This is a genomic window from Rhizobium redzepovicii (assembly GCF_019793435.1).
GTDB lineage: Bacteria > Pseudomonadota > Alphaproteobacteria > Rhizobiales > Rhizobiaceae > Rhizobium > Rhizobium redzepovicii.
Window position 1 is genome coordinate 227750 of record NZ_JAILYH010000009.1, and the last position, 56032, is coordinate 283781.

Annotated in this window: 58 protein-coding genes and 1 pseudogene (2 of these 59 cut by a window edge); 28 read left to right on the plus strand and 31 right to left on the minus strand. The window is 60.4% G+C overall.

Annotation, left to right across the window (positions count from 1 at the left end):
- The 8 genes and pseudogenes from K6N12_RS16570 to K6N12_RS16605 all read right to left on the minus strand — a co-directional run.
- On the minus strand, nucleotides 1–16 hold the 5' end (the start) of the coding sequence (locus K6N12_RS16570) for a pyridoxal phosphate-dependent aminotransferase (protein WP_183855772.1). 1187 nt of this gene lie to the left of the window's left edge; only the first 16 of its 1203 coding nucleotides appear in the window; it begins with the start codon at nucleotides 14–16; the stop codon falls past the left edge of the window.
- Between the two features lie 62 nt (nucleotides 17–78).
- Nucleotides 79–846, minus strand: coding sequence for a 5-oxoprolinase subunit PxpA (locus tag K6N12_RS16575; RefSeq protein ID WP_222148882.1), 768 nt, complete (start codon nucleotides 844–846; stop codon nucleotides 79–81).
- 21 nt (nucleotides 847–867) lie between these two features.
- Nucleotides 868–1863, minus strand: a complete 996-nt coding sequence (locus tag K6N12_RS16580; RefSeq protein WP_097626128.1) for a 5-oxoprolinase subunit C family protein — start codon at nucleotides 1861–1863, stop codon at nucleotides 868–870.
- Entirely contained in the window at nucleotides 1860–2567 is a 708-nt protein-coding gene (gene pxpB / locus K6N12_RS16585; protein WP_222148883.1) for a 5-oxoprolinase subunit PxpB, read from the minus strand. The genes K6N12_RS16580 and pxpB overlap by 4 nt, the downstream gene beginning before the upstream one ends.
- Complete coding sequence (locus K6N12_RS16590) at nucleotides 2564–2989, minus strand: acetyl-CoA carboxylase (protein WP_097626126.1); 426 nt, start codon at nucleotides 2987–2989, stop codon at nucleotides 2564–2566. The genes pxpB and K6N12_RS16590 overlap by 4 nt, the downstream gene beginning before the upstream one ends.
- Complete coding sequence (gene accC / locus K6N12_RS16595; protein ID WP_222148884.1) at nucleotides 2986–4380, minus strand: acetyl-CoA carboxylase biotin carboxylase subunit; 1395 nt, start codon at nucleotides 4378–4380, stop codon at nucleotides 2986–2988. Before accC ends, K6N12_RS16590 begins: the two co-directional genes overlap by 4 nt.
- Entirely contained in the window at nucleotides 4380–4811 is a 432-nt protein-coding gene (locus K6N12_RS16600; RefSeq protein WP_222148908.1) for an acetyl-CoA carboxylase biotin carboxyl carrier protein, read from the minus strand. The genes accC and K6N12_RS16600 overlap by 1 nt, the downstream gene beginning before the upstream one ends.
- A gap of 555 nt (nucleotides 4812–5366) precedes the next feature.
- Nucleotides 5367–5984: pseudogene (locus K6N12_RS16605) on the minus strand (adenylate/guanylate cyclase domain-containing protein); the annotation flags it as partial.
- Between the two features lie 248 nt (nucleotides 5985–6232).
- On the opposite strand from K6N12_RS16605, the gene K6N12_RS16610 reads away from it, so the two are divergent.
- Together K6N12_RS16610 and K6N12_RS16615 are read left to right on the plus strand one after the other, a co-directional pair.
- The gene (locus tag K6N12_RS16610) at nucleotides 6233–6487 is read left to right on the plus strand and encodes a type II toxin-antitoxin system Phd/YefM family antitoxin (protein WP_037093691.1); all 255 of its coding nucleotides are present in this window, start codon (nucleotides 6233–6235) and stop codon (nucleotides 6485–6487) included.
- Nucleotides 6484–6906 carry a type II toxin-antitoxin system VapC family toxin gene (locus K6N12_RS16615; protein ID WP_097626124.1) on the plus strand — a complete coding sequence of 141 codons (423 nt, stop codon included), beginning with the start codon at nucleotides 6484–6486 and terminating at the stop codon, nucleotides 6904–6906. Before K6N12_RS16610 ends, K6N12_RS16615 begins: the two co-directional genes overlap by 4 nt.
- A gap of 63 nt (nucleotides 6907–6969) precedes the next feature.
- Here K6N12_RS16615 and K6N12_RS16620 read toward each other — a convergent pair whose 3' ends face one another.
- Nucleotides 6970–8040, minus strand: a complete 1071-nt coding sequence (locus K6N12_RS16620) for a LacI family DNA-binding transcriptional regulator (RefSeq protein WP_097626123.1) — start codon at nucleotides 8038–8040, stop codon at nucleotides 6970–6972.
- Between the two features lie 222 nt (nucleotides 8041–8262).
- Here K6N12_RS16620 and K6N12_RS16625 point away from each other — a divergent pair, with 222 nt between their 5' ends.
- The 7 genes from K6N12_RS16625 (at nucleotide 8263) to ppk2 (ending at nucleotide 16232) form a co-directional block, all read left to right on the plus strand.
- Complete coding sequence (locus K6N12_RS16625; RefSeq protein ID WP_222148885.1) at nucleotides 8263–9216, plus strand: sugar phosphate isomerase/epimerase family protein; 954 nt, start codon at nucleotides 8263–8265, stop codon at nucleotides 9214–9216.
- Between the two features lie 60 nt (nucleotides 9217–9276).
- Nucleotides 9277–10509 (plus strand): ABC transporter substrate-binding protein, encoded by a 1233-nt coding sequence (locus tag K6N12_RS16630; protein ID WP_222148886.1) that lies wholly within the window; start codon nucleotides 9277–9279, stop codon nucleotides 10507–10509.
- A 100-nt stretch (nucleotides 10510–10609) separates the two neighbouring features.
- Nucleotides 10610–11497 (plus strand): carbohydrate ABC transporter permease, encoded by an 888-nt coding sequence (locus K6N12_RS16635; protein ID WP_222148887.1) that lies wholly within the window; start codon nucleotides 10610–10612, stop codon nucleotides 11495–11497.
- Nucleotides 11497–12381: a carbohydrate ABC transporter permease gene (locus K6N12_RS16640; protein WP_222148888.1), complete on the plus strand. Its 885-nt coding sequence runs from the start codon at nucleotides 11497–11499 to the stop codon at nucleotides 12379–12381. Before K6N12_RS16635 ends, K6N12_RS16640 begins: the two co-directional genes overlap by 1 nt.
- 7 nt (nucleotides 12382–12388) lie before the next feature.
- On the plus strand, nucleotides 12389–13471 hold the full coding sequence (locus tag K6N12_RS16645) for an ABC transporter ATP-binding protein (RefSeq protein ID WP_097626118.1): 1083 nt from the start codon (nucleotides 12389–12391) through the stop codon (nucleotides 13469–13471).
- Nucleotides 13472–13555: 84 nt separating this feature from the next.
- Nucleotides 13556–15208 (plus strand): GMC oxidoreductase, encoded by a 1653-nt coding sequence (locus K6N12_RS16650; RefSeq protein ID WP_222148889.1) that lies wholly within the window; start codon nucleotides 13556–13558, stop codon nucleotides 15206–15208.
- Between the two features lie 109 nt (nucleotides 15209–15317).
- Nucleotides 15318–16232, plus strand: a complete 915-nt coding sequence (ppk2, locus tag K6N12_RS16655) for a polyphosphate kinase 2 (protein ID WP_097626116.1) — start codon at nucleotides 15318–15320, stop codon at nucleotides 16230–16232.
- A 121-nt stretch (nucleotides 16233–16353) separates the two neighbouring features.
- Here the strand turns inward: ppk2 and K6N12_RS16660 are convergent, their stop codons facing one another.
- On the minus strand, nucleotides 16354–17229 hold the full coding sequence (locus K6N12_RS16660; protein ID WP_183779962.1) for an aldo/keto reductase family oxidoreductase: 876 nt from the start codon (nucleotides 17227–17229) through the stop codon (nucleotides 16354–16356).
- Nucleotides 17230–17325: 96 nt separating this feature from the next.
- Between K6N12_RS16660 and K6N12_RS16665 the strand changes: the two genes are divergently transcribed.
- On the plus strand, nucleotides 17326–18237 hold the full coding sequence (locus K6N12_RS16665; protein ID WP_097626114.1) for a LysR family transcriptional regulator: 912 nt from the start codon (nucleotides 17326–17328) through the stop codon (nucleotides 18235–18237).
- Between the two features lie 15 nt (nucleotides 18238–18252).
- Here the strand turns inward: K6N12_RS16665 and K6N12_RS16670 are convergent, their stop codons facing one another.
- The 4 genes from K6N12_RS16670 to K6N12_RS16685 all read right to left on the minus strand — a co-directional run bounded on the left by K6N12_RS16670 (nucleotide 18253) and on the right by K6N12_RS16685 (nucleotide 19508).
- Entirely contained in the window at nucleotides 18253–18732 is a 480-nt protein-coding gene (locus tag K6N12_RS16670) for a pyridoxamine 5'-phosphate oxidase family protein (protein ID WP_222148890.1), read from the minus strand.
- 95 nt (nucleotides 18733–18827) lie between these two features.
- Entirely contained in the window at nucleotides 18828–19022 is a 195-nt protein-coding gene (locus tag K6N12_RS16675) for a hypothetical protein (protein WP_097626113.1), read from the minus strand.
- A 73-nt stretch (nucleotides 19023–19095) separates the two neighbouring features.
- Nucleotides 19096–19329, minus strand: a complete 234-nt coding sequence (rpsU, locus tag K6N12_RS16680) for a 30S ribosomal protein S21 (protein ID WP_131711145.1) — start codon at nucleotides 19327–19329, stop codon at nucleotides 19096–19098.
- A 26-nt stretch (nucleotides 19330–19355) separates the two neighbouring features.
- On the minus strand, nucleotides 19356–19508 hold the full coding sequence (locus K6N12_RS16685; RefSeq protein WP_179867126.1) for a hypothetical protein: 153 nt from the start codon (nucleotides 19506–19508) through the stop codon (nucleotides 19356–19358).
- 448 nt (nucleotides 19509–19956) lie between these two features.
- Between K6N12_RS16685 and rapA2 the strand changes: the two genes are divergently transcribed.
- From rapA2 to K6N12_RS16710, 5 genes are all read left to right on the plus strand, one after another.
- Entirely contained in the window at nucleotides 19957–20664 is a 708-nt protein-coding gene (gene rapA2 / locus K6N12_RS16690; RefSeq protein WP_097626111.1) for a calcium-binding lectin RapA2, read from the plus strand.
- Nucleotides 20665–20832: 168 nt separating this feature from the next.
- Nucleotides 20833–21021, plus strand: a complete 189-nt coding sequence (locus K6N12_RS16695) for a hypothetical protein (protein ID WP_003572146.1) — start codon at nucleotides 20833–20835, stop codon at nucleotides 21019–21021.
- Between the two features lie 443 nt (nucleotides 21022–21464).
- Complete coding sequence (locus tag K6N12_RS16700; RefSeq protein ID WP_222148891.1) at nucleotides 21465–23009, plus strand: DUF4153 domain-containing protein; 1545 nt, start codon at nucleotides 21465–21467, stop codon at nucleotides 23007–23009.
- Nucleotides 23009–23713, plus strand: coding sequence for a response regulator (locus tag K6N12_RS16705; protein ID WP_131711081.1), 705 nt, complete (start codon nucleotides 23009–23011; stop codon nucleotides 23711–23713). The genes K6N12_RS16700 and K6N12_RS16705 overlap by 1 nt, the downstream gene beginning before the upstream one ends.
- Nucleotides 23713–24720 (plus strand): sensor histidine kinase, encoded by a 1008-nt coding sequence (locus tag K6N12_RS16710; RefSeq protein ID WP_222148892.1) that lies wholly within the window; start codon nucleotides 23713–23715, stop codon nucleotides 24718–24720. Before K6N12_RS16705 ends, K6N12_RS16710 begins: the two co-directional genes overlap by 1 nt.
- Before the next feature lie 90 nt (nucleotides 24721–24810).
- On the opposite strand, the gene K6N12_RS16715 is transcribed toward K6N12_RS16710, so the two are convergent.
- Entirely contained in the window at nucleotides 24811–25410 is a 600-nt protein-coding gene (locus K6N12_RS16715; RefSeq protein WP_097626106.1) for a TetR/AcrR family transcriptional regulator, read from the minus strand.
- A 118-nt stretch (nucleotides 25411–25528) separates the two neighbouring features.
- Between K6N12_RS16715 and K6N12_RS16720 the strand changes: the two genes are divergently transcribed.
- Together K6N12_RS16720 and K6N12_RS16725 are read left to right on the plus strand one after the other, a co-directional pair.
- Nucleotides 25529–25957 (plus strand): tautomerase family protein, encoded by a 429-nt coding sequence (locus K6N12_RS16720; RefSeq protein WP_222148893.1) that lies wholly within the window; start codon nucleotides 25529–25531, stop codon nucleotides 25955–25957.
- A 77-nt stretch (nucleotides 25958–26034) separates the two neighbouring features.
- Nucleotides 26035–26430 carry a VOC family protein gene (locus tag K6N12_RS16725; RefSeq protein WP_222148894.1) on the plus strand — a complete coding sequence of 132 codons (396 nt, stop codon included), beginning with the start codon at nucleotides 26035–26037 and terminating at the stop codon, nucleotides 26428–26430.
- A gap of 42 nt (nucleotides 26431–26472) precedes the next feature.
- Here K6N12_RS16725 and K6N12_RS16730 read toward each other — a convergent pair whose 3' ends face one another.
- The 7 genes from K6N12_RS16730 to otsB form a co-directional block, all read right to left on the minus strand.
- Nucleotides 26473–27237 (minus strand): SDR family NAD(P)-dependent oxidoreductase, encoded by a 765-nt coding sequence (locus tag K6N12_RS16730; protein ID WP_222148895.1) that lies wholly within the window; start codon nucleotides 27235–27237, stop codon nucleotides 26473–26475.
- A gap of 40 nt (nucleotides 27238–27277) precedes the next feature.
- Nucleotides 27278–28006, minus strand: a complete 729-nt coding sequence (locus tag K6N12_RS16735) for an SDR family oxidoreductase (RefSeq protein WP_097626102.1) — start codon at nucleotides 28004–28006, stop codon at nucleotides 27278–27280.
- Between the two features lie 25 nt (nucleotides 28007–28031).
- Nucleotides 28032–29291, minus strand: coding sequence for a sugar ABC transporter permease (locus tag K6N12_RS16740; RefSeq protein WP_222148896.1), 1260 nt, complete (start codon nucleotides 29289–29291; stop codon nucleotides 28032–28034).
- Nucleotides 29288–30109: an ATP-binding cassette domain-containing protein gene (locus K6N12_RS16745; RefSeq protein WP_222148897.1), complete on the minus strand. Its 822-nt coding sequence runs from the start codon at nucleotides 30107–30109 to the stop codon at nucleotides 29288–29290. The genes K6N12_RS16740 and K6N12_RS16745 overlap by 4 nt, the downstream gene beginning before the upstream one ends.
- 68 nt (nucleotides 30110–30177) lie before the next feature.
- Complete coding sequence (locus tag K6N12_RS16750; protein ID WP_222148909.1) at nucleotides 30178–31242, minus strand: ABC transporter substrate-binding protein; 1065 nt, start codon at nucleotides 31240–31242, stop codon at nucleotides 30178–30180.
- Nucleotides 31243–31503: 261 nt separating this feature from the next.
- On the minus strand, nucleotides 31504–32388 hold the full coding sequence (locus tag K6N12_RS16755) for a helix-turn-helix domain-containing protein (RefSeq protein WP_131711086.1): 885 nt from the start codon (nucleotides 32386–32388) through the stop codon (nucleotides 31504–31506).
- A gap of 199 nt (nucleotides 32389–32587) precedes the next feature.
- Entirely contained in the window at nucleotides 32588–33367 is a 780-nt protein-coding gene (otsB, locus tag K6N12_RS16760) for a trehalose-phosphatase (RefSeq protein WP_183779926.1), read from the minus strand.
- Nucleotides 33368–33490: 123 nt separating this feature from the next.
- Here otsB and K6N12_RS16765 point away from each other — a divergent pair, with 123 nt between their 5' ends.
- From K6N12_RS16765 to repC, 5 genes are all read left to right on the plus strand, one after another.
- Nucleotides 33491–34576: an ROK family protein gene (locus K6N12_RS16765; protein ID WP_131711088.1), complete on the plus strand. Its 1086-nt coding sequence runs from the start codon at nucleotides 33491–33493 to the stop codon at nucleotides 34574–34576.
- Nucleotides 34577–35075: 499 nt separating this feature from the next.
- On the plus strand, nucleotides 35076–35252 hold the full coding sequence (locus K6N12_RS16770; protein ID WP_183779910.1) for a hypothetical protein: 177 nt from the start codon (nucleotides 35076–35078) through the stop codon (nucleotides 35250–35252).
- A gap of 290 nt (nucleotides 35253–35542) precedes the next feature.
- On the plus strand, nucleotides 35543–36760 hold the full coding sequence (gene repA / locus K6N12_RS16775; protein WP_222148898.1) for a plasmid partitioning protein RepA: 1218 nt from the start codon (nucleotides 35543–35545) through the stop codon (nucleotides 36758–36760).
- Nucleotides 36757–37746: a plasmid partitioning protein RepB gene (repB, locus tag K6N12_RS16780; RefSeq protein WP_222148899.1), complete on the plus strand. Its 990-nt coding sequence runs from the start codon at nucleotides 36757–36759 to the stop codon at nucleotides 37744–37746. Before repA ends, repB begins: the two co-directional genes overlap by 4 nt.
- A gap of 199 nt (nucleotides 37747–37945) precedes the next feature.
- On the plus strand, nucleotides 37946–39253 hold the full coding sequence (gene repC / locus K6N12_RS16785) for a plasmid replication protein RepC (protein WP_222148910.1): 1308 nt from the start codon (nucleotides 37946–37948) through the stop codon (nucleotides 39251–39253).
- 171 nt (nucleotides 39254–39424) lie between these two features.
- Here the strand turns inward: repC and K6N12_RS16790 are convergent, their stop codons facing one another.
- Nucleotides 39425–40573, minus strand: a complete 1149-nt coding sequence (locus K6N12_RS16790; RefSeq protein WP_222148900.1) for a tyrosine-type recombinase/integrase — start codon at nucleotides 40571–40573, stop codon at nucleotides 39425–39427.
- Nucleotides 40574–41024: 451 nt separating this feature from the next.
- On the opposite strand from K6N12_RS16790, the gene K6N12_RS16795 reads away from it, so the two are divergent.
- Both K6N12_RS16795 and K6N12_RS16800 read left to right on the plus strand, forming a co-directional pair.
- Nucleotides 41025–41333, plus strand: coding sequence for a type II toxin-antitoxin system RelB/DinJ family antitoxin (locus K6N12_RS16795; RefSeq protein WP_062578764.1), 309 nt, complete (start codon nucleotides 41025–41027; stop codon nucleotides 41331–41333).
- Nucleotides 41330–41623, plus strand: a complete 294-nt coding sequence (locus tag K6N12_RS16800; RefSeq protein WP_097536147.1) for a type II toxin-antitoxin system RelE/ParE family toxin — start codon at nucleotides 41330–41332, stop codon at nucleotides 41621–41623. The genes K6N12_RS16795 and K6N12_RS16800 overlap by 4 nt, the downstream gene beginning before the upstream one ends.
- A gap of 554 nt (nucleotides 41624–42177) precedes the next feature.
- On the opposite strand, the gene K6N12_RS34120 is transcribed toward K6N12_RS16800, so the two are convergent.
- The 8 genes from K6N12_RS34120 to K6N12_RS16845 form a co-directional block, all read right to left on the minus strand.
- Nucleotides 42178–43323: a Gfo/Idh/MocA family protein gene (locus K6N12_RS34120; RefSeq protein WP_246645503.1), complete on the minus strand. Its 1146-nt coding sequence runs from the start codon at nucleotides 43321–43323 to the stop codon at nucleotides 42178–42180.
- 33 nt (nucleotides 43324–43356) lie between these two features.
- Nucleotides 43357–44094, minus strand: a complete 738-nt coding sequence (locus tag K6N12_RS16815) for an SDR family oxidoreductase (RefSeq protein WP_222148901.1) — start codon at nucleotides 44092–44094, stop codon at nucleotides 43357–43359.
- Nucleotides 44095–44117: 23 nt separating this feature from the next.
- Nucleotides 44118–45140 (minus strand): inositol 2-dehydrogenase, encoded by a 1023-nt coding sequence (iolG, locus tag K6N12_RS16820; RefSeq protein ID WP_222135098.1) that lies wholly within the window; start codon nucleotides 45138–45140, stop codon nucleotides 44118–44120.
- The gene (locus K6N12_RS16825; RefSeq protein WP_222135097.1) at nucleotides 45137–46138 is read right to left on the minus strand and encodes an ABC transporter permease; all 1002 of its coding nucleotides are present in this window, start codon (nucleotides 46136–46138) and stop codon (nucleotides 45137–45139) included. The genes iolG and K6N12_RS16825 overlap by 4 nt, the downstream gene beginning before the upstream one ends.
- Nucleotides 46135–47652: a sugar ABC transporter ATP-binding protein gene (locus K6N12_RS16830; protein ID WP_222135096.1), complete on the minus strand. Its 1518-nt coding sequence runs from the start codon at nucleotides 47650–47652 to the stop codon at nucleotides 46135–46137. The genes K6N12_RS16825 and K6N12_RS16830 overlap by 4 nt, the downstream gene beginning before the upstream one ends.
- Complete coding sequence (locus K6N12_RS16835; protein ID WP_246645506.1) at nucleotides 47649–48602, minus strand: ABC transporter permease; 954 nt, start codon at nucleotides 48600–48602, stop codon at nucleotides 47649–47651. The genes K6N12_RS16830 and K6N12_RS16835 overlap by 4 nt, the downstream gene beginning before the upstream one ends.
- A 96-nt stretch (nucleotides 48603–48698) precedes the next feature.
- The gene (locus K6N12_RS16840; RefSeq protein WP_222135094.1) at nucleotides 48699–49763 is read right to left on the minus strand and encodes a sugar ABC transporter substrate-binding protein; all 1065 of its coding nucleotides are present in this window, start codon (nucleotides 49761–49763) and stop codon (nucleotides 48699–48701) included.
- Between the two features lie 419 nt (nucleotides 49764–50182).
- Nucleotides 50183–51157, minus strand: coding sequence for a LacI family DNA-binding transcriptional regulator (locus K6N12_RS16845; RefSeq protein ID WP_222135093.1), 975 nt, complete (start codon nucleotides 51155–51157; stop codon nucleotides 50183–50185).
- Nucleotides 51158–51249: 92 nt separating this feature from the next.
- On the opposite strand from K6N12_RS16845, the gene hisD reads away from it, so the two are divergent.
- The 4 genes in view from hisD to K6N12_RS16865 are tightly spaced (at most 22 nt apart) and all read left to right on the plus strand, a layout consistent with a single transcriptional unit that may run on beyond the window.
- Complete coding sequence (hisD, locus tag K6N12_RS16850) at nucleotides 51250–52560, plus strand: histidinol dehydrogenase (protein WP_222148902.1); 1311 nt, start codon at nucleotides 51250–51252, stop codon at nucleotides 52558–52560.
- Nucleotides 52557–53330, plus strand: a complete 774-nt coding sequence (locus tag K6N12_RS16855) for an SDR family NAD(P)-dependent oxidoreductase (RefSeq protein WP_222135091.1) — start codon at nucleotides 52557–52559, stop codon at nucleotides 53328–53330. The genes hisD and K6N12_RS16855 overlap by 4 nt, the downstream gene beginning before the upstream one ends.
- A gap of 22 nt (nucleotides 53331–53352) precedes the next feature.
- On the plus strand, nucleotides 53353–54939 hold the full coding sequence (locus K6N12_RS16860) for a Re/Si-specific NAD(P)(+) transhydrogenase subunit alpha (protein WP_222135090.1): 1587 nt from the start codon (nucleotides 53353–53355) through the stop codon (nucleotides 54937–54939).
- Nucleotides 54940–54955: 16 nt separating this feature from the next.
- A protein-coding gene (locus tag K6N12_RS16865; protein WP_222135089.1) for an NAD(P)(+) transhydrogenase (Re/Si-specific) subunit beta crosses the window boundary here: on the plus strand, nucleotides 54956–56032 show its 5' portion. The gene runs 357 nt beyond the window's last position; the window shows 1077 of its 1434 coding nt (coding positions 1–1077); the start codon lies at nucleotides 54956–54958; its stop codon lies off the right edge, out of view.

Consider the following 56032-nt stretch of genomic DNA (forward strand, 5'->3'; position numbering starts at 1 on the left):
CGGCGATAATGGACATCGACATGATCCTTCGATGAGGAATTGAAAACGAGAGACCGCCCGCAGGCGATCGGGATTGCGTTATTCGGCGAGTTCGGCGGCAGGTGCGAGGGTCGCGCCCGTGGCTTCGATCTCGGCGCGCACGATGCCAGCAAGCTCAAGGGCGCCCGGCGTGTCGCTGTGGACGAGGATGGAGCGCGCCGGCATGGCGATCACACCGCCGTCGCTGGTCTCGACGCTGCCGTCGAGGAGGAATTTTCGCACACGGGCGCGCACGGCGGCTTCGTCCTTGATGACGGCGCCCGGCAGCCCGCGCGCAACAAGCCTGCCGCCGGCGTCATAGGCCCGGTCCGCGAGGAAGAGCGCCAGCGTTTTCAGGTGCGCGCGTTTGGCAGCCCCTTCTATCTCGCTGCCTGACGTGACGAAGACGACGAGATTGGCGTCGACAGTTGCGATCGCATCCATCATCAGGTCGGCGAGAACAGGATCGCGGTTGACCATATTGCCCATGGCCGCATGAAAGCTGAGATGGGAGACGGTGACGCGCTCGGCTCTGGCGATCGCCATCAGCGCGCCGAGCTGGTAGAGCATCTGCTGGCGAAGCTCGTCTGCCTGAAAGGGTATTTCACGCCGGCCGAAGCCCGGCCGGTCGGGCAGGCCGGGATGGGCGCCGATGCCGACGCCATTCTGCTTTGCCAGCCGCACCATCCGCCCCATCGTATCGGGGTCGCCGCCGTGGAAACCGCAGGCGATGTTGGCCGAAGAGACGATTTTCAACATCGCTTCGTCGTCGCACAGGCGGTAGGGACCAAATCCTTCGCCCATGTCGGAATTCAGATCGATCTTCATCAGTTCCTCCTTTCGCTCCGCTTAGGCCATCGCCTTCAGGGCGCGCTTGACCATCCCGGATGTCAGCCTGATATCCTCTACATAACGGGCGACGGCCTGTTCGACCGCGCGCGCTTCCGCATGCGTCGACCGGACGAATTTCAGGCGGGCGCCGATGCGGGCCTGCCCGAGCCGCCAGAGGTCGCATTCGATCACGCCGGCGACCTTCGGATAGCCGCCGGCCGTATTCGCATCGCTCATCTGCACGATCGGTTCGCCGCCGGGCGGAACCTGGATGACGCCGGGCACGACGCCGTGAGAGCGCATTTCGATGGAGGCAGTCGGCGTGATCGGCTCGCCGGACAGGCGGTAGCCCGTGCGGTCGCTGCGCGAGGAAATCCGCCAGGTCTGGCCCCAAAAGGCTTCGCCGTCTCCGGCGAAAAGACCATGCTCGCCGGCAGGCAGAGCGCGGATCGGCAGCGCGCCGTCGACGGGAGCTGGGAAGACGTCGCGCAGTGCCACGCCCGGCTCGACGACGGCGAGGCCAGTGGCCGGCAGCATGGCGATCTCCGCATCCTCGCCGACCGTGATCCGATCATCCTTCGCCAGCGGCCTGCCGGCATTGCCGCCAAAGCCGCCCCGCAGCGACGTGCTGCGCGACCCCATGACAACTGGAATATCCAGCCCGCCGCCGAACGAAATATAGGCGCGCGCCCGCCGCGGGGGCTGCTTCAGTTCGAGAACCTGTCCGGGCTCTGCCATATAGGCGCACCAGGGAATGAGCTCCGATCCCTCGAGGTGAGGATGACCGTCGGCGCCGGTCACGGCAAAGACGGCGCGCCGCTCGAAACGCAGGCTGAACGGGAAGGTCTGCACCTCGATCACCGCCGCATTCTCGTCATTGCCGACGAGACTATTGCCGATCCTGACCGCAAGCGGATCCATCGCGCCGCTCGCCGACACGCCGATGTCGCGATAGCCGGGGCGTCCGAGATCCTGCACCGTGTTGAACGGGCCGCTTTCCAAGATCTCGATCATAGCTCAATCCTTGCCGGCAGGAACCGCACCGTATCTCCAGGCGCCATCATGGCGGGGTTCTGGGCGGTCGGGTCGAACATCTCGAGTGTCGCAAAGCCGATGGAGTTCCAGCCATTGGGGCCGGTCAGCATGGCGACGCCGGTTTGCATGCCGCCGATCGTCACGCAGCCCTTCGGCATCTTCAGCGACGGCACGGTCTTTCGCGGCATGTAGATGCGCGGATCGAGGCCATGCAGATAGCCGAAACCCGGCGCGCTGCCCAAGGCGAAGACCCGATAGGTCGCTTCATGATGGATGCGGACGACCTCACGGTCGCTTAAGCCCGAGAGATCGCAAAGGGCCGCAAGATCGCTCGCATGTTCGCCGCCGTAATGGACGGGAATCTCGATGGTCTTGCCGTTGAGATCGATGCTCTGCGCATGCTCCCATGCCTCCAGCAGCCGGGCGACCACCGCATCTGGATCCTCGGGCGTCTCCTTGAAGATAACCAGCAGGTTGGTCATTCCGGGAATATTTTCGGCAAGGTCCGCCCAGCTTCTCACCGTCTGAGACAGGGCCCAGATCCGCCGCTGCGCGATCAGATCGAAATCGCCCGGCGCCTCGAGCAGGAAGGATCTGGCCCCGATCGAGGAAACCCGCGCCCGGCTTTGGGTAGCCGGAACGATTTCACGTTGCGAGGCATGTCTGTTCGTCGTGGCGATCATGATGGCAGCTCGATTTCGAACAGAGGGTCACCGAAGCCGACCAGGGCGTCAGGCTCGGCGAGCAGCCTAGTCAAGACACCGGAACGGCCGGCGCGAAGGGGAAGCAGCACATGCCCTACCCTGACGAAGCCGAGGACATCTGCATCGGATACGAAGCGCGGCAGAGTTTGGGGCGTGACAGCGGCGGCCGGATGTTCGGCGCAGAAATGCCCCGCCAGCGGCGCCTTCACAACGACAGGTGCAGAGTTCGAAGCGCGGGGTGTGGCTGCCGGCACGCTGATGCGGGCGTCGCCCTCCTCCGAAACGACGATGCGAAGTTGCCCGTCCGGCCGGGAGATTTCGAGACCCTTCACGCCGGCGGCCGTCAGCGCCTCGGTGAGGAATGCGATGGTTGCGGGATCGCTGAAGTCGATGGCGCTCATGCCGCCCTCCTCCGCAGCTTCAGCCAGTGCTCGAGATAGTGGATATCGGTCTCACCGCGTGCGAATGCGTGGTCCTCGAACAGGGCGCGCAGGAAGGGGATATTGGTGGCAATGCCCTCGATCTCGGTTCCGGCAAGCGCCTCGCACATTCTGGCCATCGCTTTCGCCCGCGTCGGCGCGTGGACGATCAGCTTGGCGATCAGCGAGTCATAATAGGGCGAGACCCTGTAGCCGGCATGAATATGCGTATCGACCCGGATGCCCTGCCCCTGCGGCAAAGTCAGATGAGTGACGACACCGGCCGACGGCAGGAAAGTGTCGGGATCCTCGGCGTTGATGCGGCATTCGAAAGAATGGCCTTCGCAGGTGACCTCGCTCTGGGCGAGATCCAGAACCTCGCCCTGGGCCGCTTTTATCTGCGCCTGGACGATATCGATGCCGCTCGTCAGTTCGGTGACGGGATGTTCGACCTGAAGCCGTGTGTTCATCTCGATGAAGTAGAAAGCACCGTCCTCATAAAGGAATTCGAAGGTGCCGACGCCGCGGTAGCCGATCTGGCAGCACGCCTGGACGCAGGCCATGCCGACCGGCTGGATGATCTCAGGCGCGATCCCGGGCGCCGGCGCCTCTTCCACCACTTTCTGATGGCGCCGCTGCATCGAGCAATCCCGATGTCCAAGCCAAACGGCATTGCCGTGATCGTCGCAAAGAACCTGGATCTCGACATGGCGCGGATGCTCCAGGAATTTCTCCATGTAGAGGGCGGGCGAGCCGAACGCCTTGCGCGCCTCTTCCCGGGTCAGTGCAATTGCCTCATGCAACTGATCGGCTTTCGGGACGACGCGCATGCCGCGGCCGCCGCCGCCGCCGGACGCCTTGACGATGACGGGATAACCGATCTCCAGCGCAATGCGCTCGATTGTGGCCGGGTCGTCGGGCAGCGCGCTGTCGGGACCGGGAACGCAGGGTACGCCGGCCGCCATCATCGCTCGCTTCGCCGCGATCTTGTCGCCCATGGTCGCGATCGACGAAGCGGTCGGACCGATGAAAGTCAGCTCGGCCTTTTCGACGGCGTCGGCGAATGCGGCATTTTCCGACAGAAAACCGTAACCGGGATGAACGGCGCCGGCGCCGGTCAGGCGTGCGGCGAGAAGGATGGCATCCTGATTGAGATAGCTCCTGCCCGCACCCGACGGGCCGATGCAGAGAAAATGGTCTGCGGTTGTAACGTAGGGCGCTTGCCGGTCCGCTTCGGAGCAGATGGCGACCGTCTTCAGGCCGAGTTCGCGGCAGGCGCGCTGAACCCGGGCGGCGATCTCGCCGCGATTGGCGATGAGGACGGTATCGAAGCGGCGTTCTGAAGCAGCGGATTGTTCCGAGGTTTTCGGCATCAGGCGATCTCCGCCAACAGGTCGCCGGTCTCGACCTCGCCATTGTCGATATCGGTCAGGTGCGTGATGCGCCCGGATCGCGGTGCGGCGATCGTATTGAAGACTTTCATCGCCTCGATGATGAAAAGGGTCTGCCCCTCCTCCACCGCGTCGCCGATCGCGACAAATGGCGGCTCGCCGGGCGCCGGCGCCCGGTGCAGAACGCCAAAGACGGGCGCCTTCACCGCATGGGAGGTTTTCGCGACGCTCAAAGGCGCATCGGAGACGAGGTTTATCATCGATTCCGGCTTTTGCGAGGGCTCGGCAACGCCTGCCTCTGCCGGCGACGTGCGAAAGATCCGAACCGTCACGTCCTTTTCCGTCACGGTCAGCTCGGTAATATTCGATCGTCCGACAAAGTCGATCAGCGTCTTGATCTTCGAGAGGTCCATATGCATGCTCGGAATTTCAAATTCCACCGCGCAGACCTGAAGTCTCACGTCGCCCGGTGTCGTGATTTTCGTAGCACGACGTATGGGCTGATGGGGTCAGACGAAGTTTTGATGGAGCGCAATCCGCGCCCTATGGAAGATATCGCCGAATGCCCCGATGGCAGCCGGCGCCGTCGAGGTGAATCGAAACCGTGGAAGAGCAATGCGGTTTTGGAGACGGCTCGCGTGCTCATCTGTTGCAGGTCGGTCGGAAGCGCCTGATGAACGACGTCAACCCTTTGGACCGCAACCCGTGATTGACAAAGTGACCGCGACGTCAGACGAGTTTGAACGTTTTTCGTGCCGCTTCGAACTTACCGTTCATATCATCCAGTTTTATAGCAACCCAAAATTCTGTTTTTCGTCGAACGGGCCGGCGTCAAGCTCCGGTTTAACAATTAACGACCACACTTTATCTGTGCTTGTACCAGAAGTGTCAGTATCGATTTTGAATTTATATTTGTCTTTTTGCTTCTCGTCGTAGCCATTTGGGTTTGAAACGTCATCACTACCGTCAAATGGCAGGATTGCTCCGGATGGCTTGTTGACGGGTGCCTGCGTGTGGCCGTTTGTGGCAAGCGGCATGCCTTCACCGCAGGCGACATTGCCCCAATCGGCAAAATAGACGTGCACCGGACGGGAGATGTTCTTGACGGTCTTTTCGCCCTGGTCTGCGAAATCGAGGCCGAGCTTGTTTGCGACTTCGTGGCGCACGGCCGCCGAACAGGCGATACCACCAGGCGCCGCAAGGGCTTGCAGCCGGACTGCCACATTAATGCCGTCCCCATGAAAATCGTCCTCGTCGAAGACGATGTCACCCAGATTCAAGCCTATTCGGAACGCAAAATGCCTGTCCGCAGGAATTCCGATGTTGCGCTCCAGCATGCCGCGCTGGATTTCGACCGCACAACGTGCAGCACTCAGCACGCTGCCGAACTCGACAAGGAAACCGTCCCCCATTATCTTGATGATATGCCCGCCATGGGTTTCGACGGCAGGATCGAAGAGCTCCCGGCGATGTAGCCGAAGGGCGTTGAGCGTCTCCTCTTCGTTTGCCTCCAGAAGACGGCTGTAGCCCACCACATCGGCAGCCAAGATAGCCGCCAGCCGACGTTCAAGAAGCTCTGCACACATGCCCGTCTCCCCAACGTGCTGGTGGCAATACTATGCAATGGACGATTGTATTACTGACAACTAAAATCTCCCTCCCGGCCGAAAGAACTCCCGGAGTTGCAAGCTCACGGCAAGATCGGCAATGCCACGGGCCCTGCTTAGTCAGAGATATGGCTGATATTGTCGACGAATGAATTCAACGACGACACAATGCTTGTTCTGACGGCCGGCAGTGTTATATGTAGGTAAATACCTACATGAGGCATGCCATGACCGTTACCACGCTTTCCAGCCGCGAGCTCAATCACGATGTCAGCAGTGCGAAGAAAGCTGCAAAAAAGGGGCCTGTCATCATAACGGACCGCGGCAAGCCGTCCCATGTGCTTCTGACATATGAAGAATTTCAACGTCTTTCCGGCAGCCGCCAAAGCCTGGTCGATGGGCTTTCCATGCCGGGCTTATCGGAAATTGACTTCATGCCAACGCGGGTCGAGATCAAAACCCGCGGAGTTGACCTGTCTTGAGCTATCTGCTGGATACGAATGTCATCTCGGAGCTGCGCAAGGTTGGTGATGGCAAGGCTGATCCTCAAGTCGTGGCGTGGATCGAAACCGCGAACGCTTCAGACTTTTATCTCTCTGCAATCTCCATTCTCGAATTGGAACGAGGCGTGCTTGCGATCCAGCGACGAGATGCGCGCCAAGGCTCACGCCTGCGCACATGGCTGGACGACCATGTGCGCCCGGAATTCGTTGGCCGGATCCTGCCGATCGACGATGCCATTGCAACGCGTTGCGCGCATCTGCATATTCCCGACCGGCGCAACGAGGCCGATGCGTTGATTGCTGCGACCGCACTCGTTCACAATCTTACCGTGGTGACGCGAAACGTGAGAGATTTCGACGGCACCGGTGTCGTCATTGTCGATCCTTGGCAAGGCTGAGCAGCAGAGCTGCTTGCATGGATCAGATCGCGGCGTCAGAGATACACAGCCGGTGTTGCCGCGTCAGCTCTTCGGAGGAGCGATGCTTTCCCGCAGGATAAGCTTGCTGCGGATGATGGTGCGCACCGAGACCGGGTTTTGCTTTTGGCCAATGGCGTCGAGCAGGAGTTCCACCGCGGCGCGGCCCATCTCTTCCACCGGCTGCTCGATCGTCGAGAGCGGCGGCGCGGAGAATTCGCAGACCGGGGAGCCGTCGAAGGAGACGACGGATAGATCGTCGGGAATGCTCAAACCTGCGCGCTTGATGCGGCTGACGAATGAAATGGCCATGTCGTCGCTGGTGGCGATGACCGCCGTCGGTTTTTCAGCCAACTCCGCGAAATCGTCTGCCGCCTGCACGCCGATATCGAAACCGTGCTGATAATCGAGGCGACCACCCGAGCGATGCACGGACTCCTTCGGTAAGCCGGCTGCCTCAAGCGCCTCGAGCACACCGCCATAGCGCTCGACGTCGTGATAATTGCCTTCAGGTCCTGCAAGATAGAAAAACCGCCGATGGCCCAGCCGGATCAGTTCGGCCGTGACATCGCGCACAGCTTCGCGGTCATTGGTCACGACGCTCTGCAGGCCCGCATCGCTCATGTCGAGCAGCATCGACACGATCGGCAGGCCGGAATTTGCCAGCGAGCGCCCGTCGACCTCGGGAAGCTTCGACGACAGAATGATGGCGCCGCGGACGCTGCCGCCGAAGGCGAGATCGAGAATGTGCCGCTCGGAAATCTCATCACGATCGAGGTTGGCGATCATCAGATTGTAGCCACCTTGGATCAGCGATTTGTTGATGCTCTGCAGGACCTGCGGAATGATCTGTGAGACGCCGTAATAAAGCGATCCGGGCAGAATGATCATGATGATGTTGGATTTGCCGACCCTGAGGCCGCGCGCCATCGCATTCGGCGTATAGCCGAGTTGCTTGGCCGCGGCGTTGATCTTGGCGCGAGTCTTTTCGTTGACCCGCCCCGGGTTGGCGAGCGCACGGCTGACCGTCGATATCGCAACGCCGGCGAGCCGCGCGACATCGGCCATCAATGCGCCCGATTGATCCTCGCTGACCACATCCTTGTTTTTATTCACGTTTATTTCTTTCTCTCGGATGCTTCGATTTGCAACTTTAAGACAGGCTATGGTCGATAGCAAACGTTTGCCAAAAATCGCTTGCCAAAAAGATCAGCTTGGCTATCATCTTCAAATGGCAAACGATTGCCATTTCTTAATGCGTTGAAAACCCATGACTTATTGGATGCGGGACTGCTGTTCCGCACGCCGATGGGTCGTGCCTCGAGAAATGGACAAATTATGGCGACTGGCGACAGGCTGCACTACGGCGTCGATCTCGTGACGTTCTTTCATCCCGGCTTCTGGGGCGTCGATAGCGATGATGCGATCGTCGCCTATGCGCGCGCCGAACCGCGCCCCTTCTGGAACAAGATCTTCGACAGCGTCCAGGCCTCCGGCGTCACCGGGGTCGAACTCACTTTTTCTCCCTTCAACTGGCAGGATGCGATCAAGACCTATGGTTCGGTCGACGCTTTCGCGGCCGAGCTGGAAAAACGCGGCTTGACGCTCTGCAGCGGCTTCTTCGCGGAATTGGAGGCGGCGGGTGATTTTGCCGACCCCGCGGCTCAGCGCGCGCTGATCGACAAGGCGGAACGCTATGCCGACTTCCTGAAAGCCTGCGGCAGCGACATCATGGTGATCGGCGCGCCCTTACGCCAGACGCTCGGTGCCCAACCGGTACAGTTTCATGATTTCGACCGCGCCAAGGTGATTGCCGATTTTCTGAACCGGCTCGGAGCGATCCTCTACGCCAGGGGCGTGCGGCTGGCGCTGCATACGGAGGCACATTCGATCTTTGCTGCCGCGCGTGATGTCGACCTGATGATGCTTCTGACCGACCCGGCCTATGTGCATATGTGCCCGGACACGGCCCATATCATCGTTGCCGGCTCCGATCCCGTTCAACTCGTCGATCGCCATCACGAGCGGATGATCATCGCCCATTGGAAGGATGCGATCGGCCCCATGCCCGCCGACACGCCGATCGACAAGCATATCCACGATCGCCACCGTCCCTATTTCTGCGGCTTCGGCCTCGGTCGGGTCGACTGGCCGGCCTGGATCCGGCTGCTGCGCGATCGGGCCTATGAAGGCTGGGCGATCCTCGAACTCGATGCCGCGCCGGATCCGGTCCGCGACATCGCCAATGGGCTGACGCTCGTCCGGCAGGCGCTCCTGCCGATCTATCGCTGACAAGACAATCCTGAAGACAACGAACGCCCCGCAAAGAGGGCATTTTCAAGAGGTGGAACAATGAAGACAATGATGAAGCTTTTTCTTGCCGGCGTGGCATTCGCCGGTCTCTTCGCTTCGGCGCATGCTGAGGACAAGCCAACAATCGAGATCATGTCGTCCTGGACGTCGGGCGGCGAAGCGGCAGCCCTCAACGTCATCAAGACCGAATTCGAAAAGCACGGCGGCGTCTGGAAGGATTCCTCGATCGCCGGCTTCGGCGCCGCCGATGCCGCCTTCCAGAACCGTATCGTCGCCGGTGACGCGCCGGGAGCCAAACAGGGCGTCATCGGTCTTGCGGCGGCGGATTTCGTTAGCCAGGGACTGTTCAATCCGATCGACGACGTCGCCGCTGCCGGCAAATGGGCCGACGTCCTGCCGAAATCGATCCATGATCTCATCTCTTATGACGGCAAGGTCTATCTCTCGCCGACCGGCGCCCATGGCGAAAGCTGGGTCTTTTATTCCAAGGAAGCCTTCACCAAGGCTGGCATCGCCGAGGAGCCCAAGAGCTGGGACGAATTCTTCGCCGACTTCGACAAGCTGAAGGCTGCCGGCATCGTTCCCGTTGCCTGGGGCGGGCAGCCCTGGCAGCAGACCAAGGTCTTCAACATGATCCTGCTCTCGCAGGTCGGGATCGACGGCTTCCTGAAGATCTATGTCGATAAGGACAAGAGCCAGGCCTCCATTGACGGCGTCAAGAAGACCCTCGAAATTCTCGGCAAGCTGCGCGGCTATGTCGATGCCGGGGCTGCCGGCCGCAACTGGAACGACGCAACAGCCATGCTGATCACCGCCAAGGCCGGCGTCCAGTTCATGGGCGACTGGGCAAAGGGCGAATTCACCGTTGCCGGCAAGGAACCGGGCAAAGATTACGGCTGCATGATCGTGCCGGAGTCCAAGGGCATGGTGTATATCGCCGATTCCCTCTGGTTCCCGAAGACCGGCAATGCCGCGACCGACAAGGCGCAGAAACTTCTCGCCGAAGTCGTCATGGATCCCGCCGTCCAGGTCCAGTTCGCTTTGAAGAAGGGCTCGGTTCCAATGCGCACCGATGTCGACAAGTCGAAGCTTGATGTCTGCGCCCAGAAGGGTGTCGAGCTCATGGCTTCCGGCGCGATCGTCCCGGATCAGGCAATCCTGCTGACACCTCAGCAGGTCGGCGCGCTCGACGATTTCGTCGACGAATACTGGAGCGGTGGCTCGAACGATGCGGCCTCTGCGGCTCAGAATTTCTTCGCCGTCTTCGAGTAGAATAGTGCCTGCGGCGTCGGCCTGATCCCGGCGCCGCGGCAGCCGCCGCCGCTGCCTCGCGCGGTGGCGTGTGCCCCGCTTTCCGTCAACGAGCTGGCCGATGCCCATCAAACGCAAGCCCAATCTTTCCGCCACCATCGCCCTGTTGCCGACTTGGTGCGCCGCGGTCGCGGTCTTCATTGGCACCATGGTCTGGTCGATCCGCCTGTCCTTCACCAACTCGACGCTTTTTCCGTCCTCGACCTACGTCGGATTTGCCCAGTATTCGAAGCTGTTCTCTTCCGCCAAGTGGCTCGCATCGCTGCAAAACGTGTTGATCTTCGGCGTGCTCTACGTCGCAGGCTGCCTGTTGCTCGGCTTTCTGCTGGCCGCGGCGCTGGATCGAAAGATCCGCTTTGAGAGCGCCTTCAGAACCATATTTCTTTATCCCTATGCCATGTCCTTCGTGGTGACCGGGTTGATCTGGCAATGGATGCTCAATCCGACGCTCGGCATCCAGGCGAGCGTGCGGTCGCTCGGCTGGGAAAGCTTCGTCTTCGACTGGGTGGTCAACCGCGACATGGCGATCTATGCGCTCGTGCTTGCCGGCGTATGGCAGGGTGCGGGGCTGGTGATGGTCATCGCGCTTGCCGGCATGCGCGGCATCGAGGCCGAGCAATGGAAGGCGGCGCGCATCGACGGCATTCCCGTCTGGCGCATCTACATCTCGATCATCCTGCCGCAGCTCGGGCCGGCGCTGGCCGCGGCCGGCATGCTGCTCGCCATGGGCGTGATCAAGACCTACGACATCGTCGTCGCCATGACGAATGGCGGTCCCGGCAATGCGACTGAGGTGCCGGCAAAATTCATTATGGACAATCTGTTCGGGCGCCAGAATCTCGGCCTCGCCACAGCCGGCGCAACAGTACTTGTCCTCGGCGTCATCATCGCCGTCGCTCCCTTCCGCTACGCGATGCATATTCGCGCCAGAGCAAAGGGAGCCGCGTGATGACCGGTCCTCATCCGAACGGCCCGAAACCGGCGCGCCTGACGGCCGGGCGGATCGGCCTCTATGCCTTCCTGGTCGTTGCCGCGCTTTTCTTCCTGCTGCCGCTCTATACCATGGTCGTCACCTCGCTGAAATCGATGGACGAAATCCGGCTCGGTCAGATCTTTGCCCTGCCGGCGACGCTCGATTTCTCCGCCTGGGTGACCGCCTGGTCGGGCGCCTGCATGGGAACCGTCTGTGTCGGCATTCGTAGCGGCTTCTGGAATTCGGTGGCGATCACCCTACCCGCGGTGGCGCTCTCGGTCTTCATCGGCGCCGTCAACGGCTATGCGCTGTCGCTCTGGCGGCCGCGCGGGGCAAACCTGCTCTTCGGTCTGCTGATGGCCGGCGGTCTCATCCCCTATCAGATCTTCCTCTACCCGATGGTCCGGGTGATGGCGAATATCGATCTCTACAATTCGCTCGCCGGCATCATTCTCGTGCATGTCATCTTCGGCCTGCCGCTGGTGACGCTGCTCTTCCGCAATTATTTCGTCAGCATGCCGGAAGAGCTCTGCAAGGCGGCACGCGTCGACGGCGCCGGCTTCTGGCGGATCTTTTTCGAGATCATGCTGCCGATCGCCGTGCCGATGGTGGTTGTTGTCTCCATGCTGCAGTTCACCGGCATCTGGAACGACTTCCTGCTCGGTCTGGTTTTTGCCGGGCGCGACAACCTGCCGATGACGGTGCAGCTCAACAATATCGTCAACACCACGATGGGCGAGCGGACCTACAACGTGAACATGGCGGCGACGATCCTCACCGCCATCGTTCCGCTCGCCATCTATTTCCTATCCGGCCGCTGGTTCGTGCGCGGCATCGCCGCCGGCGCAGTCAAGGGGTAACGTTTCCATGCAATCTGCCGTTTCCGTCAAGGACCTGAAGATCGCCTATGGCGACCATACGGTGATCGAGAAGCTGTCGATCGATATCGCCCCGCAGGAATTCCTGGTGCTGCTCGGCCCTTCCGGCTGTGGCAAGTCAACGCTTCTGAGCGCAATTGCCGGCCTCCAGGATATTACATCAGGCGAGGTGTGGATCTCAGGCAAGAACGTCAGCTGGGAAGAACCGAAGGACCGCGGCATCGGCATGGTCTTTCAGTCCTATGCGCTTTACCCGCGCATGTCGGTCCGCAAGAACCTTTCCTTCGGCCTTCGTGTCGCCGGTCTGCCGAAAGCCGAGATCGAAGCCCGTGTCGCCCGAACGGCTGCCCTCCTCCATCTCGAAGCGCTGCTCGACAGGCGCCCAGCGGAGCTTTCCGGCGGCCAGCGCCAGCGTGTCGCCATCGGCCGGGCGCTGGTGCGGGAAGTCGATGTCTTCCTCTTCGACGAACCGCTGTCGAACCTCGACGCCAAGCTGCGCAACGAATTGCGCGTCGAGATCAAGAAGCTGCATCAGCGCCTCGGCAACACCATGATCTACGTGACCCATGACCAGGTGGAGGCGCTGACGCTTGCCGACCGCATCGCCATCATGCGCGACGGTCTGATCCAACAGCTCGCTTCGCCGGCCGAGATCTATCGCCGTCCGGCCAATCTCTTCGTCGCCGGCTTCATCGGCGCGCCGGCGATGAATTTCGTCGAAGGCCGGATCGAGCGCAGCGGCGCCTCGCCGCTCTTCCGGAGTAAAGGGCTCGCCGTCGAGCTCTCCGGCTATGCCTTTAGCGCGGGGGCGGCGGAAGGACCGGCAACACTCGGCTTTCGCCCCGAACACCTCGTGCTCGACGGGGCGACAAGCCGCCTGCCCACCATTCCCGGCCGCGTTTCCGTCGTCGAGCCGATGGGGTCGGATGCGGTCGTCTGGTTCGACTGGGCCGATCAAAGCCTCTCGCTGAGACTCATGGGCGACGTGGATCTGCAGCCGGGCGACGCCGTGGCTCCCGGGCTCGATATCGCCAAGGCGTCGCTCTTCGGCGCCGATGGATCGCGGCTCTGATGCGCCGCGCCTTTGTTTTCTCGCAATTGCCGGCGCGCTGCGCGCCGATTTGAGCAATTGCTCCAGGACAGGATTTGGAAAGACATGTCTGAGATCGTCTATGATGCGCTGGTGATCGGCTCCGGCGCGGCGGGTTCTTTCGCGGTCAAAGAACTGACGGCGCAAGGACTATCCGTGCTCCTTCTGGAGGCAGGTCCTGCCGTCGGGCCTCAAGATTTCGACCCTGCACGCAAGAAGGCGCCCGCCAGCAGCATCAATATCTGGGAGCGCGCCCGCGCCACGATCAAGGGCCAACCGATCCAGGCGCGGGCGGCTTTTTTTACCGAGCGCTTCAGCCATTTCTTCGTCAACGACCACAAGAATCCCTATACGACGCCGAAGGGCGAGCCTTTCCTGTGGATCCGCGGCCGCCAGGGCGGCGGGCGTCTTCACAGTTTCGGCCGCGTGCTGCTGCGCTGGACCGACGACGATTTCAAGATCCGGTCGCGCTCTGGAAAGGGCGTGGACTGGCCGGTCTCCTATGACGAGCTCACGCCTTTTTACGACGAGGTGGAAACCTATCTCGGGCTTTACGGCAACAAGGATGATGTGCCGAGCCTGCCGGATGGCATCTATGCCAAACCGGCAGGCCTGACCCCCGCCGAGCAGATCTTCAAGCAGGCAGTCGAAAGCCGCTGGCCAGAGAGGCACGTCGTCTCCTGGCGCTACATCGCGCCGGACGCCGAACGCATGCCGCGGCCGCTCAGGGACGCCAAGGCCACCGGCCGGCTGGCGGTCCGCTACGACGCCGTCGTTCGCCGCATCACCACCGACGAGAAAACCGGCCGCGCTACCGGCGCGGAATTCATCGATCGCAACACGGGTCATGTTTCGACTGCCCGTGCCGCAACGGTGGTTCTTTCCGCATCGCCGATCGAGAGCGTGCGGCTGCTGCTCAATTCGGTTTCGGCAAGACATCCTGACGGGCTCGGAAACAGCTCAGGCGTCCTCGGCCGCTATTTCATGGACCAGCTTCCCTGCCTCGCCTTCGGCTCCTTTTCGAAGGCGAAGGGCTGGGCGCAGGATGAATCCGCTCCGGCCGACCCGTTCTACAATCCATCGGGCGGGATCTTCATCCCCCGCTTCGGCGAGGGTGATGCCGCCCGCGGCGATTTCGACTACCAGGGCAGCGTCGGCCGGGCGCCGGTTTCGGGAGATGCCGATGCGCGACTCGCCTTCTTCGGCTTCGGCCGAATGCTGCCCTATGCCGACAATCGCATCACCCTCGATGGCGGGCGCAAGGACGCCTGGAACATTCCCGTGCCGCATATCCGCTGCGTCATGCAGTCGGAGGAGCAGGCGCTGCTTCGCATGCAGGAGGAGACGCTGATCGCCATGGTGGGCGAGGTCGGCGGAGAACTCGAATTCATCGGCTCGCCCACCGGCCTCAAGGAGATGGGCAAGGGCGCTTTCCCCGACGCCGATGCTTTCAGCCGCTTCATGTTTCGCACATGGTTTCGCAAGACCATGTGCATGGGTGCGGCAATCCACGAAACCGGCGGTGCCCGCATGGGCGAAAGCCCGGACGTGTCGGTGCTCAACCCTTTCAACCAGGTCTGGGATGCCCCGAACCTCATCGTCACCGACGCCAGCGCCTTTCCCGGCAGCGGCATCGCCGGCACGACGCTCACCGTCATGGCCCTGACGATCCGCGCCTGCCGAAACCTGGTCGACCGGTACCGGGCGGAACAGCTTTAAGGCGTGCTTGGAACGAGAGGCGGGGGTAACCGTTTCAGCTCGATCAGTGGTCGTCATATAACCTTCGCACTGACATGCTCCTGTCAACAAAAGCAGGAAGGGAAAAACCATGTCGCAATCACATCAGGACCAGCTCAGCCGGATAAAGGCCGAAATCGCCGACAGCTTCGATGAGGAGCTGGAAATGCAGATGGAGGAGGACCGGCTGGACGATCTGGTCGCCGAGGGAATGTCGGAACCGGCCGAGCAGACGCTCGAGCGAAAGATCTATTTCCGCGAACTCTTCCGGCTGCAGCACGAACTGGTGCGGCTGCAGGATTGGGTGCAGCACAAGAAGCTGAAGGTCGTCGTGCTTTTCGAGGGCCGGGATTCGGCCGGCAAGGGCGGCGCGATCAAGCGCGTCACCCAGAGGCTCAATCCGCGCGTCTGCCGCACCGTCGCGCTGCCCGCCCCGACCGAGCGGGAGCGCCATCAATGGTATTTCCAGCGTTACGTCCCGCATCTCCCAACCGCTGGCGAGATCGTGCTCTTCGACCGCAGCTGGTACAATCGCGCCGGCGTCGAGCGCGTCATGGGGTTCTGCACCCCGGAAGAACTCGAGGAGTTCTTCCGCTCGGTGCCTGAATTCGAACGGATGCTGGTCCGCTCCGGCATCGTGCTGATCAAATACTGGTTTTCGATCACCGATGAGGAGCAGGAATTCCGCTTCAAGATGCGCATCCACGATCCGCTGAAGCAGTGGAAACTTTCACCGATGGATATGGAAAGCCGTGTCCACTGGGAGGAATATACCAAGGCCAAGGAAGAAATGCTGGCGCGCACCCACAGCAAGGATGCACCCTGGTGGGTGGTGCAGGCGGTGGACAAAAAACGGGCGCGATTGAACTGCATCGCCCATCTGCTCGAGCAGATCCCTTACGAGGATGTTCCGAAACCGGATATCGAGCTGCCGGATCGTATCCGCCACGCCGACTATAACAGGGCGCCGGTTCCGCCTGAAATGCACGTGCCGGAGCGATATTGAGGCATAACTCTACCGGCCTTCACGGTCGCAGATGACGAGCGGACTCCAGCTTCGCCGAAGTTTCGGCTATCGCTATCCCACGTGTGAGCATGGTGCAGCGATAGTGCGCGGCCTTAGAAGATCAGGCGGCGATGTTTCCGATTTGGTTGAGTTCGTCGATAGTCTCATCCGGCAGAACGAGCGCGGCAGCGGCGAGGTTTTCCCTCAGATGGCCAACGGACGAGGTGCCGGGGATCAGCAGGATGTGCGGCGCGCGGCGTAGCAGCCAGGCGAGTGCCACCTGCATGGGCGTGGCATCAAGGCGTGCGGCGACATCGGACAGGGTGGACGACTGCAGCGGGGTGAAGCCGCCGAGCGGGAAGAAGGGCACATAAGCGGTGCCATCGCGGGCGAGTTCGTCGATCAGGCGATCGTCGGCCCGGTGCGCAAGATTGTACTGGTTCTGCACGCAGACAATCTCGGTGATCCCGCGCCCTTCGGCGATCTGCTTCGATGTGGCGTTGCTTAAGCCCACGTGACGGACCAAGCCCTGCCGCTGGAGATCGGCAAGCACCGTCAGGGGTGCTTCTATCGAGCCTTCCGCGGGGCCATGAACGTCGAACATGATTCTGAGGTTGACGACGTCAAGCACCTCAAGCCCTAAATTACGAAGATTGTCGTGGACCGCCGCCGTCAGTTCTTCCGGTGAAAAGGCAGGGTTCCATGATCCATCCGTGCCGCGTCGTGCGCCGAGCTTGGTGACGATGACAAGGTCGTCACGATAAGGATGGAGCGCTTCACGGATGATCTGGTTGGTGACGTGCGGACCATAAAAATCGCTGGTGTCGATGTGGTCTACGCCGCTCTCAACCGCCTCGCGCAACACGGCCAAGGCCGCGCCATGATCCCTGGGCGGGCCAAAGACGCCTGGCCCGGCAAGCTGCATGGCTCCGTAGCCGAGGCGCTTCACGTTGCGGTCGCCGAGTTTGAAGGTTCCGGATTGATCGATGATGGACATGACCTCACTCCTTTCAAGAGATGACGCCAAGATAGGCGTTGTCGGCGTGCTTGATAATTCGCTACAATCCGCACAGGCTGTGCGGAGTGGCGAACAGTGAAAGTCGATTTGGGCGATCTCAATGCCTTCGTTGCGGTGGCGCGGGCCGGTGGTTTTCGCGAGGGCGCGCGTGTAAGCGGCGGCAGTGCTTCCTTCCTCAGCGAGGCGGTGCGTCGGCTGGAGGCCGAGCTCGGCGTCAGGCTCTTCAACCGCACGACACGCAGCGTCGTTCCGACCGAAGCGGGTAGAGGCTTGCTGGAGCGGCTCGGCCCTGCGCTGACCGAGGTGGAGTCTGCGCTCGACGTGGTCAACGGATTTCGCGACCGGCCGGCCGGCTCGCTGCGGCTCAATGTACCGGTCAGCGCGGCGCGGCTGGTGCTGCCCGCCATCGTTCCGCCGTTCCTCGAAGCCTATCCCGACATTCGCCTTGAGGTGATCACCGAGGAGAGTTTCGTCGATGTGCTCGCTGCCGGGTGCGATGCCGGCATCCGCTACGACGAACGGCTGGAGCAGGATATGATCGCCGTGCCGATCGGGCCGCGTGTCCAGCGCTTCGCCACCGCAGCTTCGCCTGTCTATCTCGATCGCCATGGCCGGCCGCAGCATCCGAGCGAACTGCTCGGCCATGCCTGCCTGCTGGGCCGTTTTGCCAGCGGCGCGCTGACGACGCCATGGGAGTTCGAGCGAGACGGTGAGGTGGTGCGGGTCGAACCGTCAGGACCGTTGATCGTCAGGGTCGGCGGGGCGACCGATCTGACCGTCGACGCAGCGATCTCGGGCACCGGAATCATTTGCGTATTCGAGGACTGGCTGCGCCCCCACCTCGACACCGGCGCCCTCGAGCCCATCCTGGAACCCTGGTGGCAGCGCTTTTCCGGGCCGTTTCTCTATTACCCCGGACGGCGACTGGTGCCGGCGCCGCTCAGGGCATTTATCGATTTCGTCAAGGCCTCGAACAGGCAGGCTTGAACAGCGCTGGATCCGTCAAAGCTGGACCTCGGCATTGTCGCCCATATCGGGCTTGCTGTTCGAGACCGCTGCGGCGGCCATCTTGATATAGCTGATGATCGTGCCTGGACTGTCCCAGTATTCGGCCGAAGACGGGGTCATCTTGAGGATGCGGATGGAAGGATCGTCGGGATTGTCCCACCACGCCTTGGCCGGCGTCGCCCATAATTCCCTGATCTTTTCGCGGTCGTTCTGCACCTCGGCCGTGCCCGACAGAGAAACGTATTTCTGCCCCTTGGTATCGGCAAAGGCGAGGCACACATTTGGCCAGCGGGCGATCTCATCGTCCTTGTGGCTGGCCACATCGGTCAGAAAATAGACCGCGTTCTCGAGCTGCGCGCTATAGGCGGACATCGGGCGGGCACGCAGATCGTCACCGTTGCGGGTCGTCAGCATGCAAAACCCTATTCTGTCGATCAGTTCCCATACCCGCGTCGCATTGTTATGCTCGGCCATCGTCATCTCCATTTGGCAAGAGGAGACGAAGTAACCATTTGCCGTGGCCAATGTTCCGCAAACTCGACCACTGCCACCGTCCCTGCGCTTGTTTCTCAATGCACGCTTGGGGTTTCCATGACCATTGCGAAGTCTTCAGCGACCAGTTCGCTGACGGCGATGAGAATTTCCTCGCGGGAAAAGCCTGAGATCAACGCGCGTTGGATGAGATCCTGCAGATCCGGCTCCACGACATCGCGGCAATCCTCGAGGCGTTCTTCTGAAACGGTGAGGCTATTCAATTCGTCCATTGTCTGTCCTTTCCAGGGAATGCAACCGTCGAAGCTCGGCAAGCCGGTCGTACGCTCTTTGACTGGAATTGCTCTAACGGGCGGCCGTCCGCTTCGGCTTGGCGATCAGGCCTTCGCGCTGCAGCTGCTTGCGTGCCGCCTTACGCTGCCGGCTGATCGCCTGCGCCTTTTCCCTGACGCGCCGTTCGGAAGGTTTCTCATAGGCGCGCCGTTCCTTCATTTCGCGGAACAGGCCTTCGCGCTGCATTTTCTTTTTCAAGACCCTGAGGGCCTGATCGACATTGTTGTCTCTGACAACTACCTGCATTTCGAATTCTCCGATGTAAGGGACGCTTAACCGAGCTGCTCGGCGATGAGCGCCTGCAATTCACGGCGGGTGAGAAGGCATGGAAATGGCTTCCAAGTCTTGGCAGCGCGGCGAACGGTCTCGTCACCCTCACGCGAGTTCACCGCCGCAATCGCGGTGGCTGTATTGGTATTGATCAAAAAGAAATCCTTTACCGGCCATTGCCGGCTTCATCGATTGTTTTGGATTTGACCACCGCGCTGCCTCAAGGGCGTGCGCCGATTCAGCCGATGTACAAGCGTCCCGTTCCTAAGCCTGCGACGGCTTCGAGTTCCACTTTGGCCCTAAAATAGTTGGCGTGGCGTGCAATTGCAACAGCTGAGCCGGATCGTTCGGTTTCAGGGCCCGGAATCACCCTTAGATATATTCATTGCGGATGTTCAAGTTTGCCGGGTATAGATTCGCTCGAATTTTCTTCAATTTGGCGTGAAAACGAAATTATTCGCCCAGAAATTAAGCAACGCCTGTATCGGTGATGACATTAACCTTTCATTAAATAACCTATTGACTTGCAGTATTAATAGGTTGTTAAAGGGGCCGCTTGCTGAGGTCAAAACTGACCCGCCATAATAATTTAAGGAGAGAGCGATGGCTTCGCCGATACACGCAACCGATGATAGTGCAACATTTCTAGAAACTGACGTAATTTCCGGTAATCTGCTTTCCAACGATTCATCCGATAACGGCCACCTGTTCCTGCGCGCCTTCGACGGCGAGACCGTTGGCGCCAAGAGCGGCAACAGCCAGATCACCGAGATCCATGGCGACTACGGCACGTTCTTCGTCAAGCCGGACGGTAGCTACACCTATGTCCTGAGCGATGCTGCCAAGATCGGCTTCGCCAACGGCGAATCGTACCAGGAAAAGGTTTCCTACAAGATCTCCGACGGCAGCGGTCATACCGACGTCGGCCTGTTCACTTTGAACATTCAGGGCGTAACCCAGGTCAAGCCGATCGCGGTTGATGATGTCTACAACTTCACCGAAGGCCATGCCATTGGTGGCAACGTTCTGGATAACGACATTGCCGGCGACAACGGCAAGATGTTCCTCCGCCAGTTCCTGACCACCAAGGTAGACGGCACTGCCGACGCTGTAACCGACGTTGCCGGGACCTACGGCACGTTCCATGTCAAGTCGGACGGCACGTTCACCTACGACCTGAACACAGATCTGAATGACGGTCAAACCTACACGGAAGTTCTCCGTTACTACAAGATCTCCGACGGCGAAGGCCACACGGACACTGCCAAGGTGACGCTCAACATCACCGGCACCGACGCTCATATCGCCTGATCAGTTGCGATAGTCTGTGAGACGTGACGCCCGCCGTGCAATCGGCGGGCGTTTTCGTATATTTGTGTGTCTTGACGGCACCTGACTTATTCCGCCGAAAATAATTCTTTTTAGCTAGTTCTTATATAAGCTAGGGAAGCGTAGTCTCGAAGTTCGGAGGACACGCCCTTGACCGAACACATCGAACCCAAGCAAATTGAGACCGATGATCTGACGAAAGTCTGGTCGGTAACCGAGTACTGCGCTCGCCATCGGATAGATGCCGAGGAACAGGCGCTGTTGCTCAAACTTTTCGGGCCATTCGCGACAGCCTGCGAACTGCTTCACAATGCCAAGCGCGCACCACGATTCAGATGAGCCTTGTATATTTCCTTTGATCTTCTGGCACATACCAACTCGTCGGCGAACGAGGCTGCCAGACGTCGCGTGACTGGGTGACACCCGGCCACCCTGACTGTTAAAAAAGCGCGGCGCCATTCCACGCGAATGGGCAGCGCCTGCCGCGAGAAGCGTGAATGACAAGCCGTCTTCGGGCGGCCGTGAGCCCTTCCGTATCTTCACGTCCCCGAAGATTCCTGAATTGCTCCTCACCCTCTGCACAAAATCTGCAATCCGGCGCGGCATGTTTCCGCCATGAGCACGAACGACATCCAGCCCGGCGACCCATCCCCAGCTTTGCCGGAACGCCTGCGCAATGACGGGTGGTGGCTTGCACAGGAGCCTCAAGACTCGCCTGCCGCGGCGAGGTTGGGAAGCAGGCTCATCGTGATCGAAACGCAGCATCCGCAAGAGGAACAGCAATGGATACAGCCAATACTTTGACAGAACCGATGCCAATCAGACGCGGCAGCGGCCGAACTGTCGCGCTGCTTGCGCTGGTGGGATTTGCGGATTTTCTGATTTTTGGCCACCAACTCGGGATAAACCTTTTCCTTTTCGCGCTCGCCGTCTTCGCGGGCATTCTGCTTTCGGCCAGGAGGAGACCTCGGCTTTCGATGGCGGCGTTCCTGCTCAGCTTTTCGATTCTGGCGTCGGCGCCCCTAGTGGAATCGCCTTCGCTGACTGGTGTTGCCCTTTGCCTCGGCGCGCTAATGTCGGTTGCGCTCATCAGCGCCAGGCTCCTCCCCCGCCGCCTGCCCGCCCTGCCCCTCGTATTCTTCCGTTTCGCCCTCGTCATTCCCCTGCGGCTTGCCGAAGATATCAGGAAGTCTCTTGCGACACCGGGAAAACGTTTCTCCTTCACCATGGTCCGACAGGGCGTCGGCCTCTGGCTCATGCCGCTCATCCTCGCGGCGGTCTTCGTATCCCTCTTTGCAACTGCGAACCCGCTTATTGAAATCGCGCTGCGCAGTATTGATTTTGCCGTTCTGCTGCAGTTTCTCGATCTTTGGCGGATCGGCTTCTGGATGATAACAGCCGTTGTCGTCTGGGCGATGTTGCGGCCGCGCCTGAAGCGTCGCGCCAAGAGGCCGCCGGCCGGCCGGCCGTTCATGATCGTGCCCACCAGGAGTGCGCCGTTCGGTCATGCTTCGCTGCTGCGGTCGCTCATCCTGTTCAACGCGATCTTTGCCGTGCAGACGCTTCTCGATCTCGTCTATCTCTGGGGCGGCGCAGATCTGCCCGAGCACATGAGCCATGCCGAATATGCCCATCGCGGCGCCTATCCGCTGATTGCCACAGCACTTCTTGCCGCAGCTTTCGTCCTCGTCGCCATGCGGCGCGGCGGGCCCGGTGATCATAGCGCGCTGATCCGCGGCCTCGTTCATGCCTGGATCGGCCAAAATGTCCTGCTCTGCCTCTCCTCGATGCTGCGGCTTGGACTTTATGTCGAGGTCTATTCGCTGACAGAACTGCGTGTCGCCGCCGGTCTCTGGATGGGTATCGTCGCCATCGGCCTTGTCTTAATCCTGCTGCGCATTCTGCTCAACCGATCCAATGAGTGGCTGGTCGCTGCGAATCTTGCCTCCCTGCTTTTGGTTCTCTACATCAGTTCCTTCGTCGATTTTTCGGCTTTCATCGCCCGTTTCAATGTCGCCCACAGCCAGGAGATCAGCCAGGAAGGTCCGCCGCTCGACCTCTCTTATCTCTCCTCGCTCGGTCCCTCCGTCATTCCGGCGCTCGATCTCTATCTCCAGAAGCTGCCGCGCCATCTGATCGACCAAAGAAGCAAAGCGGTGACAGCTCGCTTTTACCTCGTCAGGGATTTTGAGATGCAGCCGCGCGACTGGCGGAGCTGGACCTTTCGGTCTGCACGGCTGGAGACCTATCTTCTATCTCCTGCAGCCATTGCAAGAGAGAACGAGAACGATGACAACAAGCAGGACAAACCAACACAGGACCGCTGATGGCGCCCCGCATTCTTGTCGTCGATGACGAACCTCACATCCGCGATGTGATCTGTTTCGCTCTTGAGCGTGCCGGTCTGATATCGACGGCCGTTCGCAACGGCACCGAGGCGATCGCGGCTTTCCGCCGCGGCAGCATCGATCTGATCATTCTCGATATCGGCATGCCGGATATGGATGGTCTTGAGGTCTGCCGCCAGATCCGTAAGACATCGGGATTGCCGATCCTGTTTCTTTCCGCGCGCGACGAGGAGATCGACAGGGTGCTGGGTTTGGAAATCGGCGGGGATGATTATGTCACCAAGCCGTTCAGCCCGCGCGAACTCGTTGCCAGGGTCAAGGCGATCTTGAAGCGCAGCGGCAGCGAAGCGGAGCCTGAGAGGCGCCGCGCCATCTTTGTCGCCGGCGAGCTCAGCCTGGATCGCCTAGGCAGGACGGTCATGTTCGGGCACAGCGCCATTTCGATGACGGTGCTCGAATTCGCCATCCTGGACGCATTGTTGTCACGCCCCGACATGGTCTTCAGCCGCGAACGACTGATGGAGGCAGCCTATGGCGCCGGAACCTATGTCGCCGACCGCACGATCGACAGCCATATCCGCAACATCAGGGCCAAGTTCCTGGCGGCCGGCGGCCAGGGGATCATCGCGACGGTTCACGGCATCGGCTTCAAACTCGGCAGTAAAAGCGGGAGGAAGGCCTGATGCCGGCACCGAAAGTCAGGACGAAATGGCGCCCGACGCTGGCGCTGATCGTCTATGTCGTACTTCTCGCCGTCATGGCGCTGCCGATCCTGATCGTCATCTGGTTTCGCGCGGTCGAGGCGAGTTCGAACCGGATGGCGCCGGCGGAAATCGTCGCTCTCGCGGTTGTGGCCATGCTGACGCTCGCTATTGCCTATGTGCTGACGCGCACCATCACCGGCCCGATCGACGCCTTGATCGCCCGCACGGAAGAGATTGCCCGCGGCGGCAAGGGAGCAATCCGGCCGCTCGAAAGCTACGGAACGCGCGAGATCGCAGTGCTGTCGCAAAGCTTCCTCGATCTCGCCGGAAAACTGGTCGATCGCACCGAATATGTCGGCTCATTCGCCGCACATGTCTCCCACGAACTGAAATCGCCGCTGACGGCCATTCGCGGTGCAGCGGAACTTTTGCGCGACGACGATGCCGAAAGGCCGATGACGAAAGCGCAGCGTTTACACTTTCTCGATAATATCGTCGCCGATGCAGCCCGGCTCGATGCGCTGTTGCAGCGGCTGAGAGAACTTGCGCAAGCGGAAACCCCGGTAGCCGAGGGCAAAAGCAACATCTCGGATATCCTGCCCGCACTGCGCGGGCAATTCCCCGCCCTTTATATTTCCGGGAAAGGCGATACGGAGACATCAGTTGCTCTTCCACGGGAAGCGGCCGATATCGTCTTTGCCAATCTCGCCGAGAATGCCCTTCAGCAAGGCGCCACGCTGTTGGAACTGAGCGTGTCGGCGGATGCCCGGACAACCGTTATCCTAGTCCGTGATGACGGCGGCGGTGTTTCCGAGTCAAATCGCCAACGTATCTTTCAGCCGTTCTTTTCAACCCGCCGCGAACAAGGCGGCACCGGCATGGGTCTCGGCATCGTTCGCGCCATGCTGAGCGCCCATGGCGGTACGATCCGCCTGCTGCAGACGGCCGGCGCAGGCGCCGAGTTCGAAATCACCATACCCGTGTAATTCTCTTATGATTGGGAAGGGGTTCACTTCTGCCTGAAGATTGTTCCCACGTTGACCTTCTGGACCTGATGCCGCTCGGAAGCAAGCGGATCAGTTGTGCGGTTTTATTGCCGTCAACGCCGCCTGCGCGATGATATCTGCAATGCGTTCGGACAGCGCCGGGTCGGACACGGCGCGCGCAAGGGTGACACCGCCGCTCAGCGTGGCGAGAAGCAGGATCGCCTGATCTTCCCGGCTTGTTTCGGATCCGCCCTCCATCTTGTGCTCCGGCAGGCCGGCGGCAACTTCTTCGACGAGGCGTTTGATCTCCGCCGTATAGGCGCTTCGCGTTTCATCATCCGCGCGCATCACGTCGGGCGAAAGGCTCGGCAGAGCACAGCTCTCGCCCAAATCGCATGTTCTTTTATAACCGAGATAGTAGCTGACGAATGTCGGCAGCCAGTCTTTCGGCTGATTGGTCTTCAGCGCGGCGATTCCCTGCCGCAGATCTTGGAGCCCCTCCAGCACGGCCGTGCGAAAGGCTTCGGCCTTCGATTTGAAATGTCCGTAGAAGGCGCCGTTCGTCACGCCGGCGGCCTTCGTCAGCGCGTCGATTCCGGCGCCGCCATAACCGTCCTTGCGGAAGACCTGACCCGCGGCTGTGATGACGCGGGCCCGGGTTTCCAGTTTGTGTTCGGCGCTGTAACGCATGAAAACCTCATTTAGAGAGCAACCTCTCTTTATTGCTTGCTAAGAGAGTGACCGGTGTGTATGCATAAAGAGTGATCGGTATATCAGAAACGGTCACGATTCAAAGAGGAGATATCGGATGCCTATCACACTCACCGTGCCGGAGGGCCTGCTCTCGCCGGAGGCTCAGGCGCAAGCCTTTGCAGGATTGACGGACGCTTTGCTTGATGTCGCCGGTTTGACCGGCAACGCCTTCATGACCGCCAATGTCATCGGCACCATCAACGTGCTGCCGCGCGAGCACGTGCTGGCGGCGGGAAAGCCGATCGCCGCAGCATTCGTCGAACTTAAATTGCCGGAGGTCGCGCTGGCGACCGCTGAAGCGAAGCAGTCCTTTATCGAAAAAGCGGCCGATGTCGTCGAGCAGGCCGCCGAAGGCCGGCTCAAGCGAGAGCATATATGGTCGAACATCGTCTATGCTCCCGACGGAGCGTGGGGAATTGCTGGCGACAGCTATAGCAATGCCGATTTCGTCGGCGCCATCCAGCAAGCGGCCGCCGCGTCGTAACGATGGCGGCGGATGTGCGAAACCTCAAACCTGACACAGCAATGCGCCGCCATCCGGCGGCGCGACGGAGCCAACCCATGCAGCTTGCCAACTATCTGTTCTTTTCCACCGGCTGCGAGGAGGCGCTCGCCTTTTATGCCGAATGCGGGCTTGGCCGGGTCACGCAATTGAAACGTCAGGGCGCAAATGGAATGCCCGTTGCCAGCGAAGCCATGAGGGGCAAGGTGATGCATGCGCGTTTCGAAGGAACCGGCATTCTGTTCTTCGCCTCCGACAATCACGATGCCGAGCCGATGCGAGGCTCCGCCCATATGCTGATCATGGATGACCGCGACAGGACCGAGGAGCTCTTCGCCCAGTTGGCCGAAGGCGGCAGGATAACGACGCCGCTGGCGGTCCAGCCATGGGAGAGCTATTACGGCAAGCTCACCGATCGTTTTGGCGTCCAGTGGATGCTCGATTGTCTCGTGTGAGCATATGCAGCAGCGGGCGCCCTGCCGCCCCGTGTCCGCTCATCACCGCGTGGTATAGCCACCATCGATGACAAGCACTTCGCCGGTCACATAGCTTGCCGCCGCCGAGCAGAGAAACAGGGCAGCACTGGCCACCTCCTCCGGCTGCCCGACGCGTCCCATCGGGGTCATGCTGCGCCAGATCGGGAACCAATCGGGATTATCGATGCCGCCGCGCGACAGGTCGGTCTCGATATAGCCAGGCGCGATGGCGTTGACGCGGATATTCTCGGCGGCGACTTCGCTCGCCAGGCTCTTGGTCATCATATGAACCGCCGCCTTGGAGGCGTTATAGGCGACCTGGTTCTGCGGAATGTTGGAGACGATGCCCGAAATCGAGCCGATATTGAGGATGGCGCCGCCGCCCTGGCGCCGCATCGGAGCGAGTGTCGCGCGGCAGGCGCGGAAGACAGCGTCGACATTGACGGTCATGATCTCGCGCCAGATCGCATCGGCGAATTCGCCGCTGTCGCCATGAATGGCGATGCCGGCATTATTGACGAGGATGTCGAGCCGGCCCGCCCGTGACAGCGTCTCCGTGACGAGCGCGTCGGCAGCATCGTCTTTCGTCAGGTCGGCGACGATGAAATCGCAATCGACACCGGCCTTGGCGAGCCGATCTACCGCCGCCGCATTGCAGGCCCTTCCCGTGATGACAACTTTGGCGCCGGCCTCGCCGAGGGCCTCGGCGATCGCAAGCCCGATGCCGCGCGTGCCGCCGGTTACCAGCGCCACCTGCCCGTCCAGGCGAAATCTATCGAAGATCATGGTGGTCCCTTTCTGGTTTTGGGAAAGCGACGAGCGTTCATCAGATGTCGGTACTCTGCGGCAGGATGACGAGATCGCGGATTGTGACGTTGCGCGGGCGCGTCAGCATGAAGAGCACCGCTTCGGCCACTTCCTTCGGCTCCATCAAGCCGCCGGCGGCAAGTGCCTCATCCAGCTTCTCCTGCGGCCAATCGCTCAAAAGAGCGGTGACCACGGGGCCTGGCGCGACCGCCCCGACGCGCAGGCCATACTTCGCCACCTGCCGCCGCAGCGTATGGACGAAGGCCTGCACCGCATGTTTGGAGGCTGTGTAGATCGGCTCCCATACCACGGGAACCAGACCGGCGACGGAGCTCGTCAGGATGATATCCCCGGTCTTGCGCTCGACCATATGCGGCAAGACGGCATGCACCGAACGGAATGCGGCGTTGATGTTCAGATTGAGCATCCGGTCCCAGGCGTCGGGATCGCCGCCAAGCACCTCGCCGCCGATATAGGAGCCGGCATTGGCGTGGAAAATATCCAGTTGGCCCGCCTTCGCCAGGATCTCAGGCATCATCCGCGCCACGCCTTCCGGGTCGGTGAGATCGATGACCAACGGAATTGCATTGGCGCCAAGCGTCGAGCAGATTTCCTTTAAGGCCTCCTCATTGCGATCGACCAGCACGACCCGAGCGCCGGCGGCAAGCAAAGCCTTGGCGCATTCCAAGCCGATGCCCGATGCCGCTCCGGTGACGGCCGCGACTTTTCCAGACAGATCCTGTCCCATTTTCTTCCTCTGTTTTCTTAAGTGGTTAAGCGCGGCCGTGCGAAATTCGCGATCGGCGGGCTAGCGAGTCGACGATGACGGCGACGGCGAGGACGGCGCCGGTGATCATGTATCGAAGCGACGACGACAGATCGAGGAGCGTCAGTCCGCTGGCGATCGACTGGATGACGATGATGCCGAGAAGCGCCGAATAGGCGCTGCCCCGTCCGCCGAACAGGCTGGTGCCGCCGATGACCGCTGCGGCAATGGCGTTGAGATTGACGTCGCCGGTACCGGCCTGCTGGCTTGCGGTCGCCAGTCGCGCTGCCGAAAGCACGCCGCCGGTCGCCGCAAGCAGGGCGCAGGTGACGAAGGCGCTCGCATAAATGCGCGACACATTGATGCCCGAGCGGCGGGCGGCCTCTCTGTTGCCGCCGACGGCTTGCATGGAGCGTCCCCATTTGGTGCGCGTCAGCGCATAGTTCATGGCGGCGACGAGCCCAACGAAGAGGCCGAACATCCAGGGAATGCCGCGCGACTGGTTGAGGTAGAAGGCAACCGCTTCCAGGGCGACGGTGATGATGACGGCACGCAGAAGCAATCCGCCCGTCGATTTCGCCGACAGTCCGGCTGCCCGCCGGCGCGCCGATGTGCGGTAGCCGGCGAAGAAGAAGGCAATGCCGGCAAGCGCCACCAGCAGATAGGCGACCGGATCCGGCATGACCATGATCTGGCCGAAATTCACCAGCCAGGAGCCATAGGGGAGATTGATCGAACCGGTCGCTCCCAGAATATAGAGCTGCAGGCCGAGAACCGCGAGCAGGCCTGACAGGGTGGAGACGAAGCTCGGCATGCCGAAGCGGTTGAACAGGAAGGCGTAGAGCGAGCCGATCAGGGCGCCGACGATCATCGCGATGAGGACCGCGAGCACCACCGGCCAGCCCTGGTTGACCCAGAAGACGCCGACCAGCGCCGAGGCGAAGCCGCTGACCGAGCCGACCGAAAGATCGATCTCGCCGACCATCAAGATGCAGACGATGCCGAGCGAGATGACGCCGACCGTCGAGCAGTCGAACAGCATGTTGACGAGATTGGCGCTGGAGAGAAACACCGGATTGAGCGCCTGGAATACCGTCCAGATGATCGCCAGGCCGACAATGACCGGCAGCGAGCCGAGGTCGCCGGAACGGATGCGATCCCAAAAGGCGCGGATCGAGCCGGCAAGACTATCGTCATGGCGCACTCTTTCGTCGCGCCGGTCGAGAAGTGCGGGTGCCGCCGGTTCATTCTGCAAGGTCTTCATCATGCCCTGCCCTCCTCGTTCTCTCGGCTTTGCGCCTTGCGGCGCGTGGCGCGGCGGGAGACGGAATTGTTGGATGCGCCGGTGATCGCGCTGACGAGCTCTTCATTGGAAGCATCGGGCATGAAGGTGCCGTTGTTGCGTCCGAGCCGAAGGACAACGATGCGGTCGGCGACCGCGCGCACATCCTCCATGTTGTGGCTGATCATGATGACGGCGAGGCCGCGTTCACGCACGCGCTCGATCAGGTCCAGCACTTCGGCGGTCTGGGCGACACCAAGTGCTGCCGTGGGTTCGTCGAGCATGATCAGTTTCGGCTCGAGCAGCAGAGACCGCGCAATTGCCACCGTCTGGCGCTGTCCGCCGGAGAGCGAGGCGACGGGCTCGCGCACGCTGGGGATTCGGGCCGAAAGCTCGTTCAGAAGCTTCCAGGCGCGGATCTCCATGGCAACCTCGTCGAGCTGGAAGGGGTTGAGCTCCTTGCCGAGAAAGATATTGGCGACGACGTCGAGATTTTCGCACAGCGCCAAATCCTGGAAGACGGTGGCAATGCCGAGGTCGAGGGCAGCACTCGGGCTCGACAGATTTGCCTGCTTTCCCTCGAACAGGATCGTGCCCGAGCTCGGCTGATGCACGCCGGCCAGGATCTTGACCAGTGTCGATTTGCCGGCGCCATTGTCGCCGACGAGCGCCACGACCTCGCCGGCATACACGTCGAGTTCGATATCGGTGAGCGCCGACACGGCCCCGAAGTGTTTCGATATTCCGCGCAGGCTGAGAACAGGCTGGCGGGAGCCGTCAGGAATATGAGAGGTTTCAGACATCGCCTGGCCTTCCAAAATGAAAATCGGAAGCGCGGCCGGCGTCCGGCCGCGCTTCCCCTTTGGTGCGATTACTTGGTGATGCCGAGCTTCTTGCAGCCGTCGGCATAGCGGCCGGTGCAGAGTTCCTCTTCGGTGTTGATCTTCTTGTCGATGATCTCGGCCTTGAGGTTTTCAGCGGTGACGACGGCAGGGACGAAGAGCTGCGCCGGCGTGTCGTAAAGCGTCATTTCGGCCTTGATCGTTTCTCCTGCCAAAAGCTTGACGGCGACGTCTGCCGCAGCCGCGGCGACGATTTCGCTCGGCTTGGAGATCGTGTTGTACTGATCCCCCGATATGATCAGCTGCAGCGCGGCGATCGTCGCGTCATTGCCGGTCACCGGCGGCACGGGATCGACGCCGGCTGCCTTGAAGGCGGCGATGGCGCCGCCGCCGGTGCCGTCATTGGCGGCGACGACGCCGACGATCTGCTTACCGAAGCGGGTGATCTGGCCGGCCGCCCATTGCTGCGCGTTCGCCGGCTGCCAGTTCGGCGTGTCGAATTCGGCAAGCGTCTTGTAGCCGCCGCTGGCAAGACCCTCGTGAATGCCGTCCTTGATCAGCCCGGCGGCCGCATCGGTGGGTGAACCATTGATCTGCAGGATGCCGCCGCCATCGGTCGGCACATTCTTCGCCTTCAGATGCTGGACGAGCGATTCCGCGATTGCCTTGCCGATCGCCTTGTTGTCGAAGGAGACGTAGAAATCGGCCTTGCCCTTCGGGATCGGGCGGTCATAGGCGATGACCTTGACGCCCTGGCTTTGGGCGAGCTGAACGAGAGAGGCGGCCGCTGCCGAATCCACCGGGTCGAGCACGATGACCTTGGCGCCCTGCGTGATGGCCGAGTTGAACTGCTGCTGCTGCTTGGCGATATCGGCATCGGCATTCTGATAGAGAACCTTGCAGGATGCGCAGAGCTTCTTCATTTCCGCGACGAATCCCGGATGGTCATGCTCTTCGTATCGGGTCGAGCCCTGGTCGGGCATGAGGAATGCGACCGTTGCATCCGCAACTGCGTTTTGCGCAAAGGCGGACGTCCCGCCAAGCAGGGAAAGGGCAAGTGCCGCGGCGCCTGCCGCTTTTGTCGAGAATTTCATCATTTCCGTCTCCTCCCATTGGAAAAATTGTGTAGCTTCGTTCGTTGCAGTGTCTGTAGCTGCCGTTCGGTTGAACGACCCACCACGCTTGTCCCGGCGGTTTGCTGTTTTCTGAGGGCAAGCGTCTCCTCTCGCGAACCGCGCGTTGCGCGCTCGCGTTCAAATCAGCATCGGTTTTGGTTCCTCCTCCTCGTCCTCCCTATCGCCGTCTTCGGCGGACCGTTGCTTTCTACTCCCTGGAACCGTGCCTGTGCGGCTTCCTCAAGCCGCCTTCGCCACGTTGATATTGTCACCCAGCAACCGCCGGAAACGGGAAGGCGTCATGCCCTTTTCCGCGAGAAATTGACGGTTGAAGTTGGACAGGTTGTTGAAGCCGACCTCGAAGCAGATATCGGTGATCGATGCGTGGTCGTCGCTCATCAGGATCTGACAGGCGAGATTGATGCGCAGGCGTTTCACATATTGCACGAGCGACATGCCGGTATGCCGGCGGAAGGCGCGTGAAAAGGCGCCTGTGGACTGTTCGGCAATGCCGGCGAGATCGGCTTCGTCGAAGGATTTCGTCAGGTTCTCCCGGATATAGGCGAGTGCCTTGTTGATGCCGGCCGACATGTAGCCGGACGGATCGGGCAGATAGCTTGGGCTGGCGAGAAGCTGGGCATCCTGCGCCCGGCTGAGCAGGCCGACGATCATCATGAAGAGCTCGATGCGGCGCACGCCCTGCGCCTGCTGCACCTCGTTCATCAGCGGCGCCACCTGCCGGCTGGTGTCAGTGCCGAAGAGCACGCCGCGGCGCGACGCTTCGAGCACCGGCTCGAAGGGGCCAAGCTCGGCCAGCACCTTCATCGTGTCGCTGATAAAATTCTCGCTAAACTGGATGAGCTGGCATCGAAGCGGAATGCTCGACCCCTTCGGGACGTCGCTGATCCAGTTGTGGGGAAGATTGGGGCCGGCAAGCACAAGATTGCCCGGTTCGAACTCGCCGATGAAGTCACCGACGAAATAGCGTCCGGTTGTCGCCACCACGAGATGCAGTTCGTATTCCGGATGAAAATGCCAGCGAACCGTATGGTAGGGATAGCCATGCGCCTTCGTTGCGAAGGATTCGCCCGGCCTGATCTGAACGACTTCCAAGTCAGGTTCCATTGTTTCCTCCTCCGAGGACGGGTTCCAAGCCCGCACGCCAAATTCCCTTTTGGCTTTATTGTTGAAGGCGAGTGTAGTGGGCTCGTTTCAAGCCCGCCACCACGATTCCCGGTCAAAACTGATACTTTTTTGATGATTGATGCTGCGCAGTCGATGCAAAAGGCAACCGCAACCCACATTGGGTATCGTTCAAGTCGGATCAGGCAGCCAAAGCGGCAATAACGTTTCTGACCAATGCCGCCGAAGACAGCCGGCTCGTTGCGCAGCTCGGGGCGCCGATCGCCCCGACACGCACCGACACGCCACCGCGCGCATTGGCGATCGCAAACATCGACTCGTCGGTCAGATCATCGCCGATGGTGATCGGGCAGCGGTCCTTGAATGGGTCGGACTGAAAAAAACGTTCCAGCGCATCGCCCTTGCTTGAGCGCGCCGGCCGCAGCTCGAAGACCATCTTGCCGAGTTGTAGCGCCCAGTTCGGCCCGGCGACCTTGGCATAGTGATGCATGCGCTCTTCGAGCACTTTTTCATATTCGGGCGCGAGCCGATAATGGGCGGCAACGGCCGCACCCTTGTCCTCGATCAGCACACCTGGATAGTGTTCGGCTTCCTCGGTCAGGGCGTGCTTCAGCGCCTGAAATTCGGGACTGGCCTCGAGCGTGTGCATCCCGGCGGCACTTCTGATTTCCGCGCCGTGAAGGCCTGCCGTCGGAAATGCAAAGGGTTTGAACAGCGCGTCCGCATAGGCAAGCGATCGTCCGGTGACCAGCGCCAAGGCGCCGCCGAGCTTGTTCGACAGGCGGTGAAGCTGTGCGGGAAGAGCCTCCGGTACTTCGATCGCATCCGGCGTGGGCGCGAGATTGAGCAGCGTTCCGTCGATGTCGAGAAACATCGCCCAGCGTTCCGGTTCTTCCAAGACCAGTGAAAGCATTTCCTGGGTAGCGGCGTCGTCCTGCACGGCATTCTCCAAACTCTGCAATGATTGAAGCTAGGTCACGGGTCGACGAGGACAAGGAGAGGTTTCGGACGCCGGAACATCCGGGGCTAGTCCGCGTTGTATCTCGCCGCCCGTTCGAGCCCTCGCCACGCAGAAGGTATTTTGATGGCCAAAAGCAGTTCCGAGCCCCGTGATGAGGTCAATGCCCCGTTGGCACATGGCGCGTTAACCCTGCCATTGGTGACGATCGACGACTATAACAACGAACTGCGTGACAAGGATGGTTTCGTTGGCGACAACGCCAACAAGAAGACGTTCCAACAGAAGCTCGACGATTGGAGAAAACGCATTCGCAAGGTCGGAGACGATCCGATTGGCAATATTGCGACGGAGAAGCTCTCCAAGAAGAAAATCGACGCCATTTTGAAGAGCGATGATTTGGCGGCGGCGGCGTTGGTCATGGGGGCCGTGGAGGACTTTGCCCGGGACTTTGCCGATGTGATAGGCAAGTTTCTGAAGGACAAACGCTGGGGAAAGACAGAACGCATCGTCGTTGGCGGCGGCTTCCGGCGGAGCCACTTTGGCGAATTAACGATCGCCAGGACGATGGTTATTCTCAAGGCCGCCGGCATCGATGTCGAGGTCGTGCCGATCGTTCACCACCCCGATGAGGCCGGACTGATCGGCGCGGTCCACCTGATGCCGCGCTGGATGTTCAAAGGCCACGAAGCGATCCTCGCCGTCGATATCGGCGGCACGAATGTTCGTGCCGGCGTCGTTCAATTCGGCAAGGACGATGTGCCGAATTTTGCGGATGCGAGCGTCTGGGAATCCGCCATCTGGCGCCATGCCGACGACGAGCCAAGCCGCACTGCGACCATCGAGAGGTTGGCGGCGATGTTGCGGGATCTGATCGGCAAGGCTGAGAAGGCCAAACTCAAGCCGGCGCCCATCATCGGGATCGCATGCCCCGGCATCATCAAAGCCGATGGCTCCATCGAACGCGGCGGACAGAACCTGCCGGGCGGAAACTGGGAGAGCGACAGCTTCAACCTTCCCGCCGCTCTGATGAAGGCCATTCCTGAGATCGGCGACGACAGCACATTCGTGATGATGCACAACGACGCTGTCGTGCAGGGGTTGTCGCAAATCCCTTTTATGACCGACGTGTCGCGATGGGCCGTGCTGACGATCGGTACGGGTTTGGGCAACGCGCACTTTACCAATCGAGAGACAACGAAGGCGCGGTAGGCTCAAGCACCGCCTCACGCTACGCCTACGACCACCGAATTCGGTTCTTCCGCCGCTGCGGACCATCTATGGTAAATAGCAGGTAAACAAGAGGGAATTCCCCAGACGGAAGCGAATTCGCCAATCAGGAAGTGCCGGCTTGAGCTGGAGTTAGGTCAAATGGGCCAGCCGCAACTCTGCGACATCGCAATCATGCCAATGCTGCGGAGCATACCCACCGCGACCTGATTCGCCTAGGATGCGCCGTTGTGATCTTACAGTTGATGTGATCGTGTCGCCTCACGCTCTATTGCCGGCATGGGAGGGATGACACTGATCCCCGATCGTCGGCGTCACCTTCGGAGGCCGCAAGCGGCGCGGCCGTAGAGAGAAGAAGGCTCCTACCCCTCCCCTTCGCTTCGGAAAAGATGGTGATAACGCTGAGGGGTTGTTTTCGGCGGGTCAAATTGCGCTTATCTCTGCAGCGTTAAACAAGCCATGCGCAGACGAAAGATGGATTATGAACTTCAAGGGAATAAGCGCTCCGCTCAACGCCGGTCGTCTCGAACAAATGCTCGGCCTTGCCCCGTCACGCCGCGATCCTGAAACCCAGGATGCAAACGACAAGTCTTCCGGCAATGGACCCGTGCGCGGGCCGGAAACCGAAAACCTGTACCATGCGTCCGCCTATAAATGAGAGACTGATTGCTAATCCGCCTGCGCTCAGTGACAGAAATCCGTCTTCGCTGAGTCGGCGCCGATGCTGACTCGCATCGAGTATGTGGCGATATATTGAAGGCTGGCTTCCGCGGATGTGGAGACAGCCGCTGTTGTCAGCTGACAACAGCGCTAAGATTCCGGAATTGCACATGATTTTTCTGTCGAATCCCGTTTGTTATCCATTCGCTAACCAAGAAATCGCTTGACGCCACTGCCAGACTCACGATCATTTGCGCAAAATTACCCGATTTACCAGGATTTGCGTGAATGCCGAGCAAGGCCGCGATTGTTGAGAAAGCCAGGAGAGCGAGTCAGGTCTCGATCGACGAGACAATTGCGCAAGACTCGACAATGCTCAGCAGCCAGCTTCAGGTGCTGTTCGAGCGGTTGTTCTCGCCCGACGCCCGCAAATCGCTGCGGCGCTTCAGCAGTACTGAGGCCGCCAAGCTGCTCGGCGTCACCGACAGCTATGTTCGCCACCTCGCCGCCCAGGTGGAAACCATCAATCCCGAAAAGACGGCATCCGGCCGGCGCGTGTTCTCGCTTGAGGAAATCCATGCGATGCGCCAGCACCTCGGGCGCACCAAACCTTCCTACCTGCCGATGCGCCGGCAGGGTGATCATCTGCAGGTGATCGCCGTCACCAATTTCAAGGGCGGCTCCGGCAAGACGACGACATCCATCCATCTGGCGCAGTTCCTGGCGCTGCGCGGCTATCGCGTGCTTGCCGTCGATCTCGATCCGCAGGCGTCGATGTCGGCAATGCTCGGCTATCAGCCGGAATTCGACGTCGGTGAAAACGAGACACTCTATGGCGCCATAAAATATGACGAGACACGCCGTGACGTCGCCGACATTGTTCGCCAGACCTATTTCCCCGGTCTCGATCTCATCCCCGGCAATCTCGAACTGCACGAGTTCGAACACGATACTCCAAAGGCCCTGGCCGACACCAACCGCGACGACAAGGACATGTTCTTCATGCGGGTCGGCAATGCGCTGCATTCGCTGGAAGAGAGCTACGACGTCGTCATCATCGATTGCCCGCCTACCCTCGGCTTCCTGACGCTGTCTGCTCTCTGCGCCGCCACGGCCGTGCTTATTACCGTTCATCCGCAGATGCTCGACGTCGCGTCGATGAACCAGTTCCTGACGATGACCTCCGACCTTCTGTCCGTGGTCAAGGAGGCCGGCGGCAATCTCGATTACGACTGGATGCGCTATCTCGTCACCCGCTATGAGGCCAATGATGGACCGCAGGCGCAGATTGTCGCCTTCCTGCGCAGCCTGTTCGGTGAGCGTGTGCTGACCTCGATGATGGTCAAGTCGACGGCGGTTTCGGATGCGGGTCTGTCCAAGCAGACGATCTACGAGGCGGGACGCGAGACGATGCATCGCCAGACCTACGACCGCGGCGTCGAATCTGTCGACAACGTCAATGCCGAGGTCGAGCAACTCATTCGCAGTGCATGGAGCAGGACATGAGCCCAAAAGGTCGCGACATCCTGAAGAGCATGGTTGGCGCCGTGGAGCCGGCACGGCCGGATGCGCAGAGCGCGCCGCCGCCGCACCGGCCCTCGGGCGCGGTCAAGGCGATGAACCTGTCGCTTGGACGATTGGGGGAGGAAGCGGCGGCCGCCAAGGCGCTGCGCGAATCGCTCGCCTCCGGCGACAAGGTGCTGGAGATCGACCCGGCTGCCGTCGAAATGTCCTTTATCCGCGACCGCATCCCGGTCGACCAGGATCCCGAGTTCGAGCGGCTGAAGCAGTCGATCCAGGAAAGCGGGCAGCAGGTTCCGATCCTGGTGCGGCCGGACCCTGTCAAGGCCGGGCATTACCAGGCCGCCTACGGCCACAGGCGTCTGCGTGCGGCGGCGGAAATCGGGGTTCCGATCAAAGCTGTGGTGCGCAAGCTGACGGATGAAGAACTGATCCTCGCACAGGGTCAGGAAAACGGTCCGCGGGTCGACTTGAGCTTCATCGAACGGGCGCTGTTTGCCCGACGCATGGATGAACATGGCTTCAACCGCGACATGATTGCCCAGGCGCTGGCGACGGATAAGCCGGAAACGTCAAGGCTGCTGCAGGTGGCGCAGACGATCGACCCCGAGATCATTCTTGCCATCGGTCCGGCGCCCAAGGTCGGGCGGCCGCGCTGGTTGGCCTTTGCCGAGAAATTCAGGGAGGCCGGGGGGCAGAAGAGGGCGCAGGCCGCAATCGGCGTTGCAGCTTTCCAAACCCTGGAGAGCAATGGCCGCTTCGACGCCATCTGGAAGGCGCTTGAAGAAAAGAGCGCGCCGCAGCGGGACGAGCAGACGCTTCGGACCCAAGGCGGCACGCAGCTTGCTTCGGTGACCCGCTCCGGGAAGACCTTTCGCATCACCGTCAAATCGGCGGCGTTTTCAGAATTCCTGTCTCAGCGGTTGGTTGGCCTCGCCGCTGAGTTCGAAGAGGAAAGTGAGGGAAAATGAGGCAGTTAGACCGATTGTCAGCTGACAATTCGGATAGGAGATAACGCGCAAAAGAAAAAAGCCCCCGAACGTCACCGTCACGGAAGCTTTCCTCGTAGTCTTGAACACCTCCGAGAATCGCACTTCCGAGAATCGCTGTCAAGAGTTTTTGGCGCCGTTTTGGCGAGCGGATTTTTTTTGCCTCGTCGAGGTGGAAGAGATGGAAACCGGAAGTATAACGACGCCCTTCGGGCGGCGGTCGATGACGCTTGGCATGCTCGCAAGCCAAGTGATGGCAGGTGAGATCAAGCCTGATCAGTCGGTCGACAAATGGAAGCTGTTTCGTTTGCTGTGCGAAGCAAAGCCGCTGCTCGGCATCAGCGATCGCGCGCTTGCCGTGCTCAATGCGCTGTTGAGCTTTTATCCGAAGAACGAGCTGGCGCAGGGAAACGGTTTGATCGTCTTCCCGTCGAATATCCAGCTTTCGCTCAGAACGCATGGCATGGCCGAACAGACTGTGCGGCGTCATCTCGCCGCGCTCGTCGAGGCAGGTCTTCTGGTGCGCAAGGATAGCCCCAACGGCAAGCGTTACGTCCGCAGGGACAGGGCAGGTGAGGTCGACGAGGCGTTCGGCTTCTCGCTCGCGCCGCTGCTTGCCCGGGCCGAGGAGATCGAACAGCTCGCCGCCGCGGTAATGGCTGAACGGTTGCATGTCCAGCGTCTGCGTGAACGCATCACCCTTTGCCGCCGTGACATTGCAAAATTGATCGAAGCGGCCGTTGAAGAAGAGATCCCTGGGGATTGGCAAGGCCTGTACCACAAATTCAGGGACCTCATCGAAGGCCTGCCACGATCGCCGACGACAGCGCAGCTTGAACTGTTGCTGGATGAATTGACGGCTCTGCGCTCAGATATTCTTAACCGGCTGGAAAGGCGGGTTAAATCAACAAAACAGCGCGGCAATGCCGATTATATCGAGCGTCACATACAGAATTCAAATACCGAATCTATCTCTGAACTTGAACCAAGCTTCGAAACGAAGCAGGGCGCGATAGCTGAGCCAGACAACGACCGAGGGGCCGTGACGGCAGAGAAGGGAAGGGGTAAGGCAGCCCATTCCATCGGGGAGAAGGAGGAAGAGCAAAGTCGACGGCCGGGGGTCCGCAATGATGGTGGCGGGCTGAAATCCTTCCCACTCGGCCTGGTTCTACAGGCCTGCCCGGAAATCCTTGCCTATGGGCCAGACGGCGCAATCCGCAACTGGCGCGATCTGATGGCCGCAGCCGTCATTGTTCGATCGATGCTGGGTGTCAGTCCATCGGCCTACGAAGAGGCCGCCAATGTGATGGGTCCGGAAAACGCCGCGACCGTGATGGCATGCATCCTGGAGCGAGGCGGCCACATTAATTCGGCCGGTGGCTATCTTCGTGGCCTGACGCGGCGAAGCGAAGAGGGCGAATTCGCGATCGGCCCGATGCTGATGGCGCTTCTGCGGGCAAATGCGCCGGCCGGGCGGAAAGTTGGATAGGCCTTCGGCTCCGTGCGGGCGGCGGCGAGAGCTAAGCTCGGGCAAAAGTCTGCAGGGTGCTTCGAAAAGCTCTGGCGCGAAAGCCTTCGAAAGGAGATCTTTGTTTTGCGGATCGTATGATTGCGAGGTTTCGCTTTCGCAGGTAGCTACCGCTGCAAAGAGGTGCAAGCTTCACAACAGGCGAGCGGCCCGACCACTTCGCCGAGTTGCACTGTTATAATAACTGGAAGCCTGCTGCACCGATCGATGGCGCGACTGTTCCATGGCCTCGGGGAGAGGGATGCCGCGGGTGGCGGCTTCGGTAAGATACCCTGACCGTAACCCATGTGCCGAGAACTCCCCACGGTCTAATCCAGCCAGTTCCACCCGCTGCTTGATGATCGCGTTGACCGACTGCGGATCGATGGCCCGTCGCGAAACAGTCCCCCATCGCCCGATCGCCCGAAACACGCTGCCGCTGTCGATCTTCGACGCCGCCATCCAGGCATTCAGTGCTTCCACCGGCCGACCGGCTAGATAGACCACGTCGTCCTGCTCGCCACTGCTGGTCTTGGTGCGACCGAGATGGATGGCGAGAGAAGGGAGGGGAGGGCCGTCCGGCATCGCGATCGGTGCCTCGACGCTCAGTTGCTCTGCGCGAAGCCCGGCAATCTCGCTTCGTCTCCGACCACCGGCGGCAAACGCGACCATTAGGATCGCCCGGTCACGCAGATCGCGCAGACTGTCGGTCGTGCAGGTTGCCAGCAGCTTTGCCAGCACGTCCCCGGTGACCGCCTTGGCGCTCTTGCGACGACGCGTCCGAGGGACGGCGCGCACGGCGAGACGGATGGCCGACTTGAGGGCAGGGGAGGCGAAGGCGCCGTCCAGACCACGCCATTTGGTCAGCGTCGACCAGTTCGCCAGCCGCCGGCGCACCGTCGATGGCGCGTGCGGACCGATGGATTTGAGGAACCCCTGGCTCCGGAGGCTGTCGTCGACATCGGCCGGCATGCCGTGATCCGCATCCGTCTCGCGGCGCTGCGGGTCCCAGAGGTGGTGGGCGACGAATTTCAACAACAGCGCTTCAGGCGCCGGCCAAGGCAAGGGGGTTCCGGTCGCCGCCAATCCCCAGGCTTCGAGATAGGTAAGATCAGAGGTGAGCGCCCGCAGCGTGTTGTCGCCCATGCCTTGGTTGACGAGATGGCGCAGCGTCTCGACATCGTGGTCGCTCAGTAGCTCGGCGAGCTCGTTGCGGCGTTCGATCGGCAGGACGGCGGCGATCGTGTCGAGTTCTTCGGCGCGCCGCTCGACCGCGGACAATGATTTCTTGGGTTTGGCCACAGGCGCTCCAAAAGCACGGTCTCGGCGGCCTCCATGGCCGTGATTTGCTGCGATTCTTTCTGATTTGCGGGTCGAAATCAATCTACCATCGATAAGAGGTACTTATCGATGGTTATCAAACGCTCCGAATATAGTGAGCTGTGTCGGAAGTTAGTGCTGCTTTACCTTCCTCTATGGCAAAATATAGCGTTAATTCATATGGTTAACGAATAAATAATCGGGAAAAGTCGAGGTACGTGGACGACTGATGTCGGACAATGAACCGGCACCGCCACCGAATCTGTGGCCCCTGAACACCGCAATAGTTCCATAAATCAGCGTTGTCACACGATTGAGATTACGCTCCTCGGTTCAGATACATTTAAGAGCAACTAAAAGAAACGGCGGTCTAAAGCGCTATGGCATTTGTAATTCATTTGCATTATCATTCCACCGAAATGTGGAGATAGCTATGGCTGCAAATGCACTGGTACAAACTCGTATTGATGCCGAGGTTCGGGATCGTGCCTCCGCAGTGCTTGGAAATATGGGACTTACGGTATCGGACGCGGTTCGGATCTTACTCACCCGGACGGCCAATGAGGGTGCGCTGCCGCTGGAGCTTCTTTCAGGCAGTGAGGCCCATGACGCTTGGTTTCGCACCAAGGTACTTGAAGCCCTGAACGATACTCGACCGGACGTTTCGGATGATGAAGTCGAGGCACATTTTGCTGAACGTCGAGCGGCAGCCCGCCTTAACGCGGGTGCTCGCAAATCGTGAAGCTTACCTGGTCGGCGTTCGCGCTATCGGATCGCGATGCCATCTTCACATACATTGAAGCAGAAAATCCCTCAGCCGCCATTCTGGTCGATGAACGGATCGTTGCTGCCGTCCGTCGGTTGGTAGATTTTCCCGCGAGCGGTCGTGTTGGCAGAATTGCTGGCACCCGCGAACTGGTAATTAACGGCACGCCGTACGTCGCGGCGTATGCAATTACCGAAACAGCGGTCCGCATTCTTCGCGTCCTCCATGGCGCGCAGGAATGGCCAGACTCTTTGCCAACGAGCTAGGGCTTTGCTCTCGATGCTGAGAATCAAAGGGTTGTTGGTTCGAACTTTTCAAGGCGAGCAGTGCACGTTCCATCCATCACTACTTTCAGTCTCTGCGATTGCCTACCAAAAAAGCAGCGCCGGCTGATGGCTACTGTACAACCTCCCCAACTCAAACGGCATCAATTATCGAGGCTTCAAGAGCAACGGAGAGTTCAAATTCGAGATTGGTCCCGCTGGCGCCGGATCGTCGGGCTTCCTGCCGCGATGGCGAAGATTGCCCCGTCACCGGCAGGGGGGTAAAGCGTCGGTGCACCCAACCCGCCCCCCGGCCGCGGTTTTGGACAAGCGTCTCGGTGGAAATCAAGCTTGGGTTCCAAGGCGATTTAAACATGTACGATATTATTCTTCTTTTCCTCCTCGCGGCAAGCATAAAGGAGAACCATAATGAATAGCTATTCATCTAACGTTTCTAAGTTCTCGTTAAACAACGGCATTTCTAGAAGGCAGAGCGCGTTGCTATGCAATTGCCTCACTGGCCGTCATCTCGTCGTCATCTAGTCGTCATCTAGTCGTCAGAATATCGTTCGGAGCGCTTGTCGCTGACCGGTCGCAGCCGACTTGTAAGCTGCCTCAACAATCTCCACTACGTGACGGGCATGTTCGGCCGTCGCAACACTCTGCTTCCCATCGCGAACCCAGTCAACGAGTTGCATAATGTCAGCGAAGACGTGCTGCTCACCGATCTGACGATGAGCGCCCTCAATGTTCGGCAGGATCCACTCGTTTCCGCCAAAGCCAGGTTGAGTGCCGCCGTCAGGTGCGGTGACCGCGATGTCGCGGCCCGGGTAATCAAAATACTCACCATTGAGTTTGAGCCCTTCAATTTTGCCGCGAGTGCCGTAGTAGGTGCCGCTGAAGTCCAGTGAGTTTTTGACAGCACCAGCTGCCGTTCCATAGACCATCGCGAAGAGACCGTCACCGAAATCGAGCAGCATCAGCGTGTTGTCGTCGGCCTCCGTGGGGATGACGCGTTCGGCGAAGCGTCGTTCGGGGATTCTGATCCCGGAAAGAGCGGTCACCGCGCGGGCCGGGCCAAGAATCCCTGTCATGCCGTGTAGCGCATAAACCGTCATGTCGAAGAGCGGGCCGCCGCCCGGTTTTCGGAAATACCAGCTGGGATCGATCGGCGTCAGTCCCGTGCCAAGATCGCGCTCCGGCTCATCTTCATGGTAGGATCCGAAGGCAGCGCCGGCGAGCGCCCATGTGACGTCCCCGATGACGCCGTCTGCGAGCATCTTCTTGACCGCGATATTGTGCGGGCGCAGCATTTCACCCGGCGAAGAGACAATCTTCAGGCCCTTCTTGGCCGCCAGATCGATCAGTTTGTCAGACTCTTCGGTGGTCACCGACATGGTCTTGTTGAAATGAATGTGCTTGCCCGCTTCGAGGGCCTTCATCCCCTGTTCAAAATGAACACCGATCGGCGACGCGATCGTGATTGCATCGACACCGCCTTTTTCCAGGAATTCTTCGTAGGACGTGAAGGCCTGCGGCACGCCATAGGCGTGCGCCGCATGTTCGACCCGGTCAGCGATCGGATCGCAAAGGGCCGTCAACTGCACGCGGTCAGCCAGATCCTTCTCGGCGAGATGAGGGATCAGCCCACGTAAACTCACGGTTCCGCAGCCGACGACGCCAAACTTCAATGGTGCTTTCAAAATCAGAACTCCTTAACCGGGTTTTCTGCTCGCTCAGAGGAGCGTGCGACCGCCGTTGACGGCGAATTTCTGGCCAGTGATGAAATTTGCTTTCTCTGACGCGAGGAAGACGACCATGTGCGCAATGTCTTCCGGCGTTCCGAAATGGCCAGCGGGGGTGCGGTCCAGATACCAGTCGATGCGCTCCTGCGGCGACCCAGCGTGTCGTTCGACAGGGATCCAACCCGGCGCGACCAGGTTTACGGTGATCCCTTCCGGCCCCAGTTCCTTTGCCCAGGAGCGGGTCATAGACAGCATCGCCCCCTTGGCCGAGGCGTAGTTTCCGAAGTTCGGATTGCCGAGCTCGGCAATCTCCGAGCCGATGTTGATGACGCGACCGCTCTTACGCGCCCTCCAGTCCGGTAGCACCGCCAGCAGCAGTTCAAGCGGCGCTTTGACGAAGAACTCGATCTGATCGAGATAAGTACGCCAGGATTGCTCCATGAGCGGCATCTCGGGCTGCGGGCCTGTTGCATTGTTGACGATGAGATCGACGGGGCCAAGAGTGTTCTTGATCTCCTCAATGCCGCTTGCGATATCCGACTGATCAATAACACTGAACTTGACGGCCTTTGCCCGCCCGCCACCTTCGCAGATCTTGGCGGCGACGGACTCGGCGCCGGCTGTGTCGTTGGCATAGTTAACGGCAACCGCCCAACCCGCGCTGGCCAGTTCCTGCGCCATCACCGCCCCAAGACCGCGTGATGCGCCTGTTACGAGTGCAACTTTCATAAATCTATCCTTTGTTTGCCATGTCAGCCCAGCGTCACGGTCTGACCGGTGCGTGCCGATTCCTCGGCGGCGTACGCAATCCGCAGCGCTTTGACGCCATCCGCCACGCCGGGCGAGATCGTCTGGCCTTCGCGGACCGCTGTGACGAAATGGTCGAGCTCGACGATGTAGGCGGCTGCGTAGCGCTCGAGGAAAAAGGGTTCCGGGTTCGAATTCAAGGTGCCGGAAGTACCCATTCGGGTGACGCCATCCTGCCTGCGGTTGGCGAGTTTCAGCATCCCATCTTGACCGAGCACTTCGACCCTCTGGTCATAGCCATAGGCAGCACGCCAGGAGTTATTGATGGATACGATGGCTCCGGACGGCATTTTCAACGTCAGGACGGCCGTATCCGGCAACTGTGCGTCCCGCATGCCGACCGTGGTTAAGGCGGAGGCTGTGGCATGGACCGAGACCGGATCTTCGCCCGTCAGCCATCGGGCGACGTCGATATCGTGGATCGTTGTTTCCCGGAAAAGCCCGCCAGACTTCATTACGTAGTCAATCGGTGGCGGCGCGGGATCGCGACTGGTGATAATTGCAAGCTCCACAGCCCCGACCTCGCCTCCATGCAGTCGACGAGCGAGGGCGCTAAAATCTGGATCGAAACGGCGATTGAATGCCAGAAGAAAGGGCACTTTCGTCGCCTCGACCACCTTCGCGACTGAAAGCACGGCTTCCAGATCCCGAGCGAGGGGCTTTTCGCAAAAGATTGCCTTGCCAGCTGTCGCGCTCCGCAGGATAAGATGCGGATGTGAATCGGCAGCACTGGCGATGATCACGGCGTCGATGTCGTTATCGTCGAAGACAGAGTCTTCTTCCAAAACTCGAACCCCGTGTTCTCCCGCGAGACGCTCGGCGCTCGGGCGATGCGCATCGACTATCCCGACAAGATGGGCACCGGCGTGCCGCGTCAGTGTAGCGGAATGAATTTCGCCCATTCGACCTGCACCGAAGAGAGCGACGCGCAGCTGCGATGGCTTCGTATGCGTAACTCGTAACGTCATTTTATGATGCCGATCTTTTCACGATCGATGGTGAGCGCGACGGAAACTAGGACCATGATACCGAACAAGATATTTTGAAACGCCGGATTCAAACCCAGCATTACTGTTCCGAGACGCACCATTACCGCGATCAATCCGCCGATCAGGACGCAGCCGATCCCGCCAACCCCACCCGAGATCGCATTTCCGCCCACAACGACCCCGACGATTGCCGGCAAGAGGTAGTTGTTTGCCATGGCGGGCGAACTGTATCCGGTCTGGCTGAGAAACATCAGACCGGCACCGGCCGCGAAGAAGGACGACAGCGCGAAGGCGATGGCCTTGACCCGGCCGACCTTTACGCCTGCGACCAGCGCCGCACGCTCGGAGCAGCCGACGGCAAAGAGATCCCGGCCGAGCCGTGTAAACCGCAGCGTGAGACTGAGCGCGATCGCACACAGCACGGTGACGATGAGCCCATGCGGAACGCCAGCCGTCTTGGCGCCGAGAAAGGGAATGATAACTGATGGGCCGAGAGGCGCGGCGGTTGCCTGGGTAATGTAGTGAGCGGTCCCGTAGAGGACGCCGAGGGTGCCGAAGCTCACGACAAAGGATGGTATCTGGGCGCGATGATGGATGACACCCTGGACGTAGCCTATCAACGCCGCGAGCCCGAGTGCCAAGAGGATGCCCGCATCGCCCGTGACAGGCGAGATGATCACGAACAGCACGGCCGAAAATGACGCCATCGTCGCGACCGACAGGTCGATGCCGCCAATTAGGATGACGACCGCCGACCCGATGACAAGCATCAGGAGCGGTGCCGCATCGGTCGCCACAGCCGTCAGCGCCCGCAAAGATATGAAGCGCGGTTGGAAAAAGGCGATGATTGCGCAGATCAGCAGCAAGGTGACGAATGGCACGACAAGCATGCGCACAAGCCTGCGCAGCGCGACGCGCGCGTAGTCCGATCTGCTGCGGTCCGTATCGAAACCGGCCATTGGTTTTGTCACGGTCATACCATTGCCTCCACGATGGCTTCGGGCGCAGGCTTGGCGAGGAAGAGATCTTCGAAGGTTGCACTGACCTGCCCATCTCGCATCACGACGATCGTGTCCGCCATTCCCAGTGTTTCCTCGAGCGTTTCCGACACGAAGAGAAGCGATATTCCCTGATCCGAAAGGTCACGGATCGCCTCGAAAAGATCAGCTTTTGCGCCTGGGTCGAGACCGCGAGTGGGATGATCGAGTATTAGCAGCTGCAGATTTTCGCACAGAAGCCATTTCGCCAGTGACACTTTCTGCTGATTGCCGCCGCTCAGCCGCTCGACATATTCGGCAGCATTGGGCGTCTTCACCTTCAAGCGGTTCATCCAATGAAGCGCGGACGTGATCTCGCGCTCCCTGTCGACGAACAACCCTTTTCCGAGTTTGCTGCCGAAGGAGAGCACGATGTTGTCCACGATCGTGCGGCCGGTGACGACGCCTTCCAGCTTCCGCTCGGCCGCAACATAGCCGATGCCCGCCGCAATGAGATCGCTTGGACGCGCACCGACCGATTGCTCCACGCCATTAAGAATGATCTTGCCCGCCACACCTTCTTCGAGGCCGAAGAGCGCGCGACAGAATTCTTCCGCACCGGAGCCGGCAACACCGGTGAGCGCAAGGATTTCGCCTTGGCGAATGGTGAAGGATACATCCTTGAAGGCGCCAGGCACGGACAGGCCGTGCGTCTGGAGGCGGGGCGCGGCCGAGCCCATGGGGCGGCGCCGCTCCTCGAGGAAATAGTCCTCGGAGCGTCGCGATCCGACCATCAGATGGTAAAGTTCCTTGTGGTCCGTCTCCGCCGGGGTTCGCTCAGCGACATTTTCCCCGTTGCTCATAACATGAACGCGGTCGGAGATTTCGAGGACCTCATCCATGCGATGTGAAACGAAAACGATCGACGCGCGCGCCTTTAGGCGCCGGATCTGGCGGAAAAGCCGCTCGATTTCCGACGGGCTGAGGAGCGACGTCGGTTCATCGAAGAGAATAACCAACTGCTCGTCGATCATCTCTTCCACGGCAAGCACCTTCGCAAATTCGACGAGCTGGCGCTCGGGAAAGCTCAATGTCTCCACCTTGACGTCCGGCGGGATGTCGCATTCGAGCTTGCCCAGTTGCTGTTCCGCAGCCTTGTTGAGGCTTCGCCAGTTGTAGAAGCCGTATCGCTTCCCGAGCGACTGCTTGTCGAAAAAGATATTCTCCGCGACCGTCAAATTCGGGATCAGCGACTGTTCCTGGTGCACCATGCCAATGCCAAGCGCTGCCGCGGCAAGTGGAGACCGGATGACGCGTTGCTCACCGCGCAGCATCAATGCCCCGTCCGTCGGCTGCTCGGCCCCCGTAAAAATCTTGAGAAGAGTCGATTTCCCGGAACCGTTCTGACCGATCAGGCCGAGGATCTCATTTTCGCGCAGCTCCATCGAGACATCAGCCAGCGCCCGGACCCCCGGATAAGTCTTTGATATATGCCTTGCAGCAAGAACACTCATTTGACTACCCTCGTTCGGGCCCTAAGCTGCCAATTTCCGACGACCAGCGCGGCGATGATGATGATGCCCTCGACAACGTGACGCAGATATGGATCGACGCCGATTTGCACCATTCCGTTACGGAGAACTTCCAGGATCAGGACGCCAATGATCGAGTGGAGAACGCCGCCCTTTCCGCCGCTGAGTAGCGTGCCGCCGATGACCGCGGCGCTAATTGTCGGGAACAGAAATCCTTGGCCAGCACTGGGATTGCCCACCGCAAGCTGTGCGGAGATCATCGCGCCACCCATTCCGGCGAGAAGCCCCATGAACGAGAAGGCAAGGACTTTGTGAAGCCGCACAGAGTTGCCGGAAAGGCGTGTCGTTTTCTCATCGATCCCGATCGCGAATGACATGCGGCCAAACTGTGCGAAGTTTTGGAGGAAGATCCCGAGGCACGACACTAGGAGCGCGATAATGACGAGGTATGAGACGCCAAACTGCTTATCGATCGCCAGCATTGTCAGCCGGGTATCGAGTATCTCCGGCTGCCGCCCTGGAAACAGAAGGGTTGCAACGCCAAGGCCAATGAACCAGGTTGCCAGCGTGACGATCAGCGAGGGCAGACGTAGGTATGTGTATAGCAGTCCATTGGCGAGACCGAACATGATACCAGCAGCGGGGCCGGCCAGGATGGCAAGCCACCCATAGTCTTGCCCGGTGATCGAATTGGCGATGAGGAGCGCGACGACCATGCTCGAAGCAGCCATCACCCCTTCTATCGATAGATCGATCGAACCTTGAATGATGATGAAAGTGATCCCCACGGCCAGTACGACGGGAATAGCGGACGATTCCAGTATCGCTTGCGCGTTGGCGATCGAAAAGAACTGTGGTGATGCGATCGAAAAGACCACGCAAAGGACGAGAAGCGTAAAAGCCGGTCCAAATTCTTTAAGCTGTATCTTCATTGAATGTCCCGTGGTGCCAGAGATTATTCGCCCCTCGTCGTAACGAGGGGCGATGCTGGCGGCAGCGCTTGGGAGGTGTGCCATCAGCCTGACCTCTTATTTATTGGCCCCAGCAGGAATCTGGCCAACAGAGGCGGCCCAGAAGTTTGCCTTGAGCGCGTCATAGGAGAACTTCGAGGCATCCTTGGTCGCGTTGAGAACGGACGCCGCGTTATCCTTTGTTACGAGGGTCTGCGAGAGGAAGAAATCGCGTTGATCCTGCTTCAACTCGTCGATCTTGATGTCGCCCTTGACGGCAGCCGAGGCAAGCGCAACAGCGTAGGCACCCTGGACATAGCCATCGATATACATCGTAGATAGCATGTCGCCCTTTTCAATGAGCCTGATCACGTCGCTCGAGCCGTCCGAGCCGGTCACCGGTATCTTGCCAGCCAACCCTTTCTCGCGAAGGGCGGCGACTGCTCCCAATGCCATGCCGTCATTGGCGGAGAAAATGCCGTTGAGTTGATCGCCGTACTTGGCAAGCCAGGCACGTGTGATCGACTGACCCTGCGTTTGATCCCAGTTTCCGACCTGGGTGTCCAGCAACTTCAGACCCGGGCACTCCTCTAGCGCCTTGTGAAGTCCGGCAATTCGCTGCTTTGCGGGCGGGTTATCGGGGATCCCGTTCAGGGCAACGATATTGCCCTTTCCGCCGAGCGCATTACAAAGGGCCATGGCATTCTGGTAGCCGGAGTCCACGCCGTCGAATGAAATATTTGCGACCCACGTGTTGGGCGCGGTATCCCAGGGGTGGATTTCGTCGGGTCGGTTCCACAGGTTTACATATTTGGCGCCCGCAGCGTCGGTACGCTCGATCATTGCTTTGGTGAAGGCGTTGGATGCAGGGTCGACAGTGACCACACAATCCTCACAACCTGCAGCTAATACCGCACCGAACTGCTCCAGCAATTTCTGGCCGTCGAATTCGCTTGGAATGACCTTCACATCTTTGCCCAGAGATTTTGCTACAGCCTTTGCCCCTTCGATGTAAGCAGCCCAGTATTCGCTGGATGCACTACCGACACCCAGGTAGATGTCGCTTACGTCGTTCGCGTGGGCCGAACCAGCGAGCGTAACAGCAGCGGCACCCGATATAAGCGCCATCATAAGTTTCTTCATTGATGATCCTCCTGTGAGGCTCCTTCTCCCAAGGAGCGGCTCGTTCTCTCACACAATGCATAGCAATGCAACAACATAATTGCAGGATGGAGAGCGGGTGACGTTCACCTCGCCGAGGCCGATATGTCGCATCCCGCCGCGCAAAGCCGTTCTAAAGGCGAGATTAGATGGTTTTATGGGTGCCTCCGCGAGACGACGTGCACGCGCGGCGTACCACGCCAGAGCGAGAAGCCATGTGCAATGCTATGCACATCTAAGGCGCGGATTTTGACTTGAAACTGTGGTCAAGAGCGGCGCTGTCGTGGCCGGAGGTCCGATCGAAGCCAATCAGATCGCCTCATGTCGTCCTCCTCATATTGAAGAGAAGTGAGATATGGGAAAGCCGTGAGAGTCGCGACGAACGTCGCCCAAACCTAAACTCATGCGCTGCCACGACGCATTATAACACCCGACAGCATTCTGGTGACGCCATCCGGCTCAACGGCCGGATCGTCGATGATGCGGAGCGCTTCTTGCACCATGCGTTCGACCGGTTGGCGGATCGTCGTCAGGTTATAGGCGTTCCAGGAGGCCATCGGAATATCGTCGAAACCGACGACGGCAAGGTCTTCCGGCACGCGGATGCCACGCTTTCGCGCGACGTCGATCAGCGCGAGCGCCATGATGTCGTTGCAGCAGAAAATGGCGTCAGGTGGATTCTGCGCAGATAACAGCGTCTCGCCGGCACGGTAGCCGCGTTGGTAGTCGAACTCACCCGATGCCTGCGCGTAAATCGACAGCCCGGCCTCCGCAAGAACGTCGCGAAGTCCGCGCAAGCGCTCAGCGTGTGTAGACGTGTTCGCGATGCCGCCCATAAAGCCGATTTTTTGGTTGCCGCGCTCCAAAACGATACGGCCGGCATCGCGGCCGCCCTGATAGTTGTCGCAGGCAACGGCGTTGATGCGGATGTCGCGCTGTATCCGGTTTAGGAGAACAACTTTGATCTGATGCTGTCGGCAGGCTCGCGTCATCCTGGAGGTTAGTTGCGCTGATGTGACGATAATTGCCGATGGACGCGACGCCAGGATCTGGTCGGTTGCCAAATCGACATCAGCATTCGCCGGTAGCGCGTAAACAATAAGCTGGCGGCCAGTTTCCTGCAGACGCTGGGCAAGCGTGTCCACGACCGTAGGATAGAACGGATTCAGGAGATCGCCGGAGACCAGCGTGATGGTTCCGGCCGCAATCATATTGGCCGTCCGACGCGCGGGGCTGACATAGCCGATCGCCTCGGCTGCGGCGAGAATGCGCTTCTTTTTCTCCCCATCGATCGGTGCGCCTGGCGAAAAGGCACGGGAGACTGCCGCCACCGAGACTCCTGCTGCATGCGCGACCTGCTTTGCCGTTGGCTTCATTCCCCACCCATTGAAATTTTTTCACTGACGCAATGAAAACTTGCAAATGACCTATAGCGCCATATCCTCGCCGCCGAAAGGGAGAGACGTCCATGGCCACTATTTATCTCAAGCGCGGCAAGCCCGAGGCGGCCCGCTCCGAAGACGACGCGAAGGTTCGCACCACCGTCGAAGGCATCCTCAAGGATATCGAAACACGCGGCGACGCCGCCGTGCACGAGCTGTCGGAGAAGTTCGACAATTATTCGCCCCCTTCATTCCGCCTAAGCGAGGGCGAGATCGAGGCACTGATAAACAAGGTGTCGCCGCGCGATATGGAGGACATCAAGTTCGCGCAGGCTCAGGTGCGCAATTTCGCGCAGGCCCAGCGGGATTCGATGCTGGACATCGAAGTCGAGACGTTGCCCGGCGTCGTCCTCGGCCACCGAAACATTCCGGTCCAGTCTGTCGGCTGCTATATTCCGGGCGGCAAATTCCCGATGGTCGCCTCCGCGCATATGTCTGTGGCGACGGCCGCCGTTGCCGGCGTACCCCGGATCATCGCCGCCACGCCGCCCTTCAAGGGGGAGCCAAACCCGGCCGTCATTGCCGCCATTAAGCTCGGCGGCGCGCACGAGATCTATGTGATGGGCGGCATCCAGGCGATTGGCGCTATGGCGCTAGGCACCGAAACGATCAAGCCGGTCGACATGCTGGTCGGCCCCGGCAATGCTTTCGTCGCTGAAGCCAAGCGCCAGCTCTACGGCCTTGTCGGCATCGACCTCTTCGCCGGCCCGACCGAGACCATGGTGATCGCCGATGAGACCGTCGACGCCGAGATCTGCGCGACAGACCTGCTCGGCCAGGCCGAGCATGGCTACAATTCCCCCGCCGTGCTGATTACCAACAGCCGCAAACTTGCCGACGCGACGCTGGTGGAGATCGAGCGCCTGCTCGCCATCCTTCCGACGGCCGAGACGGCGCGGCGTAGCTGGGAGGATTACGGCGAGGTCATCGTCTGCGACACGCATGAGGAGATGCTCGACGTCGCTAATGACATCGCCAGCGAACATGTTCAGGTCATGACGGACCGCGACGACTGGTATTTGCAGAACATGCACAGCTACGGCGCGCTTTTCCTCGGCGCTCGCACCAATGTCGCCAACGGCGACAAGGTCATCGGTACCAACCACACTCTGCCGACGAAGAAGGCCGGGCGTTACACCGGTGGTCTCTGGGTCGGCAAGTTCCTAAAGACCCACAGCTATCAGAAAGTGCTGACAGACGAAGCGGCTGCGATGATCGGTGCATACGGGTCACGTCTCTGCATCCTCGAAGGTTTTGTTGGCCACGCCGAACAGTGCAACGTGCGCGTCCGCCGTTATGGCGGCCGCAACGTCGGTTACGGGCAGGCCGCGGAATGACCTCGTCCGCCCTGCCGCGTACTCCTTCCTTCCGCCTCGACGGCAGAACTGCGCTTGTCGTTGGGGCATCGTCAGGCATCGGGCAGGCGGCCGCCATCGCCCTCGCGGAGGCCGGCGCTCAGGTCACGCTTGCAGCTCGTTCGATTGATAAACTCGAGTGGACCGTGGAAGCGTTGAGGGAGATCGGGTTCAATTCGACCACACTGGCGATGGATGTTGAAGACGTAGAGTCCACCGAGCACGCCATCGAACATGCTCCGGCATTCGATATCCTCGTCAACAGCGCTGGCATGGCTCGCCATGGTCCGGCGCTCGAAACCACGCTGTCGGACTTCGATACGGTGATGTGGATCAATGTGCGCGGCGCGTATTTTGTCACTCGCTCTGTTGCCCGCAAACTTGTTGCGGAAAAGCGCAGCGGTTCGCTGATCAACATTTCTTCGCAGATGGCGCATGTCGGCGGCATCGACCGTGCCGTTTACAGCGCGACGAAACATGCCGTCGAAGGCTTCACTAAGTCTATGGCGATCGAATGGGGCCGGCACGGCATCCGCGTGAACACGATCTGCCCTACATTCATCCGCACGCCATTGGCGGAGCAGACGTTGTCCAACCCGGAGCGGGTGCGCTGGATCGAGGAGAAGATCAAGCTCGGGCGCATAGGCGAACTCACGGACATCATGGGGCCAGTGACGTTTCTTGCTTCTGACGCGGCAGCAATGATCACGGGGTCCGCACTTATGGTCGATGGCGGCTGGACCGCCGACTGAACACGTCAACAGGAATGAGCCGATGAAGATTGCCACACCGCGTGAGGTGTTTGGGGGAGAAGCGCGCGTTGCGATGACACCAGATAGCGCCAAACAACTCCAGAAATTGGGATACCAATGCCTTGTGGAAACCGACGCCGGATTGGCCGCCGGGTTTTCGGACGATGCGTACCGAGCGGCGGGTGTGACGGTGGTTGCGACGCGCGAGGCTGTGTACGCGGGTGGCGATGTGATCGCCAAGGTGCGGCCGCCGGAGGCGGAGGAGGTGGCGCTGCTCTCGGCGGACAAGACGCTGATTTCGTTCTTCTACCCGGCACAGAACAAGGATCTGCTGGAGCAGGCGCGGGCAAGCGGCGCGAGCGTGATCGCCATGGACATGGTGCCGCGCATCAGTCGAGCCCAGAAGATGGATGCGCTGTCATCGATGGCCAATATTGCCGGCTATCGCGCGGTGATCGAGGCGGGCAGCAATTTCGGGCGGTTCTTCACCGGGCAGGTGACGGCAGCCGGCAAGGTGCCGCCGGCCAAGGTGCTGGTGATCGGTGCGGGTGTCGCAGGTCTGGCCGCCATCGGCACGGCGACGTCCTTGGGTGCCATCACCTATGCGTTCGACGTGCGCCCTGAAGTGGCCGAGCAGATCGAGAGCATGGGCGCCCAGTTCGTCTATCTCGACTTTACCGACGGTCAGGGGGCCGGCCAGCAGGATGGCGCCGCTACCGGCGGGTATGCCGCGCCGTCCTCGCCGAAATTCCGCGAGAAGCAACTGGCGAAGTTCCGCGAACTGGCGCCTGAGATCGACATTGTCATCACCACGGCGCTGATCCCCGGCCGCGATGCACCGAAACTCTGGCTGGAAGACATGGTGGCGGCGATGAAGCCGGGCTCGGTCGTGGTCGACCTTGCGGCTGAACGCGGCGGCAATTGCGACCTGACGGTGCCGGACCAAAAGATCGTCTCGCAAAACGGCGTCACCATCGTTGGCTATACAGACTTCCCGAGCCGCATGGCGGCGCAGGCCTCGACGCTCTATGCGACGAACGTCCGCCACATGGTCTCCGACCTGACGCCGGGCAAGGACGGCGCCATCGTCCACAACATGGACGACGACGTCATTCGCGGTGCGACGGTGACGAAGGACGGCGCGATCACCTATCCCCCGCCGCCGCCCAAGATCCAGGCGATCGCGGCACAGACGCCGAAGGAGAAGGTCAGGGAACTGACGCTTGAGGAGAAGCGGGCGGCGGAGGTCAAGGCGTTCAAGGCGCAGACGAAGAGCCAGGGCATCCTGCTGTTCGTGGCGACCGCGCTGCTCTTGGTAGTGGGGGCGGTGGCACCGGCAAGCTTCATGAGCCATTTCGTGGTTTTCGTGCTCTCCTGCTTCATCGGCTTCCAGGTGATCTGGAATGTCAGCCACTCTCTCCATACGCCGCTGATGGCGGTGACGAACGCCATCAGCGGCATCGTCATCCTCGGTGCGCTCCTGCAGGTCGGTTCAAACCACTGGATCGTGGTGACGCTGGCAGCACTTTCGGTGCTGGTCGCCACGATCAACTTTGTCGGCGGCTTCCTCGTGACGCGCCGCATGCTCGCCATGTTCCAGAAGTCCTGAGGTAAAGGCCACAATCATGACCATCGGTATCGTTTCGGCCGCCTATATATCGGCTGCTGTCCTCTTCATCCTGTCGCTCGGCGGGCTCTCCGGCCAGGAAAGCGCCAAGCGCGCCGTCTGGTATGGCATTTTCGGCATGGCGCTGGCTGTGTTTGCCACTGTTTTCGGCCCCGGTGTCGGCAACTGGTTCATCATTCTCCTGATGATCGCCGGCGGTTCGGTGCTCGGATATTATGTCGCGAGCCGCGTGCAGATGACCGAGATGCCGCAGCTTGTCGCGGCGCTGCATTCCTTCGTCGGCCTTGCCGCCGTCTTCATCGGTTTCAACGCCCATATCGAGGCGGCCAACATTGCCGGCATGGACGAGGCGGCGCGCGCGGCGCTGTCCGGCTTTGCCGGCATTCTTGCGCACAAGACCCCGGTTGAGCTTGCCATCATGAAGGTCGAGGTGTTCCTCGGCGTGTTCATCGGTGCCGTCACTTTCACCGGTTCGGTCGTCGCCTTCGGCAAGCTGGCCGGCAAGGTCGACGGCAAGGCGAAGAAGCTGCCTGGCGGCCATTTCCTCAATGCCGCCGCCGCAGTCGGCTCGCTAATCCTGCTCATTCTGTATGCCAATGGCGCCGGCGCATGGACGCTGATCGCCATGACCCTTCTCGCCTTCTTCATCGGCTATCACCTGATCATGGGCATTGGCGGCGCCGACATGCCCGTCGTCGTGTCGATGCTGAACAGCTATTCCGGCTGGGCGGCCGCGGCGATCGGCTTCACGCTCGGCAACGATCTCCTGATCGTCACCGGCGCGCTGGTCGGCTCGTCGGGCGCGATCCTCTCCTACATCATGTGCAAGGCGATGAACCGCTCCTTCATCTCGGTCATCCTCGGCGGCTTCGGCGGTACGACGGGACCGGCGATGGAGATATCGGGCGAACAGATCGCCATCGATGCCCACGGTGTTGCCTCAGCCCTCAACGATGCCGACAGTGTCATCATCGTGCCGGGTTACGGCATGGCGGTGGCACAGGCGCAGCAGTCGGTCTCGGAACTGACCCGCAAGCTGCGTATCACCGGCAAGACCGTGCGTTTCGCCATCCAC

Coding starts and splice junctions, on each gene's coding strand:
- K6N12_RS16575 (WP_222148882.1), bottom strand. CDS start 846: ATGAAGATCGATCTGAATTCCGACATGGGCGAAGGATTTGGTCCCTAC.
- K6N12_RS16580 (WP_097626128.1), bottom strand. CDS start 1,863: ATGATCGAGATCTTGGAAAGCGGCCCGTTCAACACGGTGCAGGATCTC.
- pxpB (WP_222148883.1), bottom strand. CDS start 2,567: ATGATCGCCACGACGAACAGACATGCCTCGCAACGTGAAATCGTTCCG.
- K6N12_RS16590 (WP_097626126.1), bottom strand. CDS start 2,989: ATGAGCGCCATCGACTTCAGCGATCCCGCAACCATCGCATTCCTCACC.
- accC (WP_222148884.1), bottom strand. CDS start 4,380: ATGCCGAAAACCTCGGAACAATCCGCTGCTTCAGAACGCCGCTTCGAT.
- K6N12_RS16600 (WP_222148908.1), bottom strand. CDS start 4,811: ATGGACCTCTCGAAGATCAAGACGCTGATCGACTTTGTCGGACGATCG.
- K6N12_RS16610 (WP_037093691.1), top strand. CDS start 6,233: ATGACCGTTACCACGCTTTCCAGCCGCGAGCTCAATCACGATGTCAGC.
- K6N12_RS16625 (WP_222148885.1), top strand. CDS start 8,263: ATGGCGACTGGCGACAGGCTGCACTACGGCGTCGATCTCGTGACGTTC.
- K6N12_RS16630 (WP_222148886.1), top strand. CDS start 9,277: ATGAAGACAATGATGAAGCTTTTTCTTGCCGGCGTGGCATTCGCCGGT.
- K6N12_RS16635 (WP_222148887.1), top strand. CDS start 10,610: ATGCCCATCAAACGCAAGCCCAATCTTTCCGCCACCATCGCCCTGTTG.
- K6N12_RS16640 (WP_222148888.1), top strand. CDS start 11,497: ATGACCGGTCCTCATCCGAACGGCCCGAAACCGGCGCGCCTGACGGCC.
- K6N12_RS16645 (WP_097626118.1), top strand. CDS start 12,389: ATGCAATCTGCCGTTTCCGTCAAGGACCTGAAGATCGCCTATGGCGAC.
- K6N12_RS16650 (WP_222148889.1), top strand. CDS start 13,556: ATGTCTGAGATCGTCTATGATGCGCTGGTGATCGGCTCCGGCGCGGCG.
- ppk2 (WP_097626116.1), top strand. CDS start 15,318: ATGTCGCAATCACATCAGGACCAGCTCAGCCGGATAAAGGCCGAAATC.
- K6N12_RS16660 (WP_183779962.1), bottom strand. CDS start 17,229: ATGTCCATCATCGATCAATCCGGAACCTTCAAACTCGGCGACCGCAAC.
- K6N12_RS16670 (WP_222148890.1), bottom strand. CDS start 18,732: ATGGCCGAGCATAACAATGCGACGCGGGTATGGGAACTGATCGACAGA.
- K6N12_RS16675 (WP_097626113.1), bottom strand. CDS start 19,022: ATGGACGAATTGAATAGCCTCACCGTTTCAGAAGAACGCCTCGAGGAT.
- rpsU (WP_131711145.1), bottom strand. CDS start 19,329: ATGCAGGTAGTTGTCAGAGACAACAATGTCGATCAGGCCCTCAGGGTC.
- rapA2 (WP_097626111.1), top strand. CDS start 19,957: ATGGCTTCGCCGATACACGCAACCGATGATAGTGCAACATTTCTAGAA.
- K6N12_RS16700 (WP_222148891.1), top strand. CDS start 21,465: ATGGATACAGCCAATACTTTGACAGAACCGATGCCAATCAGACGCGGC.
- K6N12_RS16705 (WP_131711081.1), top strand. CDS start 23,009: ATGGCGCCCCGCATTCTTGTCGTCGATGACGAACCTCACATCCGCGAT.
- K6N12_RS16710 (WP_222148892.1), top strand. CDS start 23,713: ATGCCGGCACCGAAAGTCAGGACGAAATGGCGCCCGACGCTGGCGCTG.
- K6N12_RS16715 (WP_097626106.1), bottom strand. CDS start 25,410: ATGCGTTACAGCGCCGAACACAAACTGGAAACCCGGGCCCGCGTCATC.
- K6N12_RS16720 (WP_222148893.1), top strand. CDS start 25,529: ATGCCTATCACACTCACCGTGCCGGAGGGCCTGCTCTCGCCGGAGGCT.
- K6N12_RS16725 (WP_222148894.1), top strand. CDS start 26,035: ATGCAGCTTGCCAACTATCTGTTCTTTTCCACCGGCTGCGAGGAGGCG.
- K6N12_RS16730 (WP_222148895.1), bottom strand. CDS start 27,237: ATGATCTTCGATAGATTTCGCCTGGACGGGCAGGTGGCGCTGGTAACC.
- K6N12_RS16735 (WP_097626102.1), bottom strand. CDS start 28,006: ATGGGACAGGATCTGTCTGGAAAAGTCGCGGCCGTCACCGGAGCGGCA.
- K6N12_RS16740 (WP_222148896.1), bottom strand. CDS start 29,291: ATGATGAAGACCTTGCAGAATGAACCGGCGGCACCCGCACTTCTCGAC.
- K6N12_RS16745 (WP_222148897.1), bottom strand. CDS start 30,109: ATGTCTGAAACCTCTCATATTCCTGACGGCTCCCGCCAGCCTGTTCTC.
- K6N12_RS16750 (WP_222148909.1), bottom strand. CDS start 31,242: ATGAAATTCTCGACAAAAGCGGCAGGCGCCGCGGCACTTGCCCTTTCC.
- K6N12_RS16755 (WP_131711086.1), bottom strand. CDS start 32,388: ATGGAACCTGACTTGGAAGTCGTTCAGATCAGGCCGGGCGAATCCTTC.
- K6N12_RS16765 (WP_131711088.1), top strand. CDS start 33,491: ATGGCCAAAAGCAGTTCCGAGCCCCGTGATGAGGTCAATGCCCCGTTG.
- K6N12_RS16770 (WP_183779910.1), top strand. CDS start 35,076: ATGAACTTCAAGGGAATAAGCGCTCCGCTCAACGCCGGTCGTCTCGAA.
- repA (WP_222148898.1), top strand. CDS start 35,543: ATGCCGAGCAAGGCCGCGATTGTTGAGAAAGCCAGGAGAGCGAGTCAG.
- repB (WP_222148899.1), top strand. CDS start 36,757: ATGAGCCCAAAAGGTCGCGACATCCTGAAGAGCATGGTTGGCGCCGTG.
- repC (WP_222148910.1), top strand. CDS start 37,946: ATGGAAACCGGAAGTATAACGACGCCCTTCGGGCGGCGGTCGATGACG.
- K6N12_RS16795 (WP_062578764.1), top strand. CDS start 41,025: ATGGCTGCAAATGCACTGGTACAAACTCGTATTGATGCCGAGGTTCGG.
- K6N12_RS16815 (WP_222148901.1), bottom strand. CDS start 44,094: ATGAAAGTTGCACTCGTAACAGGCGCATCACGCGGTCTTGGGGCGGTG.
- iolG (WP_222135098.1), bottom strand. CDS start 45,140: ATGACGTTACGAGTTACGCATACGAAGCCATCGCAGCTGCGCGTCGCT.
- K6N12_RS16825 (WP_222135097.1), bottom strand. CDS start 46,138: ATGACCGTGACAAAACCAATGGCCGGTTTCGATACGGACCGCAGCAGA.
- K6N12_RS16830 (WP_222135096.1), bottom strand. CDS start 47,652: ATGAGTGTTCTTGCTGCAAGGCATATATCAAAGACTTATCCGGGGGTC.
- K6N12_RS16835 (WP_246645506.1), bottom strand. CDS start 48,602: ATGAAGATACAGCTTAAAGAATTTGGACCGGCTTTTACGCTTCTCGTC.
- K6N12_RS16840 (WP_222135094.1), bottom strand. CDS start 49,763: ATGAAGAAACTTATGATGGCGCTTATATCGGGTGCCGCTGCTGTTACG.
- K6N12_RS16845 (WP_222135093.1), bottom strand. CDS start 51,157: ATGAAGCCAACGGCAAAGCAGGTCGCGCATGCAGCAGGAGTCTCGGTG.
- hisD (WP_222148902.1), top strand. CDS start 51,250: ATGGCCACTATTTATCTCAAGCGCGGCAAGCCCGAGGCGGCCCGCTCC.
- K6N12_RS16855 (WP_222135091.1), top strand. CDS start 52,557: ATGACCTCGTCCGCCCTGCCGCGTACTCCTTCCTTCCGCCTCGACGGC.
- K6N12_RS16860 (WP_222135090.1), top strand. CDS start 53,353: ATGAAGATTGCCACACCGCGTGAGGTGTTTGGGGGAGAAGCGCGCGTT.